The sequence below is a fragment of the Paenarthrobacter sp. PH39-S1 genome, assembly GCF_030063245.1.
Lineage (GTDB): Bacteria > Actinomycetota > Actinomycetes > Actinomycetales > Micrococcaceae > Arthrobacter_M.
In genome coordinates this window covers 114,042-170,689 of the sequence record NZ_JASISR010000005.1, presented here as the reverse complement: position 1 = coordinate 170,689, position 56,648 = coordinate 114,042, and the positions used below count along the sequence as shown (strand labels likewise).

Genomic DNA, 56,648 nt, shown 5'->3' with positions numbered 1-56,648 from the left:
CCATCTTCCGCCACCGCCGCAACGTCCATTCCGCCACTGACTGCGAGGCAAGCCACGCGGCCTTGGTCCCATGCGGCTGCAGATAGTACTCGTGCACGAACTGACGGATCTCCTCACGGGTATACCCCTGGATAGCAACTGTCATGGCTGTCTCCTTCAATCAATATGAAAGAACCGGGTGGCTCACAACCAGCTTGACGTAGAGGGCTACGGAGACATCCAGCTGGCCCATCCGCGCGGAGGCCTCCGAAACGTGGCTGAATTCCGAGAGGAACCCCGTCCACGAATGCACTTCCAACAGCACATCGGGCAGGTCCACCCGCGGCAGCATTGCGGACACCGGCGTCCGCAGCTGCGTCAAGGACTCTGGGATCGTCTTGGCTTCCAGGGGCGAGAGATGGACCTTGCCGGCCTCGTCAATGCGTACCGCGGGATTATCGGCCAGCTGATCGGCCGCCTCACGATAGCGGGCATCCAAGCTGTGACGGACACCGGCAAGGTGTTCCGTGGGCTCGTCTGGCAGCTGGAGTGCTCTCAAGGTCTCGTTCTTGGTCGCCTGCCACGCCGGGTCGCTCAGCAACCGCGCCCTGGGGTCTCCCCAGCGGCGCCCGCCCACAACGAAGATGTCCCTGTGCCGCAGCGCCCTGTGGACGGCGTCCATCACCGCCACCGTGTACGCTCTGCGATCGAGCTCTCCTGCGGTGCCGATTGGGCGTTGCCAGGCCGGCGACAGGCCGGACAGATCAACCTCGCTCGGGTCCTTTTTACGGCCGTCCAAAACCTTTGGCAACGCTGTCAGGGCCGCCAACGTTGGGGCACCATCCGCGGTGGCCCCAAAAGGTGCCGCCGATGCCAACGCAGGCAGGAAAGACCGTGCGGTAGTGAACCGGCGCACGCCCGGGCCGCAAGGAAAAGCATCAGCTCCTCATACTTAACCGGATCAGCAAAGTCCATATCACCATAAACGGCGGAAATCTCCGCAGCGTGCTCAACGGAAGCATCCGCAATGCCCAGCTGCCCGGCCAGGGAATCCACCACTGGCCAAGGAACAGCCCGCGGATCCGTCAGAAACCGGCCCACGACCCGCACCGTTGTCAGTTGAACAGCAAATCCCAGCCGGTTGTGCATCCCCCGGCGGCGACCAACTACCGACAGATCGGCATCATCCAACCAACAGAAGCGTTCCAGGTCCTCCGCCGATACCACATCAGGGAATCTGCCGAACCCTGCGGCCTGCTCATCACTTAGAAAATCGACCGCCATGCCACGCATTCAACAGCCACCGGACCCCTTAGCGTGAATTTCCGTACCGATCCTCCTCAGACCCCAGGTCGCGTACAGCGGTGCTCCTTGGGATCCGTCCTGGGACCGGCGGTATTATTCGCACGGATCCGCAGATGCTCCGTGATACCGGCGATTCCGGGGATGGCCAGTGCGCTCAAGACCCGGGCTACGGCGTTGTCAACCAGCCAACGGTGCCGCCAAACGAGCGGGAAACAATCTTTGGCGGCAATGGCTGCGTCCACCGGACTGGGCACCAGCGGACCGACAGCCCACCGCGAACGGTTTCGACCGGCTCTACCCCGACGACGCAGCACCGCTCGAATGGGACTAAGTCCCCGGGCGCTCAGATTTCGGCGTATCTCTTGGTCGAGGGTATGACACCGCCGCCGTCTTATCTTGGTGAAAGCGGCACCCCCTCGCTGTGCTCAGGTTTTCGATCGTCCGTTTGGCCCGTTCCCGCCAGATGTACCCGCTGGACCGATCATGGAATGTGCCGCTTGAAGTCATCGGGGAGGTGGCGGCAAATTCCGTCATCGCTCGATTGACGGTCACCGAAGCCACTGCACCAAGATGTGCGAGCGATTCCCATGCGCCCAGCGGTTGTGCCGACGAGGGTCTAGAGAACATCCAGGCCGTCACACCTGATCTGGACAGGTACTCCGCTTCGCTTGGCAGCGTTGGCCGCCTTGAGAGCGCGCAATGCGGTGGTGACAGCCGAGGCGATGGCATAGGGGAAGAACAGCAGCGTCCGATACTGTCCCTCTTCATCCGAGCCCGGGATGCTGCGGCTTTGCAGGCCGGGTGCCACCGGTGCCGGTCCCACCACCCGGATTTCCGAGGCCAGCCGGAGTTGGCCGACAAACGCGCCGACCGCTGCTTCCGGGCCGGTGATGGATGCGATGCGGACTGCCGGCGGCAGTCCCAGCTCCAGTCGCAATGCAAGCTCTCTCTCGGCGTAGCCGGCGGGATCCCACCGCACCAAGGCGCCGACCACTTGGGAATCCTCCGCGGTCACCACCACTACACCGCCGTCCTTGGCAGGACGCACCAGGGCGCTGGCATTGAACCAGCGGCGCAGCGCATCCTCACCGGCGCGCAAGGACTCCCGCCGGAGCAGGGTGTCCCCGTCAAGCAGGAGCGCCGCGGCATAGCCCTCTGGGGCCAGGGGTTCTGCGCCCACGGTGGCCACTACCAGTGCCGGTTTGTCTGGGACATGTGCCTTCACATGATCCCCGGCTGAGGAAAGCACCGGTACGCCGGGAAAGGCCTTGCCAAGTTCCTCTGCCGTCCGGGCGGCGCCGACAACCACCCTGCGCAGTTCGCGCGACCCGCAGGTGGAACAGCTGTAGTTGTTCCCCGGAGAGGCGCACCAGCGGCACTGGAGCACGGGTCTTTGCCCGTGCCGGGCCGGCAGCTCCATCAGCGGTCCGCGGCAGACTACGCAGCGGGCCGTTTCCCGGCAGCGCTGGCAGGCCAGGCTGGGGGCATAGCCGGCCCGCGCCACCTGCACCAGGACCGGACCGCGTTTCAGGCCTTCTTTGGCGGTCTGCCAGGCCCGCTGCGGGAGCCTGGCCACCGAAGCCAGCGGATCACGTTCCTGCTCGAAGCTGTCGGCCGTGCTGATCACCCTGGCCGTGACGGCCCTGGACAGCGTCCGGTCGGGGTAAATGGGCTGTGCCCAGCCGGTGTTAAGCAGGCGTTGGGCTTCAGTACTGCGGGTATGGCCTGCCAGCAGCAGGCCCGCATTCTCCTGCTCGGCCCGCAGCAGCAGCACGTCCCGGGCATGGTGGTACGGAGCCCGGCGCTCTACGTGCAGATCATCGCCGTCGTCCCAGCAGCAGAACAACCCCGGATCGGCGACGGGGGCAAAGGCAGCTGACCGTGTGCCTAGCACCACACGCACGTCTCCGCTGAGGACCCGGAGAAAGTTCCGATAGCGCACGCTGGGTCCATCCTCGGCCGTGAGCCGGACGAAGGAATCGGCAGGAAGCACTTCGGCGACGGCCTGCTCAAGCAACAGCAGATCACGCTGATCCGGGACAACGGCGATGGCCCCGCGCCCCGAAATGCTGCAGCCGGCAATCGCCTGCGCGAGCTGCCGATGCCAGGAGTGGGCGCCGAAGCCCTGCAGCGCGGACAGCACACCGCGCGGTGATCCGCCTGAGGCCAGATGTCCGAGATACGCGTCCGCATTGTGATAGCCCTGAAAAAGCGTTGTCACCGGAAGGGTCGGAACCGCAGGAACATCAGGAGCTGCAGATTCTCCAGGGACAGCTGCCGTGACGACGTTACGGGGATCACCGGGTACGGTCGATCCAGCAGGCTGCGGGCCGGTTACCTTGGGTTCAGCGGACAGCGGTCCCGGATACTGCTTATCGAGTTTGGCGACGCGGGGAGGGATGGCAACCCGCAACACGTCGCTCACCGAGCCCGCATAGCGCGCTGCCACTGCCTCGGCCAGCCGGAACACAGCCGGTGTGAGCACGGGGACACCGCTGAAGACCTTGCCCAGCGGCGTCAGCCTGGTGCCTTCCGAGGAAGCCACGCGTTCCGTGAGGTATCCGTTCAGGTCCTGGCCGGCAAACCGCACTTTGACACGCACTCCCGGCCGCGCAATGTCGGCGAGGTCCGCAGGGACGCTGTAGTCAAATAGCCGGTCCAGGTGCGGCAGGGATGATTCGATCAGAACCCGGCCCACGGGCAGCCGATCGGCCAGCACCACCGCACTGTAGGGATCCGGGGTCTGATGCTGTGTCACAAATCCCTGCAGCAATGATGGCTGGACCACGGAGCCGCTCTCGGCCGTCACGATCAGCTCCTTCATTACTCCTAGGACTTGCTTCAACGATTCACTCCACGGAATCACCGTACAAACTGGCGGCACGGATTCACCCCACGGAATAAATGCAGCCACCAGACGCAATGTACGGACACGCGGACTATAACGTGACCCGTGCCAACAGCTAACCACAGACCAGCGACATCGCTGCCGCCACGCATAACTGTGCATAACTTTCCCGGGCACCCGTTCCGGTGGGCGGTTCCATCCACTCACCGCCGCCGCGACTACCGTCGGCGCCGGACCTTCGCCCTACGCGTCGAAAAACGACTTCAGCGCGTCAACCCGGTCGAGGTTCTCCCAGGTGAAATCCGGGTCGTCGCGGCCGAAGTGGCCGTGTGCGGCCGTTTTGGCGTAAATAGGACGCTTCAGGTCCAAGGCCCTGATGATGGGCCGCGGGCGCAAATCAAAGACGGCTTCGATGGCTGCTTCGATCCGGCGCGGGTCGACGGTCTCGGTGCCGAACGTTTCAACGTAAACCCCGACGGGGCGGGCGACGCCGATCGCGTAACCAACCTGCACCTCGGCCCGGCTGGCCAGCCCGGCGGCCACAATGTTCTTGGCCACCCAGCGCACCGCGTAGGCGGCGGAACGGTCCACCTTTGACGGGTCCTTGCCGGAGAAGGCGCCGCCACCGTGGCGGGCCATGCCGCCGTAGGTGTCAACGATGATCTTGCGCCCAGTCAGGCCGGCGTCGCCCACGGGACCACCCACCACAAAGGGCCCGGCCGGGTTGAGATGCATCTTAACGGCGGAAAGGTCCAGCCCGGACGCGTCGAGGACGGGCGCAATCACAAACTGCTGCAGGTCGGCGCGCAGTTGGTCCAGCGAGGCGCCCTCGGCGTGCTGGCTGGAGATGACCACGGTGTCCACGGAGACGGGTATGTCGCCGTCGTAGCCGATGGTCACCTGGGTCTTGCCGTCCGGGCGCAGGTAGGAAAGCAGCCCGGACTTGCGCACGTCCGTCAGGCGCTCAGACAGGCGGTGCGCCAGATAGATGGGCGTGGGCATGTACGAGGCGGTCTCGTTGCTTGCATAGCCGAACATCAAACCCTGGTCGCCGGCACCCTGGGCGTCGTCCTCGTCAACCGCCGTACCTTCGCGAACCTCCAAGGAGTTAAAGACGCCGTCAAAGATGTCCTGGGACTGCTGCCCGATGGACACGGACACCCCGCAGCGGGCGCCGTCGAAGCCGTTGGCGGAGGAATCGTAGCCGATGTCCAGGATGGTGTTGCGCACAATCGCGGGTATTTCCACGTACGCATCGGTGGTGACTTCCCCGGCCACATGCACCAGCCCGGTGGTGGCCATGGTTTCCACCGCCACACGGGAGTCGGGGTCCTCGGTCAGCAACGCGTCCAAGATTGCGTCGCTGATCTGGTCGCAAATCTTGTCCGGATGGCCTGCAGTCACGGATTCGGAAGTAAAAAGGCGCAAGGGGTTAGCTGAAGTCACTTGTACACTCTACGTCCTCGACTGCTGCGCCTTCCGGCGCAGGACATGGTTGGTAACGGCGGGTGGTCCGACGAGAAGGCAGGGCAGGTTACAGTGCGGTCAGCGCGGCGCCGACCAGTCCGACGACGGCGGCAGCCACGTCGGTCTTGCTGCCCTCCGCCGTGACGGGCTCGGTGCCGCGGCGGTCAAGTATGACCACCTCAGTATCGTCCGCACCGAAGATCCGGTTAGCGCCGACGTGGTTGACGACGAGTAGATCACAGCCCTTGCGTTCCAATTTGGCGCGGGCATAACCGAGAACGTCGGACTGCTCATCCCCGGTCTCCGCGGCAAAGCCCACGATGACCTGGCGGCGCCCGGTGCTCTCACGCTCGCGCACCAGCTCCGCCAGGATGTCCGGGGTGCGGACCAGCGTGATGACCGGATCCGCGACGTCGTCCTGTTTCTTGATTTTGCTCGCCGACAGCCGGGCGGGGCGGAAATCGGCGACCGCAGCCGCCATGATAATCGCGTCGGAGCCGGCGGCGGCGGCCAACGCGGCCTCGCGCAGCTCCAGTGCCGTTTCCACCGTGACCAGTTCGACGCCTTCCGGCGCGGGGACGTCCATGTGTGCGGCGATCAGCCGTACGCGTGCCCCGGCCTGCAGAGCGGCGGTGGCCAGTGCAACACCCTGCTTGCCGGAGGACCGGTTGCCCAGGAACCTCACGGGGTCCAGCGGTTCGCGGGTCCCGCCGGCGGTAATGGTCACGGTCCGGCCGGCTAACTCCGTCCGTTCCGCCGTCCCATCCGAAGCCATCAGTTCCAGCGCGGCGGCGAAGATCTGCTCCGGCTCGGGCAGCCGGCCGGGGCCGGAGTCGACGCCGGTCAGCCGCCCGACCGCTGGCTCCAGCACGGTGATTCCGCGGCTCCGCAGCGTCGCCACATTTGCGGCCGTGGCGGCGTGCCCCCACATTTCGCTGTGCATCGCAGGAGCGAACAACACCGGTCCGCGTGCCATCAGCAATGTGGTCGTGAGCAGATCGTCTGCCTGCCCGGCCGCGGCGCGGGACAGCAGATCCGCGGTCGCCGGGGCAACCACGATCAGATCCGCTTCGTGTCCGAGCCTGACGTGATTGACCTTCTCGACGCCTTCAAAAACATTGTTCGTGACGGGATTGCCCGAAAGGGCCTCCCAGGTCGCCACCCCCACGAAACGGGTGGACGCCTCGGTCGGGATGACGTTGACGTTGTGCCCGGCCTCGGTGAAAAGCCGCAGCAGGTATGCCACCTTGTAGGCGGCTATTCCGCCGCCGACTCCCAGAACAACGCTCATCGGCGCCACGTATGGAACCTGTTACTCCGCGGCCTCGACGGGCGTCGATACCAGCATGCCCTCGTTGATTTCGCGGAATGCGATGGAGAGGGACTTCTCGTTCAGCCGGGTGTCGACCAGCGGGCCAACGTACTCAAACAGGCCCTCGTGCAGCTGCGCGTAGTAGGCGTTGATCTGCCGGGCGCGCTTGGCGCCAAAGATCACAAGGCCGTACTTCGAATCCGCTGCCTCAAGCAGGGAATCGATCGGCGGGTTGATAATGCCTTCAAGCTTGGTAGCCACAAATTCTCCAAAAATCCGGTAGGTGCACAGCGCAATCAGCGTGGATTGGGCGTCAGTCCCATCAATGAAACGAGCTCATCTGCCGCCCGTTGAACGTCATCATTTACGATGGTGTGGTCGAACTCCGGCTCGGCAGCAAGTTCCAGTTTAGCGGTTTCCAGCCGGCGCTGCTGTTCCTTGATTGTTTCGGTGCCCCTGCCCACCAGCCGGCGCACCATTTCGTCCCAGCTCGGTGGTGCCAGGAAAACGAATTTCGCCTCCGGAACGGCGGCCTTGACCTGCCGGGCGCCCTGCAGATCGATTTCCAGCAGCACGGACTTCCCGTCCGCGATGGCCTTAGTAACGGTGCTGCGCAGCGTGCCGTAGCGGTTCTGGCCATGCACCACGGCCCATTCCAGGAATCCGCCGTCGGCCACCAGGGCGTCAAATTCCACCGGGGACTTGAAAAAGTAATGCACGCCGTCAGTTTCGCCCGGCCGGGGCGCCCTCGTGGTCGCGGAGACCGAGAGCCACACCTGCGGGTAGTTGTCCCGGATGTAGGTGGAGACCGTGCCCTTGCCGACGGCGGTGGGACCGGCCAGGACTGTCAGCCCGGTGCCCGCGGCCCCCCTGCGGGTGTCGGCAGTCTGCGGGGCGGCGGCCGGTGCTCCGCTCATGAGCCTTGTCCCAGGAAGTCAATCAGCGCTTTACGCTGGTGGATGCCCAGCCCACGGAGACGGCGTGTCGGAGCGATGCCGACCTCATTCATGATCACAGTTGAGCGTACCTTTCCAATGCCGGGCAGAGCTTCGAGCAGTTCGGTGATCTTAAGCCTGCCGATCGCGTCGTCGCCGTCGCCGGCGGACAGGACCTCCGCCACGGTGGCGGCGCCGGTCTTCAGTTTACTTTTGACTTCGGCCCGCGTGGTGCGGGCCGCCGCTGCCTTTGCGAGTGCTGCGGAACGTTCTTGTGCCGTCAAAGGGCGCAGACTCACGAGGGACTCCTTGGAAGCGGGGGCGGGGGCCACCGCACGGGGAATGGGCTTCCCCTGAACCTATCCGCACCGGGGAGGCAAAATCAATCTGCATCAATCTGCCGAGGTACCCCTCACAGACGCCGGTGCCCCTCGCAGGCGTCGGCGACACAGGGATGGAGCGCTTCCCTCCCAACTGAGTCGCACTTACGGCACCCATTCCGCGTTTTGAGTGCAGGTGCTGCTACTCAGTTGGGAGGGGACTCAGCCGCGGAGGGAATCCACCGTCCGGCGGGTGGCTTCACGCAGGGCCTCCCGGTCCGGCCCCGCGGCCAGGATGCCGCGGCTGGAAGTCCCCAGGACCTGCGGATACGCCGCGCCGAAGGTGGCGCGCATTTCAGCTCCCGTCGCGCCTTGGGCGCCCAAGCCCGGGGCCAGGATCGGCCCGTTGAGGGAGGTGAGGTCGATGCCCAGATCCGTCAGGGCGGAACCCACGGTGGCGCCCATGACCAGTCCGACGGATCCCGGTCCCGCCGTCCTGGCGTTTTCCGCTGCTGCGGCCGCAACGATCCTGCGGGCCACCGAATCCCTACCGCCAACGTGCTGAACGGAGGGTCCCTCGGGGTTCGATGTCAGTGCCAGGACGAATACTCCCCTGCCCTGGTTAGCCGCCAGATCGAGTGCCGGGCGCAAGGATTCAAAGCCCAGGTATGGGCTCAGTGTCACGGCGTCCGCGGCCAACGCTGAGCCGTCGCGCAGCCACGCGTCGGCATAGGCGCTCATGGTGGAGCCGATGTCTCCGCGCTTGGCGTCGGCGATGCTGAGCACGCCAGCGCCTGCGGCCGCCGCCAGCAGCTCCTCCAGTACTGCGATGCCTGCGGAGCCGTGCCGCTCGTAGAGTGCCACCTGCGGCTTGACTGCGGCGGCCAGCGGCCCGACGGATTCCAGCACGGTGAGCGAAAAGCGGCGCAATCCGGCAACATCGTCGCGCAGTCCCCAGCTGGCGAGCAGCGCCGGATGCGGGTCGATACCCACGCACAACGGTCCCTGCGCTGCCATCGCGGCGGCGAGCCGGGCCCCGAAGGGATCCCGGCTGGTCCCCGCGCGCTCATTGAGATCAGCAGCGGGATCAGCTGTGCTTTCCGAAACGGACTCGGACACTGGCTCAGACACGGGTTCAGGCACCGACGGATCCCCGGAGCGTGGCGGCATGTTCCTGCAGGCTCGTCACGTCCCACTCGTACGTGCGCATCGCCTCGATCGCCAGCACCGCGACGTTGAATTCCGCCACCGTTGTGATGCAGGGCCGACCGTTGGAGACGGCGGCGGCCCGGATTTCGTATCCGTCGCCGCGTGCCTGGCCACCCGAGGGTGTGTTGAAGATCATGTCGACCTCACCGCCGTTGATCAGATCGGTAATGGTCCCCTCCCCTGCCGCTGAAGTGCCCTCCGCCACCTTGCGCACCGTGGTGGCGGCGATGCCATTGCGGCGCAGGACATCGGCAGTACCGCCGGTGGACAGGATTTCAAAGCCCAGATCCACCAGCCGCTTGACCGCCATGATAATGGCCCGCTTATCCCGGTTCGCCACCGAGACAAAGACCTTTCCGGAGGTCGGCAGGGCATTGTTCGCCGCGGCCTGGCTCTTCGCAAAGGCCGTGTCGAAGTGCTTATCGATGCCCATCACCTCGCCGGTGGAGCGCATTTCCGGCCCCAGCAAGGAGTCGACGACGGTCCCTTCCGGGGTGCGGAACCGGCTGAACGGCAGCACAGCCTCCTTGACGGCGACCGGCGCACCCGCCGGCAACGTGCCGCCGTCGCCCGTTTCCGGCAGCAGGTGGTGCACGCTGCGCAGGTCCCTGATGGACACTCCGGTGCCGATCAGTGCCGCGGCCTTGGCCATTTGGACTCCGGTGGCTTTGGAGACGAACGGGACGGTCCGCGATGCCCGCGGGTTGGCTTCCAGGACGTAGAGCACATCCGAGGCCAGGGCGAATTGGATATTGATCAGGCCCCGGACGCCCACGCCCTCGGCAATGGCCAGCGTGGCCGCCCTCACCCGGTCACAGACGTCCGCGCCCAGGGTCAGCGGCGGCAGCACGCAGGCGGAGTCCCCGGAGTGGATGCCGGCCTCCTCGATGTGCTCCATGATGCCGCCCAGGTACATCTCGGTGCCGTCGTAGAGCGCATCGACGTCAATTTCGATGGCGTCCTCCAGGAACCTGTCGATCAGCACCGGATGGTCCTGCGTGATTTCCGTCGCATTCTTGATGTAACGCGAGAGGTTCGGCTCATCGTAGACAATCTCCATGCCGCGCCCGCCGAGCACATAGGACGGGCGGACCAGGACGGGGTAACCGATCTCGTCGGCGATCTTCTTGGCGTCCTCAAAGGACACCGCGGTGCCGTTCTTGGGCGCGATCAGCCCGGCCGCATCCAGCACGCGGCTGAACATTCCGCGGTGCTCGGCCAGATCGATCGCCTCCGGCGAGGTGCCGAGAATCGGCACGCCGGAATCCGCCAGGGCCTGCGCCAGCTTCAGCGGGGTCTGGCCGCCCAGCTGGACGAACACCCCCAACACTCCGCCGGTGCGTTCCTCCGCCGCGATGACCTCCAGTACGTCCTCCAGCGTGAGAGGTTCGAAGTAGAGCCGGGTGGAGACATCGTAGTCCGTGGAGACCGTTTCCGGATTGCAGTTAATCATCACGGTTTCGTGCCCGGCCGCCCGCAGCGCCATGGACGCATGCACGCAGGAGTAATCAAACTCGATGCCCTGGCCGATCCGGTTCGGCCCGGAGCCCAGAATGATCACGGACGGTTTGGCGTGCAGGGCCACCTCGTCCTCTTCGTCGTAGGAGGAGTAGTGGTACGGCGTGTAGGCGGCAAATTCCGCGGCGCAGGTGTCCACCGTCTTGTAGACCGGGCGGATGCCCAGCGCCTGCCGGACCCCGCGGACCACGTCCTCACTGTTGTGCGTCAGCGCGCCGATCTGCTGGTCGGAGAAACCATGCCGCTTCGCGCGGCGCAGCATCGCGGGTTCGAGCGCGGCGGATGCCTTGATTTCGGCGGAGATCTCGTTCAGCAGCTGCAGCTGGTCCAGATACCACGGATCGATTCCGGTGGCCTCGTAGAGCTGTTCCACCGTCCCGCCACCGAGCAGTGCGCGCTGCACCTGCGCGAGACGATCCGTCGTCGGCCGTCTGGAGGCCGCAATCAGGTCCGGTACGTCCAGGGAATTGACCGAACTGAAGTCCAGGCTGGCACCCTTTTGCTCCAGCGACCGGAGCGCCTTCTGCAGCGCCTCGGTGAAGTTGCGGCCGATCGCCATCGCCTCCCCGACGGATTTCATCGTGGTGGTCAGGGTGGGGTCCGCGGCCGGGAACTTCTCGAAGGCGAAGCGCGGGACCTTGACGACGACGTAGTCCAGAGCCGGCTCAAAGGACGCCGGTGTCTTCAAGGTGATGTCGTTCGGGATCTCGTCCAGCGTGTAGCCGAGCGAGAGCTTCGTGGCGATCTTGGCAATCGCAAAGCCGGTGGCCTTGGACGCCAGCGCGGAGGACCGCGAGACGCGGGGATTCATCTCAATCACCACGACGCGGCCGGTGTCCGGTTCAATCGCGAACTGGATGTTGCAGCCGCCGGTGTCCACGCCCACCTCGCGGATGACGGCAATGGAAATATCGCGCAGCCGCTGGTATTCGCGGTCGGTGAGCGTCATGGCGGGCGCCACCGTAATGGAGTCTCCGGTGTGCACCCCGACCGGGTCGAAGTTCTCGATGGAGCAGACCACCACGACGTTGTCGTTCTTGTCCCTCATCATCTCGAGCTCGTACTCCTTCCAGCCCAGGATGCTCTCTTCGAGCAAAACCTCGGTGGTCGGGCTGTACTGCAGGCCCTGGCCGACAATGCGGCGCAGGTCCTTCTCGTCATAGGCCAGCCCGGAGCCGAGACCGCCCATGGTGAAGGAGGGCCGGACCACCATTGGGTAGCCCAAATCCCCGGCGGCGATAAGGGCTTCATCGATGCTGTGGATGATGTGGCTGCGGGCGGATTCGGCGCCGCAGCGCTCCACCACACCCTTGAACTTTTCCCGGTCCTCGCCGAGCTCGATCGCGGCGATATTTGCCCCGATCAGTTCCACATCGTATTTGGCCAGCACGCCGTTCTTATCCAGCGCGATGGCGGTGTTCAGCGCGGTCTGGCCGCCCAGGGTCGGCAGCAGCGCGTCGGGACGTTCCTTGGCGATGATCTTCTCGACCACCTCGGGGGTGATCGGCTCAACGTAGGTGGCGTCCGCGAACTCCGGGTCCGTCATGATGGTGGCGGGATTGGAATTCACCAGGATGACCCGCAGGCCCTCCTCCTTGAGCACGCGCAGCGCCTGCGTCCCGGAGTAATCGAACTCCGCTGCCTGGCCGATCACGATAGGGCCGGAGCCAATGACCAGAACGCTCTTGAGGTCTTCTCTCTTCGGCATTAGTTCTTGTCCCGATTCTGTGATGAAGTTTCTAAAACGACTGGCGCTTCTGAAATGACTGGCGCTGTGGCTGTTGCCTGGTCGACGGCGGCGCCATCGACTTCCGGGCGAACAGCAGCGTTGGCTGCCATCAAGTCAATGAAGCGGTCGAAAAGGTAGGCGGAATCGTGCGGGCCAGCGGCCGCTTCCGGGTGGTACTGGACCGAGAAGGCCGGGATATCCAGGCACGACAGGCCCTCGACGACGTCGTCATTGAGGCTGACATGGCTGACCTCAACCCGGCCGAACCGCTCCTGGGGAGCCATTTCCGCACCTTCTCGGGGCGCGTCGACGGCGAACCCGTGGTTCTGCGAGGTGATTTCCACCTTGCCGGTGCGGCGGTCCATCACCGGCTGGTTGATGCCGCGGTGGCCGTAGCGCAGTTTATACGTCCCATAGCCCAGCGCTCGGCCCAGGATCTGGTTGCCAAAGCAGATGCCAAAGAACGGCACCCGGGCATCCAGCACCTGGCGCAGCAGCGCCACCTGCCCGTCCGCGGTCGCCGGATCGCCGGGGCCATTGGACATGAAGACGCCATCGGCCTGCACCGACTCCAACCGGGCAAAAGTTGAAGCCGCGGGAAGCACATGCACGCGCACTCCGCGCTCGGCAAAGCGCTGCGGCGTCATGGCCTTGATGCCCAGATCCAGCGCGGCCACGGTGAACCGCGGCTCGCCGTCCCAGCCATGATCGGACGGCTCGACGACGTAGGGCTCACCGACGCTGACTTCCTCCGCCAGCTTGGCCCCCTCCATCCCGGCGCTGGCGCGCACCTGCTCCAGCAGCGCTGCTTCGGGCTGGTCGGCGGCGGTACCGGAGAAGATGCCGGCACGCATGGCCCCGCGTTCACGCAGGTGCCGGGTGATCGCGCGGGTATCCACGCCTTGGATCCCGACGATGCCCTGCGCGAGAAGTTCGTCGTCCAGGCTGCGTTCACTGCGCCAGCTGGAGGGCCGCCGTGCGGCGTCGCGCACAATGTAGCCCGCCACCCAGATCCGACGGGACTCGGCGTCGTCGTCATTGACGCCGGTATTGCCGATGTGCGGCGCGGTTTGGACCACCAGCTGCCGGGCATACGACGGATCGGTGATGGTCTCCTGGTAGCCGGTCATGCCGGTGGCGAAGACCGCCTCGCCCAGTGCCGCTCCTGTGGCGCCGTAGCTGGTGCCGCGGAAGGTCCTGCCGTCTTCCAAAATCAGCAAGGCGGCAGTTGCGGATGTGCTCTGTTCGGGTTCAGTCATTCTTGTTCTTTCCGGTATCGGCCTGCTCGGTGTCATGCTCACGGGGGGCATTTTCAATCGTGTCGTTTTTGGCCGTGTCGTTTTCAACCGTGCCATTCTCGACCGTGCCATTCTCGACGCGGGCGAAGTCAGTCAGCGTGGTGAGCAGCGGGGTTTTCGCTGCGGCCTGCCGGGTGCGGAAGCCGGTGTCGACCGGATGCCCGCCCAGCCGCCAGGACAGGACAATCAGCCCGTCCCGCTCAACAAACTTCCCGGCCATGCCGCTTTCGGTTCTTGCGCCGCCATAACTGTCTTTAGGGATGAAGACATCCGGCGCGCCCGAGCGGCTGATCACAATCCCCTCCGGATGCACCGCCAGAACGGCGTTGCCGCGGATGCCCAGGCCGTGCACCGCCAAGCGGTCCAGCCAGTCTCCCTCCGTCGTCGTCACGACGTACTGCCCTTCCGCGCTGGCGAGAGCGGCAGAAAGCTGCTGCGGCACCGCCGGCAGCGGTGCAATACCGGCCTGGCGCTGGAGCCGATGCCGCCAGCCGAGCCACAGCAGCGCAAAAATCACCAGTACCAATGCCACTGCAACCAGGGTGGGACCGAGCCTGTCCGTCACTTCCCGCCTCCGGCTGCCGCGGCGGCCGTGCTGCGGGACCGGTCCGGGGTATTGAGCTTCCCGTCCAGCACCGTAGGGTGGCCGCGGAAAAACGTTGCGATGACGGCGCCCGGAAGCTCCCGGCCGCTGAAGGGCGAGTTGCGGCCCTTCGTCGCCATGGCCTGCGGATCCACCGTCCAGCGCGCGGCGGGGTCGACCAGGACCAGGTTGGCCGGCTCCCCCGCATGCAAGGGCCGGCCCTGATCGGCCAGACGACCGATCCTGGCCGGCGTTGCGGAGGTGACGCGGGCAAACCCTTCCCAATCCAGCAGCCCGGATTCGATCATGGTGTGCTGCACCACCGAGAGCGCCGTTTCCAGCCCTGTCATGCCCATCGCCGCCTGGGCCCATTCGCAATCCTTGGCCTCGCTCGGGTGGGGCGCGTGATCGGTGCCGATGACGTCGATGGTGCCGTCCGCCAGCGCTGCGCGCAAGGCCAGCACATCTTCTTCGGCCCGCAACGGCGGGTTCACCTTGTAGACCGGGTTGTAGCTGCGGACCAACTCCTCGGTCAGCCACAGGTGGTGCGGGGTGACCTCGGCCGTGACCTTGATGCCGCGCGTCTTGGCCCAGCGGATCAATTCCACCGACCCGGCGGTGGAGACGTGGCAGATGTGCAGTCGCGAGCCCACATGCTGGGCGAGCAAAACGTCCCGGGCGATGATGCTCTCCTCGGCCACCGCCGGCCAGCCCGCCAGCCCCAGCACCGCAGAGACCTTGCCTTCGTTCATCTGCGCGCCCTCGGTCAGCCGCGGCTCCTGCGCGTGCTGGGCTATCACGCCGTCGAACGCCTTGACGTATTCCAGCGCCCGGCGCATCAGCACCGGATCGCTCACACAGATCCCGTCGTCGGAAAAGATCCGGACCCGGGCGCGGGAATCCGCCATCGCGCCCAGTTCCGCCAGCTGTTGACCGGCAAGACCGACGGTGACGGCGCCCACCGGGCGCACGTCCACCCAGCCGGCTTCGCGGCCCAGGCTGAAGACCTGTTCCACCACTCCGGCGGTATCGGCCACCGGGGAACTGTTGGCCATGGCGTGGACCGCGGTGTAGCCGCCCAGCGCCGCCGCGCGGGAGCCGGTCTCAACGGTCTCGGCATCCTCGCGGCCCGGTTCACGCAGGTGCGTGTGCGGGTCAACCATGCCGGGTAGCGCCACCAGCCCATCGGCATCGATGACGGTGGCGGAGCCGGCATCCAGCCCGGCGCCGATGTCGGCAATGCGGCCGTCCTGCAGGAGAAGATCCGTCCGTTCCTTCCCCAGAACAGCGGCTCCGCGGATCAAAAAGCTGCCACGGGTCGGGTCATTGGTCATCGGGCGTTCCCTCCGGTTTCATTAGTACTGCGCGGTGCGGGGCCGGGCCGCCGGGCGCTGGCTGGTGAGTACACGGGCACGGGATCGCGCAAATCGCCGGACAGCAGCAGATACAGCGCCGCCATCCGGACGGAAACGCCGTTGCGCACCTGGGCGAGCACGGTGGAGCGCGGGGAATCCGCCGCCGAGGAGGAGATCTCCAGGCCGCGGTTCATCGGACCGGGATGCATAATGATGGTGTCCGTCATCCCGAGCGTATCCAGCCGGGCGAGCCTGGCGTCGTCAAGCCCCCAGCGGCGCGAATATTCCCGGGTCGATGGGAAAAAGGAGGCGTTCATCCGCTCGGCTTGGACGCGCAGCACCATGATGGCGTCCATGCCTGATTCCAGCACGGAATCAAGATCATAGCTGACCTTGCACGGCCAGTGTTCGACGCCGACCGGCAGCAGGGTGGGCGGAGCGACCAGCGTCACCTCCGCACCCAGGGTCTGCAGCAGCCACACGTTGGATCTGGCCACCCGTGAATGCAGTACATCCCCGGCGATGGCCACCCGGAACCCCGTCAGATCGCTGCCGACCGAGTCGGTCCCATTCAACGCGGCCAGGTGCCGGCGCATCGTGAATGCATCAAGCAGCGCTTGGGTAGGATGCTCATGCGTGCCGTCGCCGGCGTTGATCACCGCGGCGTCAATCCAACCGGATGTCGCCAACTGCTGGGGCGCTCCGGACGCCCAGTGCCTGATGACCACGGCGTCCGCGCTCATCGCTTCGAGGGTTTGGGCGGTGTCCTTCAGGGACTCGCCCTTGGACACCGACGATCCCTTTGCTGAAAAGTTGATCACATCCGCCGAGAGCCGCTTGGCTGCGGCTTCGAAGGAGATCCTGGTACGGGTGGAATCCTCAAAAAAGAGATTCACCACCGTACGGCCGCGCAGAGCCGGCAGTTTCTTGACTTCGCGCTCGCCGACGGCGGCCATTTCCTCAGCGGTGTCCAGGATGCGTATGGCGTTCGCCAGGCTCAGGTCCTGGGTGGAGAGAAGGTGCCTCACGCGCTGGCCTCAATAACCACTTCGTCGGCGGTCCAACCGGGACCGGCGCCGTCGGTCTCGCATAGCCGCACCCTGACCTTTTCCGCCGATGCGGTGGGCAGATTCTTGCCCACGTGGTCGGCGCGGATGGGCAGCTCGCGGTGTCCACGGTCGGCCAGCACGGCGAGTCGGACCACGCGCGGCCTGCCAAGATCCACCAGGGCGTCCAGCGCGGCGCGGATCGTCCGTCCGGAGTATAGGACGTCATCGACCAGAACCACCACCTTGTTGTCAATGCCGCTGGCGGGAAGTTTGGTCCGTTCGGGCGCACGGGTGGGCTGGCGGGCCAGATCATCGCGGAACATAGTGACATCGAGCTGACCGACGATCGCGGCGGCATCAAGATCCGGATCAGCGGCTCCGAGTTTGAGCGCCAGCCGCTGGGCCAGCGGAAAGCCGCGGCGCGGAATGCCAAGAAGAATCAGGTCCCTGGAGCCCTTGTTGGCCTCCAGAATTTCATGGGCTATACGAGTGAGTGCGCGATCGATATCCGCCGCGCTCATGACGACGCGAGACGCGCCGACAGCTGTTTCAGAACTCATGTCCCGCTTCCCCCTTCCCCGCCTCACAGGACGGAATTAAAAGGATCATTGCATCCCAAAACTATCACAGCGCTAACCCCCATCGGTTTCGGCGGCTCCGCCGGCCGGCCCGGTGATTCTGAACCGTGGCCGTCCCCGTCGCCACCGTGTCAGCGCCGGGTCCGGATCAGCGTCGCAGCGGGTTCCACAGCGCCGGGTCATCCGCGCCGATCCCGGAATCAGCGTCCGTCACGAGGGCTTTACGTCCCGTCAACCGTCCGGTGCCGCGGTACGATTCCTGGCCCCGGTCGGTTGTTGGTTCCAGCTTTTGATCCAAACCGGGTTTCGGCTGATCCTGCTTTGGCGCCCTGATGGACGGATACCGGGTGGTAGGGTCCTGGAACGTGTACTGGTCCGTCCTCATGAAGCTCTCCTGTGCTCCGGCCCGAACTCCCGGTCCAAAATGTCCCGCGCGGACTTCAGCGCGTCATACGCAATGACCCATTCCCTGCCTCTTGGCGATAACGGATCTGCAGTGCTTGACTCCCCCGCATCGTGTTCGGCAATTTCATGACGGTAGTCCGCTGCCGCCTCGCGCTCCGTCGCCGCTGCCAGCCGTACGGCTTCTTCAAGGTCCGTCTTATTCATGCTCTCAGGCTCCCACAACCTGCCCGCAAGGGATAGGCGCCCTCTGCACCTCAGATAGGGAACCCATCGTGTCGGGGAAATCCGTGCCCGGGGAAACGTGTGTCCGCTTGGTGCCGCTCAGGCCGCCGCATAGGCTTCTACCATGACGGAGCCCGGGCCATGGCAGGACGCCGCCGCCGGGCTTCCCCACCCGGAGCACGACCGCGCACAATCGCCGCTGCCGGCCCGGGCATATCCTCGCGGGCCACAGCTTGCCGCACTGGACGGTGGCCGGGGAAACCGCGTCCTCAACCTCATCTTGGTCGGTCTACTGGCGCTGGTGGCCGTTGGGACGTTGGTCTATTTTGCCGATTCTCTGGGTGCAAACGTGTTCCTGATCTGCGGCGCACTGGCCTTGATCCCGCTGGGAATCTGCCTGTTCACCCTGCTCTGGATCGATCGCTGGGAGCCCGAGCCCAAAAGTGCGCTGCTTTTTGCCTTCTCCTGGGGGGCTGGAATGTCCGTTGCGGCGTCTTTGGTTGTGGGCCAGTTGGTCCGGCCGCTGCTGCTCGCCGGGTCCGCGCTGAGCAATCCGGAAAGCGTCAGCGCGCTGCTCCAGGCTCCCCTAGTGGAAGAGATCTTCAAGGGTCTGGGCGTGCTGCTGATCTTCCTGCTCCGCCGTCGGACCTTCGACGGCCCCATCAACGGCGTGGTGTACGCCGGTACGGTCGCGGCGGGATTCGCCTTCACCGAAAACATTCTGTATTTCGGCTCGGCAATGACGGCCCAGCAAGACGTCGGACCGGGGCTTATTGCCACCTTCGTCATCCGCGGACTCATGTCCCCGTTCGCCCACGTCATGTTCACCGCCACCCTAGGCGCTATTCTCGGCTACGCAGCCCGGCACGGCGGTACGGCCCTCGCGCTCTGCGCCTGGACCGCCGGACTCATTCCGGCGATGCTCCTGCACGCGCTATGGAACAGCAGTTCCATGATCAGCGCGAATTTCCTGGTGGTCTACGGGGCCCTGCAGTTGCCGATCTTTGTCCTCTACGTGCTCGGTGTAGTGCTGCTGCGGCTCTCGGAGGCGAGGCTGACCAGGCGCCGGCTCTCCGAATATGTTCCCTCCGGCTGGTTCCTTCCCGAGGAGATCACGATGATCGGCACGGGCGCCGGCCGCAGGCGCGCTGTGGCGTGGGCCAGGACGTTCGGCGCGGCCGGGACAATGAAGCGCTTCATCAACCTGGCGACCAGGCTCGCCTTCACCCGGCAACGCATACTGGCAGGCTCCCGGCTCTCCGACTCCCTGCAGCAGGAGTCGGTGCTGCTGGAACGGGTGACGGCCGCACGGGAGGAGCTGCTGTCCAGGCAGGCCGGGACCGCCCGGCCGGCGCATTCCTGACCGGCGCGGCGCGTCGCTTCACCCGCTTCACCCGCTCCACCCGCAGTGTCCAACGGGCAGCTATGGCATAACCCGGCAACGCGTCCATACCCATGAATTGCGGGCCAAAAAGCACTGGACCGAAATACACAGGGCGGTGTCCGGGTCTGATCCCGGCCACCGCCCGACCGTCGCGCTGCGCCGTCGTGCTTACACTGTCGCGCTGCGCCGTCGTGCTTACCCCGTCGCGCTTACGCCGTCGTGCTTACGCCAGCAAGGTCGGTTTGAGCTGCTGAAGCCTGCCGAGCAGACCGTTGATGAACTGCGGTGATTCATCGGTGGAGAGGATCTTGGCCAGCTCCACGGCCTCGCTGACGGCGACGCCGTCGGGCACGTCGTCGTTGTACAGCAGCTCCCAGGTGCCGATGCGCAGCAGCATTCGGTCCACTGCCGGCATCCGCTCCAGGGACCAGCCCTGCGAATAGGTCTCAAGGAACTCATCGATGGCGGGCTGCAGCGCGCAGACTCCCTCCACGATGTCAACGGTGTAGAGATTAATGACCTGGTCGGTGCTTTCGCGACGTTGCCGGATCGCCTCCGTTACAGAAACCGAGCGCTGCTCCGATTCAAAAAGGATGTCAAGCGCCCGGCGCCGGGCCTTGCTCCGGGCCGAATTCGGCCGGGCTGAATCTGCTGCTGCCACTAGTCGTTGACACGTCCCAGATAGCTGCCGTCGCGGGTGTCGACCTTGACGCGGGTGTTGTTCTCGACGAACAGCGGGACCTGGATCTCATAACCCGTTTCCAGGGTGGCCGGCTTGGTGCCCGCGGAGGATCGGTCACCCTGCAGGCCCGGTTCCGTGTAGGTGATCTGCAGTACGACCGACGCAGGCAGCTCGATGTACAGCGGGGTGCCGTCGTGGATGGCGATATTGACGGACTGGTTCTCCAGCATGAAATTGGTCGCGTCGCCCACCGTTTCGCCGCTGACAGTGATCTGGTCGAAGTCCTGCGTGTCCATGAAGACGAAGTCCGCGCCATCCTGGTACAGGTACTGGTAATCGCGGCGGTCAACGGTCGCCGTTTCGATCTTCAAGCCGGCGTTGAACGTCTTGTCAACCAGTTTTCCGGAGCGCACATTGCGCATCTTGGTTCGGACGAAGGCGCCGCCCTTGCCCGGCTTGACGTGCTGGAATTCGACGACGTTCCACAGCTGTCCTTCAAGCTTCAGAACCGTGCCGTTCTTGATGTCGTTAGTAGTTGCCACTGTTTCTCTCTCTGTCGGCCGGCTATAGTCCCCCGAAACGCGCGCCCGCACGCCGGGGCGGGGCAGAACTGCGGTGCAGGGGGAAGAGTTATCAAAAATCCATTGACCATTCTACCTGCTCAGCGGCATCCGCGGCACGCCGATCCGGCCGCCGCGTCTGCACCGCAGGTAACGCGCTGGTCCAAGACGGTCGCAAAGCTCCGGACAGCGGCCGGATAGTTCCCGGCGCAGAAGTGCACCTTTCCCAGCTGCTGGTGGACCCAGGATTCGGTGAACGTGCCGGCCACGGCCGCCGCCAGCAATTTCAGCCGGTCCACCGCATGCTGGGTATGTTTGGTGGCCCGCAGGATATCCACGTCCAGCAGCTGCAGGCGGAACGAATCCGGATCCGCGATTCTGGCGGCCGCGGCCAGCTCGGCTGCGTCCGCTAACCGACCGCGGGCCAGCAGCACAAACACCAGATCGGCCGGATCATCGGTGTCAATGACCGCCCGATCGCAGATATTCACATCCACTACCTCCGGCAGCAGCGTCCCGGGGTTGATCGACATACCCGGAAACCCGCAGCGGGCCAGTCCTGATAGCTCATATATCAGGACGCAATTTCCTGGTAGGCGGCGAAAAGCAAAGATGCATCCGGCACATCAAGGATGCCGGGCCTGGCCACGCCGTCCAGCACCACAAAGCGAAGCAGATCCCCGCGCGCCTTCTTGTCCCGGCGCATGCCGTCGAGCAGTCCCTGCCACCTGTCCCGGCGATAGGTCACGGGAAGTCCCAGTTCCGTCAGGATGTTCCGGTGTCGGTCCGCCACCTCGTCGGAGAGTCGTCCGACGCTTCGCGCGAGTTCGGCAGCAAACATCATGCCCACCGATACCGCCGCCCCGTGCCGCCAGGAATAGCGCTCCACCAGCTCGATTGCGTGGCCAAGGGTGTGGCCGTAGTTCAGAATCTCCCGCAGTCCCGCTTCCTTCAGGTCCGAGGAGACCACCCGGGCCTTGACCGCAATGGACCGTTCGATCAGCTCGCGGACGGTAGCGGAACCCGGATCCTTCACGGCATCCGGGTCCTGCTCGATCAACGTCAGAATTTCCGGGTCGGCGATGAAGCCGCATTTGACCACCTCGGCCATTCCCGAGAGCAGCTCATTCTGCGGCAGTGTGGCCAGTGCGTCCAGATCGGCCAGCACCGCGGCCGGCGGGTGGAAGACCCCCACCAGATTCTTGCCCTCGGCCGTGTTGATGCCGGTCTTGCCGCCCACGGCGGCATCCACCATGCCGAGCAGACTGGTCGGGAGATGAATGACCTTGACCCCACGCAGCCAGGTGGCCGCCACGAATCCCGCCAGATCCGTCACCGCTCCACCACCCACGGCAACAATGGCGTCCGAGCGGGTGAAGTCGTTCTGTCCGAGCACCTGCCAGCAGAATGCCGCCACCTGTACGTGCTTGCCCTCTTCAGCGTCGGGGATTTCCGCCGTGAGGGCGGTGAAACCGGCGGCCGCGATGTCGTCACGGACCGTATCCCCGGTCAGCCGCAGGGCCCGCGGATGGATCACCAGCACCTTCCGGACGCGCTCCCCGAGAAGCCCCGGCAGCTGCGAGAGCAGACCGCGGCCGACGACGACGTCATAATTCTCTGCGGGCCGGCTTCCGGTCACCTTGATGGTTGTCACTGCCGATGTCACTGTGTACCGCTCTCTTGTGCATTGATGGTGCCGTCCGCTGCTTCGGTGGCAGCAAATTTTGCGGCGGATCCGGATCCGGGCCCAAGTCCAGATCCGGGTCCGTCCGCGCCGCCGTGCTGCTGTAGGAGGCGGATAAGCTGCTGCACCAGCTCCTCCACCGTACCTTCGCGGACATTCAGGGTCACATCCGCCAGCGCCCGGTAGACCGGCCCCCTGGCGGCGGCCAGGTGCTGCCAGCGTTCCAGTGGATCCCCCGCCAGCAGTGGACGTCCGCCGCGCAGGATCCGGCCCCGCACGGTGTCCAGATCGGCATCCAGATGAATGACAATGGCTTCCCCGAGCAGCTGCGCGGTGCCGGTGTCCAGCACGGCACCGCCGCCGAGTGAAAGAACCATCGGCCGGCGCAGGCCCGATTCCAGCGCATCGGCGATGGCTTTTGCCTCCAGCCGGCGGAAATGGTTTTCGCCCCGGCCGGCGAAAATATCCGCGATGCTGCCGTGCTTCTGCACAATCGCCTGATCGGAGTCGATGAACTCCAGGGCAAGCGCACGGGCCAGTTCCTGGCCGATGGCGGATTTCCCTACCGCCATCGGCCCGATCAGCACCAGAGTATGTCGTGGCACAAAGCCCCCGCTCCGGGCATGCGTTCCCGGCATCACTGACCCAGTGAATCCAGAGCCTGCGGGATATGCGCCAGATAGGAGGCCAGGTTCCGGGCTGTCTCGGCGATCGAATCGCCGCCGAACTTCTCCGTCACGGCCTCCGCCAGCACCAGCGCCACCATGGCTTCCGCCACCACGCCTGCGGCCGGGACAGCGCAGACATCCGAACGCTGGTGGTGTGCCCTGGCAGGTTCTCCGGTGGCAACATCGATGGTCTGCAGGGCCCGTGGCACAGTGGCGATCGGCTTCATGGCCGCCCGGACCCGCAGGACGTCTCCGATGCTCATGCCGCCCTCGATGCCACCGGCGCGGTTGCTGGTACGGCCGATGACGCCGTCCTCTCCACGGACTATCTCATCATGAGCCGTCGAGCCGCGCCGGCGGGCCGTCCGAAACCCATCCCCCACCTCGACTCCCTTAATCGCCTGGATTCCCATCAGGGCGCCGGCCAGGCGGGCGTCCAGTCGCCGGTCCCAATGCACGTAGCTCCCCAGGCCTGGCGGAAGACCGTAAGCGAGCACCTCGACGACGCCGCCCAGCGTTTCGCCGTCCTTGTGGGCGGCGTCCACCTCGGCGACCATGGCGGCGGAGGTATCCGGGTCAAAGCAGCGCAGCGGGTCGGCATCCAGTGCCGCGACGTCGGCCGGTACCGGCACCGGGGAACTCTCGGGGGACTCCACCGCGGCGATGGCCACCGTGTGGCTGACGAGTTCAATACCCAGGGCCTTCAGCAGCTGCGACGCGACCACTCCCAGGGCCACTCGGGCGGCTGTTTCGCGGGCACTGGCCCTTTCCAGCACCGGCCGTGCCTCGCTGAATGCGTATTTCTGCATGCCGGTGAAATCCGCGTGGCCGGGCCGCGGGCGGGTCAGCGGCGCATTGCGCGCCTGCTCCGCCAGCAGGGCCGGATCTACCGGGTCGGCAGACATGATCTGCTCCCATTTGGGCCATTCGGAGTTGCCGACCTGGATGGCAACAGGTCCGCCCTGGGTCTGGCCGTGCCGTACACCGCCGAGAATGGTCACCTCGTCCTGCTCAAACTTCATCCGCGCACCGCGGCCGTAACCGAGCCGTCGGCGCGCCAAAGCGTCCCGTATCTGAGCCCCGGTCAGCTCGACTCCGGCGGGCACGCCCTCAATAATTCCCACAAGTGCCGGGCCATGAGACTCCCCGGCGGTCAACCAACGCAACATACCTTCCATCCTGCCATGCTCAGGGGATCCCGTTACCGCCGGGGTACCCCGATCGCGTCACACATCACGTTGATAACGTCCGGCGTGCTATGGGCTGATCCGGCGGTAAAAAGCCGTACCTGTTCCACGCCCTGATAGAGCAACATCTCGATCCCCGGCACAATGGTCCCGCCGCGCAGCTCCCACGCCGCGGCCAGCGCGCTCGGCCACGGATCATAGGCCACGTCGAGCAGCAGCCTGCCGCGGAGGGACGACGGCGGCAGGCTGTCCGCCAGCGGATCTGCGGCACGCGGCGGGAGAGTGGAGATGACGACGTCGTAGTCCGCCAGCGCTGCCGCGGTCTCCGTCCATGGCCGCAACCGGCAACTAAGTCCGACGGCGCTGCCGGCGTCAGTGGCCGGAGCGGCGCTGCCGCTGCCGCGGACAAAGATGTCCGCGGCGGGAGCCCCGAGCCGCTGCAACGCGGCCACCGCGGAGACCGCGGTCCCGCCACCGCCGAGGACGGCCGCGGTTGGCCTTTCGCCGATTCCGGCGAACCGAAGCGCGTTGACAATGCCGGTAACGTCGGTGTTGTGGCCCACTAGGCGCTGCCGGTTCGGATCCTCCCGGTCGACGACCACTGTATTGACGGCCCGCAGCGCCGCGGCAACCGGTTCGAGCGCATCCAGCAGCGGCAGCACGGCCGTCTTGAGCGGCATGGTGACGGAGAGTCCGAACCAGTTTCGCTCCGCGCGTACGCGGGCAAAGAGCGCGGCTAATCCGGAGGCTTCGGTATCCAACGCCGTGTAAACATACGGCAGACCCAGCCGTGCATAGGCGGCGGAATGCATGGCCGGTGACTTCGAATGCCCGATCGGATGCCCCAACACGGCCCCATACATTTGCGGGCCGCGGTGCGTGCGGGGCCGAGGGGCGGGCTGCGCGGAAACCGGATCGTCGGCCGGGTCGTGAAAGCCGGTCATTTACTTACATTTCCCCGCGTTCGCATCGCACCAGGCCTGGTATTTAGCCACGTTCGTCAGATGCTCCGCATAAGTGGTGGCGTACAGCGTCTCGCCGGTCGTCAGATTCACCGTCACCCAGAAATAGTACGGATTGACCTGCGGATGGGCTGCGGCGTCAATGGCCTTGGCCTTGGGGGAACCGATCGGCCCGACAGGCAGACCGGGGTTGGCAAAGGTGTTGTACGGGTTGCTGGCGTCGTTCTTCTGCGCATCGGTGATGTTGTAGGTTTTCAGGCCAAGCCCGTAGGCCACCGTCGCATCGGACTCGAGCCGGCCACCGGTCTCAGCGTTGGGGTTGTTCAACCGGTTCTCGATGGCGCCTGAAATCATCGCGTAGTTGGCTTCGTTGCCCTCAAACTCAATGATGGAGGCGATGGTGAGCACCCGGTACTGATCCTTCGGATCCGTCACGCCGTCCTTGACCAATGTGTCCTTCGTGGCTTGGACCAGCTGCGCCAGAATCTGCTGGGCAGTCATCTCTAGCGGGAAGCGGTACTCCCCCGGTTTCAGATAGCCCTCCAGGCTCCTGGCCGCGGCGGGCAGCCCGAAGGTGGCAGGCGTCTTGGCGAGGGTGGTGAATTCCGATTCGGCGATGCCGGTGGACTTTGCCAGCAGCGCAAGAACTTCCGGTTCGCGCAGGTTCTGGTCGATGGCGGCGTAGTGGACCTTATTGTTATCCGGCGCGAGCAGCACCGACACCGCGTCGGAGGCCTTCATCTCAAGCTTGAGTCCGAAGGTCCCGGGCTGGATGAGCGCGCCGCCGCTGACGGCCTGGAGGGCGTCAAGGAACGCCGATTCACTCTGCACGACGCCGTCCTGCACCAGGCCGGCGGCCACCGTTCGTCCGGTTGCTCCCGCGGGGACAATGAAGGTCACGGAGCCGTGGCCCGGGCCGGGATAGTCCTTGGCCGTGTTCGCCGTCAGCATCGGCTGGACGGCCTGGAACGCGAAATAGGACACGGCCACAACAAACGCGATAACGACCAGGAAAATCAGGCTGCGTCGACGGCGGCGGACGCGTTTGGAGGCTCCCCGCACCCGGCGCGTCGGCAGTTCAGCCCGCGCAAAAATCGGGTGCGCACTCTCCTCTTGGCGGGCACCGTCCGGGTGCGCGTTTTGCTGGTATGCGCTGTCCTGGTGCCCGTCGTCCTGATATGCGTCGTCCGGGTTCGATGCCTCGGCGGACGGCTGTGCCGACTCCCGCTGGTGACGGCCGGGACGCTCCGGGTAAATGCTGCTCAAATGGATCGTCCCTGTTCATTCTTGTTGGGGTCACACTTGGTGGGGTCATACGTGCTGGGGCTGATGACGCCGTCCTTCGCTTGTGTCATACCCGCCGCGCGCCCCATCGCGCCGCCCTGCTGTCCGGGTACCACGGTACCGACCGTGCTGCCGCGTGATTTCTCCATCTCGATGGCATGTTGCAGGATCCCCACTGCCGCAACCTGATCCACCACGGCACGATGTCCGCGGCTGCTCATGCCAGCGGCGTGCAACGACTGATGCGCGGTGACAGTGCTGAGCCGCTCATCGATCATCCGAACCGGCACCTGGTAGTCGGCATCCGCCAGGGCTTGTACGAGCAGCGCGGCGTAGCTGCGTGCCATTTCAGCCGACGACCGTTCCGCCCCGCTCATTGTACGCGGAAGACCAACAAAAATCTCCACCGCCGAGCGCTCCCGGGCCTCCCGCACGAGTACGCGGACATCGTAGTTCTTTTTGACGTCCCGCTGCAGTGTGCGTACCGGGGTGGCCAAAATGCCGTCCGGGTCGCAGCAGGCCAAGCCCACGCGGACGGTTCCCACGTCCACTCCGAGCTTGACGCCGCGGGGATATCCGGCTCCGGAACGGCCGGTGCTGGATCCGGCTGTCCCTGACATGCCTGCGCTGACCACGACGGCGGCTCTAAGCCCGCTGCTCGATCGCGCCGACGACGGCGGTCAGGGCCGCGGTCACCTGCGCGGGGTCACTGCCGCCGCCTTGTGCGACGTCGTCCTTGCCGCCGCCGCCGCCGCCGAGTATCCCCGCCGCCAGTTTCACCAGTGCCCCGGCCTTCACGCCCGCATCCCGCGCGGCAGGGTTAGTCGCGACCAGCACCATCGGGCGCCCGTTCGCGACCCCGGCCACGGCAATCGTCGCGGGATCGGAGCCGAGCCGGTCCCGCAGATCCAGGGCCAGCGCGCGCAGGTCATCGGCGCCGCCGATCGCGCCGGCGTCGTGCGCGATCACCTTGATGCCGGCCCGGTCCTGCGCCGTACCGGCCAGCGCCGCGGCCTTGGCGGTGAGCTGTTCCTTGTGCAGGCGCTCCAGCTCTTTTTCGGCCGTGCGCAGCTTGCTCAGCGTCGCCGCGAGCCGTTCGGGCAGCAGGTTGGAGGGGACCTTGAGCATCTCGCTCAATTCGGTGACCAGCGCCCGCTCGGCGGCCAGGTGGCGGAAAGCGTCCATCCCGACGAATGCCTCCACACGGCGGTTGCCGGAGCCCACCGACTGCTCGCCGAGCAGCGTCAGGCTGCCGATCAGCGACGTGTTGGCCACGTGCGTGCCGCCGCAGAGCTCACGGGACCAGGCGCCGTCGATCTCCACCACGCGCACCTCGCTGCCATAGTTCTCACCAAACAGTGCCGTAGCGCCCAGCGTCTTGGCCTCCGCCAACGCCATGATCCGGGTGTCCACCCGGTAGTTATTGCGAATGGCGATGTTGGATACTTCCTCGATTTCGGAACGCGTGGCAGGGCTTAATCCTTCGCCCCAGGCGAAATCAAAGCGCAGATACCCGGCCTTATTGAAGGAGCCGCGCTGCAGCGCCTCCGGGCCGAGAATCTGATGTAGTGCGGCATGCACAATGTGCGTGCCGGTGTGGGCCTGCTCCGCTGCGTGCCGGCGCTGCCGGTCCACCGTTGCCCGGACCAGGGCGTCCGCAGGCAGCTCGCCCTCACGGATTACTGCCTTGTGCACGCTGAGCCCCTTAACGGGTTTCTGCACGTCAAGAACCTCGACGACGAACCCGTCACCGGTGATCAGCCCGGTATCGGCGGCCTGGCCGCCGGCCTCGGCATAAAACGGCGTTTCGGTCAGCACAATCTCGATCTCATCGCCTGTGCCTGCCTGCGCAACCTTCCGGCCGCCGGAGAGGATGGCACGGACGCGCGATTCCCCGTCCAGCTCGTCGTAGCCGGTGAAGACCGTCGTTCCGTCCGCCAGCAGGTCATGGAAGACGGAGAGGTCCGCATGGCCGCTCTTTTTTCCGCGGGCATCGGCTTGGGCACGCTGCCGCTGTTCCAGCATCAACGACCGGAACCCGGCCTCGTCCACGGCCAGCCCGGCCTCTTCGGCCATCTCCAGGGTCAGATCGATCGGGAAGCCGTAGGTATCGTGCAGCGCGAAGGCCTCCGCACCGGAAAGCGGCTTGTCCGCAGCCTTGGACTCTGCGACCGCCTCCTCCATCCGGGCGGTGCCGCTGGCAATGGTGCGCAGGAAGGATTTCTCCTCGGCGTAGGCAATCCGGGCGATCCGCTCGAAATCCGCTTCGACCTGCGGATAGACACCCTTCATCGCATCACGGGACGCCGGCAACAGCTCCGGCAGGCAGGCACGTTCCACGCCCAGCAGGCGCATCGCGCGGACGGCACGCCTGATCAGCCGGCGCAGCACATAGCCGCGCCCTTCGTTGGAAGGGGTGACGCCGTCGGAAATCAGCATCAGGGCGGAACGGATATGGTCCGCCACCACCCGCATCCGCACATCGTCGGTGTGGTGCGGATCCGCGACGGTCTCGGCACTGGTGTAGTCCTTGCCGGCGAGCAGGGCAGCGGCGTCCAACACCGGACGGACCTGGTCCGTTTCGTAAAAGTTCTCCACGCCCTGCAGGATCAACGCCAGACGCTCCAGCCCCAGCCCGGTGTCGATGTTTTTCTTGGGCAGCTCACCGAGGATCTCAAAGTTGTCCTTGCCGGTCCCTTCGCCGCGCTGGTACTGCATGAAGACCAGGTTCCAGATTTCGATGTAGCGCACGTCGTCGACGGCGGGGCCGCCTTCCGGGCCGTAGGCCGGCCCGCGGTCGTAGTAGATCTCCGAGCACGGGCCGGCGGGACCGGGCTGTCCGGTGGACCAGTAGTTGTCCTCCATCCCCATCCGCTGGATCCGCTCCGCGGGAAGACCGGAGGCTTCCACCCAGAGCGAGGCCGCCTCGTCGTCGTCCAAATACACGGTCACCCAAAGGCGTTCCTTATCCAGACCGAAACCACCCTCACTGATGCTGCCGGTCAACAGTTCCCAGGCGTAGCCGATGGCTTCCTTTTTGAAGTAATCACCAAAAGAAAAGTTGCCGCACATCTGGAAAAACGTGCCGTGCCGGGCGGTCTTGCCGACCTCTTCAATGTCGCCGGTGCGGATGCACTTCTGCACGCTCACGGCACGGCTGAAGGGAGCCTCCTCACGGGCGGTGAGGTACGGGATGAAGGGAACCATGCCCGCGACGGTGAACAGCAGCGATGGATCGCTGGAAACCAGCGAGGCGGAGGGCACTGCGACGTGGCCCTTGCTGGTGAAAAAATTGGTCCATCGGCGTGCGATTTCCTGCGACTGCATGATCCTGGGGGACCCTTCGTTGGTGAATGACAAAAGAACTCAGTGGGTGAATCAGCGGTTCTGCTGATCGATGCCGGGGGCACCGGGAGCATCGGCCGCGTCGAGCCCAAGTGCTCCGCGCAGATCGCCTTCGCGCTCGTTCATGCCCTCCCGCACGGCGTCGGCAAAATTGTGGATGCTGTCGCTGAGCTGACCGACCGCCCGGTTCAGGCCGGCGGGACCGAGGGCACTACGTGCCTGTGTCACCTTGCGGACAGCGATGGCGCCGATGGCAATACCCACGCCGAGCCAGAAAATCTTCTTCATGGTCTGGTAACTCCTTGATCTGCGCCAGCACGGCTGGCGGATAGCGGCGGCCTCTAGCGGCTGCGCAAATGCCGGGATCTGCTGCTGCGGCGCCCCGACACGGCGGACCGCACGCCGTAGGAGAAGGCTGCGACCTTGATTACAGGCGATCCGACCGTTGCGGCCAGCAACGAGGAGAGTGCGGAAATATTCGCGGTGGCGTCAGAGACGTTGTTGGAAATTCCGTCCACTTTCTGCAGCTGGGCGTTGGTCGTGGAGACCGTCGCCGTCACCTCGTCGATCAGCGGCGTCGTGCCCTCGCTGATGGTCGCGATGGTGCGCCGGACTTCATCAAACACCCGGCCCAGCTTGAATACGGGGACGGCCAGAATGGCCACCAGCACGGCGAAAACGCCTGCCGCTATCAAGCCTGCAATATCTCCACCGGACATGGTGCGCCGCCTCTTCTCTTTGGGGGGTAGGAAAATCTGCGTTCTGTTCCGTTAGTACCTTACCTACAAAGAAGCCCGCGGCGCGTGCCGCGGGCTTCTCTTCAGGCTTCTGCCCGTCCTGCTTCCGATCCGGGGTCGCCGCAACGGATCTACTGTGGGCTAAACGGATTTAGCGTGAGTAGAATTCAACAACCAGCTGCTCTTCGCAGGTCACGGGGACCTCGGAGCGCTTCGGACGGCGCACGAGGCGGGCCTGGAGGCTTTCGAGCTTGACGTCAAGGTAAGCGGGAACCATGGGCAGCACGTCGCGGTGTGCGCCGGCCGCTGCAACCTGCAGGGGGACCATGGTCTCGCTGCGCTGGTGCACGTGGATGAGCTGGCCTTCGGCAACACGGTATGACGGGCGGTCCACGCGGGCGCCGTCAACCATGATGTGACGGTGCACCACAAGCTGGCGTGCCTGAGCCGTCGTGCGGGCGAAGCCGGCACGGAGCACGAGGGCATCCAGACGCATTTCCAGCAACTCCACCAGGTTTTCACCGGTCAGCCCCTTGGTGCGCTTGGCTTCCTCGAAGGCACGGGTCATCTGTGCTTCGCGGATGCCGTACTGGGCGCGCAGACGCTGCTTTTCACGCAGTCGAACTGCGTAGTCACTGTCCTGCTTCTTGCGGGCTCGGCCATGCTCACCGGGACCGTAGGGGCGGCGCTCGAGGTACTTAGCTGCCTTGGGGGTAAGAGCGATGCCGAGGGACCGCGAGAGGCGGGCCTGGCGGCGGGCACGTAGGTTGTTAGCCACGTTGTCCTTCCAATATTCATGCGGTAAAGCTCGCTGCCATCAGCCGAACGGATAAATACCCGAACGGACAATGCCAATGCTTGATTATGTTTCCGGCCTCCATCATGGAGAGCTAGGGCTACCGCTGCCCGTTGCTGCAACCGCTGGGCATACCTGCATCGCTGATCTGGCTGGTTCGACGGATCGAACAGGCCGGAAAGTCAGGAAGGGCAGCAGGTATGGAGCCAAGGCTTGCCGGTGCACCAACGATTCTAGCAGTTATTTGGGGCGCCTATTTGGTGTCCTGGTGGAGGTCCGTGTCGAGAGCGTTAGCGCCGGCGAGCTGGGCTGTGCCCCTGGGCATCTTCGCCGCAACCATCTACGCGCGTCAGCTTCGCCTTGGTGTACGCGTCCCCGGGCCGGGCATCGGATTCTCCGACGGCATCAGCGCAACCGTTTTCTCAAGCTCTCGGCTCTGTTGAGCTGGGTTCTGAGCCACCCCGAGATCACCACCGATGTGACGCTCACCCACGCCCTGTCGTTTCTCGGATTCATCGCCGGCGGCCTCGGGTACGTCGTCGGCCTGGGTTTTCTCGTCGCCGGCTTGTCCGAACTGAGCTTCCTCTCCGTGCCCATCGCGCCGCTCCAGATCCTGCTCCCGGTTGGGCGGTTTGACGGCCTCCCTTGGCTCGTTGCGGTCGGCTTCCTCCTCCCGCAGAACCGGCCGCCGCGAATCGACAGGAAAGATGACCAGTTCCGGACGCCTCGACGGGAAGGTCGCACTGTTCACCGGCGAGCCATGTGATCGGCGCGGCCATCGCCGCGGCTCTGGCCGGAGCCGGCGCGTATGTCGTACTCGCCTCTCACGATTCCGCAGCCCTGTCACGGCAGGTGCAGCCTATCACCGGTAGCGGTGGACTTGCTGTGGCGATGCCGGCCGACCTGACGAGCGAGCCGTCGGTCTGCGGGCTCCTGGCCGGCATTGGGTCACAGTTCGGGTGGCTCGACGTGGCGGTCAACAATGCAGCAGGCGGAGGTCGGCCGCCCGCTCCGACGGCCGGGTGGACCAGTGAGCAGCTCGACAGCGCGATCGCCGTCAGTCTGCGCGGAAGGTTTCTTTTTCGGCCGGTTGGCCAAGTCGTGGAGATCGCCGGGGCTGCGCTCTGACGCGTCCTCATTCATCACCGGTACCGTGCTCGCCGTCGACGGCCGCCGGCTCGCTGGTACCCGGGTTCTGAGCTGCAGGGTAACAGTGGTTGGCGCTAAGGATTCTGTTCGGGCTGCTGTTATGCGTCATCTGATCTGGTGCTGAGGCCGTCATAGTTGGTGACGATGGGCGGTTGATGGCGTGAGGTCTTGTTTTGTGTGGTCGTCGGCGCGAGGCTGGCGATGACCTGTTAAAGACGATCGGCCCGGCATCAGATTTTCTAAGCTCCATGCCGGGCCGATCTACCGCGGAAGGCCGCGCTGATGCTTACGGTAAATGATGCTGCTTCTACTGTCGAGTCCCCGCGTTGACTCATCAAAGATGCCCGCGTAGCTGCTATCGAAGAATCATTTGGTAATGCCCGCGTAGCGGCGTGTCTGCCAAGCGATCACCAAGCGCCTCAATTTGATCGGAATAGCCCCCCACGTTACCTCCCAGACCGTCCGGTCAGGAGTCCTGACCGCGCTGGCGGGGCAGTTGCTTCCCGCCATCCTCTCGCGCCTCACCGGGCTGGAAATTACAGCTGCCACTCGATGGGCCGGCGCCGTTTCCGCAAGTAACGCCCGCTACGCCGCGTCCGTCATCGGGCCCGATGACGGTCCGGATCCAGAAAACGTTGAGGGATGCCTCCACTAACGGCAGTCCTGGCAGGGGTTCCCGTTGGGTGCCTCCCTTCGCCGGGTAAATCGCGATCTGGATGTGGCCTTGACTCCCACGTCTGCCCCGGCGGGATTCGCCAACAATGCGTGTGTTGCTACAGATGGCGTTGAGCCCAGTCGGTTCGAGAGGCCGCGGCCACAGTCATCCGCTAGACCATAGGAAACCTGGTGTCGTCAGAACAGGTAGTACCGCAGGAGCAGGTAGGGCACGCAGAGCCCTACGGTGACGGCGGTGACCACCAGCCCGTATTTGGTGAACGTCCAGAACGAGATGGGGTGGTCGTAGCGCTTAGCTATCCCGATGACGACGACGTTTGCGCTGGCTCCCACTGCGGTGGCGTTGCCGCCGAGGTCCGCCCCGAGGGCCAGCGCCCACCAGAGGGGCTTGGCTGCGGCGCCTCCTGCCTCCACAAGGTCATGCGTAATCGGAGCGAGTGTGGCCACGTAGGGGATGTTGTCAATGATGCCGGACGCGAAAGCCGAGCCTGCGAGCATTGCGACAGCGGCGACGTCGTAGTTGTCCCCGATGAGAGAAGCGGCGGCGTTGCCCACTGCGTCGATGACTCCAAGGTTGACCAGGGAACCGATCATGATGAACAGGCCCGCAAAGAACAGCAGCGTCTCCCATTCGACGTCCCCGAACACTTTTCGCGGTTCAAGCCGGGCGAGCAGGATGAGGAGGCCTGCGCCGAGCATCGCGACTAGGGACGGTGCGAGGCCCAACAGCGGCCGGGCAACGAAACCGATCAGCACCAGGCCCACCACCACGAGCGATTTGATCAACAATGACCTTTCGCCCAAAGCCTCCTTCTCGTTCAGGGCCATGACCCGCGCGGCCCGGTCCGGATGGAAACGGAAGGCTGAGCGGAACATCCAGCGGCACAGTCCGATGAAGACGACGAGGAGGACCGCGATTATGGGTGCGAGGTTGATGATGAAGTCGTTGAAGGTCAGGCCCCCGCGGCTGGCGATGATGATGTTTGGAGGGTCGCCGATCAGCGTTGCCGTGCCGCCGATGTTGCTGGCCATCACCTCCGCGATCAGGAAGGGAACGGGCGGCGCGGCGAGCCGCTCGCAAACCAGGAGGGTGACGGGGGCGGTGAGCAGCACTGTGGTGACGTTGTCCAGAAGTGCCGAGAGCACGGCCGTGATGACCACCAGGATAACCATGATCCGGAACGGATAGCCCCGGGCCTTCTTCGCCGCCCAGATCGCGAGGAACTCGAAGAGTCCCGTCTGCCGGAGGATGCCGACAATAATCATCATGGCCAGCAGCAGGAAGATGACATTCCAGTCGATCCCGCTCTCCTCCGAAAAAAACATTCCCGTGTCATTGGTGGCACCGATCAGCACCATTGCAGCTGCGCCGCCCAGCGCGGTGGTCATCCGGGGCAGCTTTTCGGTAGCGATCAGAACATACGCTGTGAGAAAGACACCGAGAGCAAGAATGACCTGGCCCGTCACTGCTCCTCGCTCCGTGAGTCAGGAGCGCCGGCGCTGGCCAGGACGGTCTTGATGACGGCGGGAAGAGTGACAAACATCGGGGCATCCCGAGGCGAGTCGCGGACCAGGGCAATCTGGGTGCGGGCATCGACCATGCGCGCCGCGATCTCGACCAGCTCCGCGTCGGACTCGATGGTCAGGATCTTGCGGACGGCAACGCCCTCATCGTCAAGCATCTCCCCGACGGTCCGTTCGGCAAGATGTTCCCACAACTCAGCGGCCCCGGCCTCGTCGAACACGGCCGCCAGCGACACGTCATCCAGAAGGTAACCGGGCACCATCAGCCGCAGCACGTCCACGGCCGAGACTATCGCTGTGGGGACTCCCAGCTTGTTTGCAATAACCAGCCCCACCAGTCCGCTATCCGCGATCAGGCGTCCGGCTTCCACCGCATTGGTCTCACGGCGCACAACGGGTAAAGCAACTTGCAGGTCGGCTGCGCGCATAGCGGCTCCTCATGCCTCGGGGGACAGAACGTGGTCCTATCCAACCACCGGTTTCCTGGGCTTGGTTGGGGTTTGTTAGCGTGTTCAGATATCCCCACAGGCAAGCCCATGGTAATGGTCTTGCCCGCCCCGTTAGGTCCAAATGACGCCGAATACCTCGCCCCGCTCCACCTTGAAGCCGATGCCATGCAGGACTTCACGGCCGCCAAAGGACTTCCGGAGGCCCTGCACTTCGATGACATGGTCCATGACTCAGCATCCTAGTAGTACTTTGTTAGGTTTTTGAGTGTTGCTCTTTTAATCCTGTCGCGGGTCTGTTAATTTCGGACCGTGAAGGATGATGAGATCGCAGCGGTGCGGACCGAGCTGGAGGACTTCGTGGGCGAGGTCTTCGCGTCGCTGCCGCGCAAGGACCAGCGGGCCAAGGGCAGCCTGTACCTGCGGGGGTTGATGCTCGATGGCCGACGCAAGTCGATGCAGCCCATGGGTGAGGGCAGTGGAAACGATCGGGCCCGAGGCCTGGGTGATCGATGACACCGGGTTCAAAAAGGACGGGCCGGCCTCCCCATGTGTGGCCCGCCAGTACTCTGGCACGTTGGGGAAGATCGGGAACTGCCAGATCGGCGTCAGCCTGCACAGGGCCACCGATGCGGCCTCGTGCCCTCTGAACTGGCGGCTCTTCGTCCCCGAGGACTGGGACGATACCTGCGCGGAGACGAACGAGGACGCCTCCCGGATCCAGGAACGGCGGTCTCGGGCAGGGATCCCGGACACGGTCCGGCACCGCACGAAATGGTCCCAGGCCCTGGAAATGATTGATGAGGCCACCGTCTGGGGACTGGTCCCCCCGGTGGTCGTGGCCGATGCCGGGTACGGGGAAATCACCGCGTTCCGCCAGGGCCTGGCCGACCGGCGCATCGGGTACGTGCTGGCGGTCAAGCCCTCCACCAGCGCCCACCCGGGCCATGCCGTGCCCGAACCCGCACCCGCACCCTACAGCGGGCGCGGGCCCTCGGAGCGGACCGGTACCGGGAGAAACCATCCTCGCTGCGGGAGCTGGCCCTCGCCGCGGAACGCAAAGAGCTCCATCAGGCCACGTGGCGCCACGGCATCATGACCGGTCCCGGCAACCGGAGCGCGGCCAATGAAATCACGCGTCCTGGCCCTGCGCATCCGCCCCGCCAACCGCGACCTCCCGCTGAATGAGGACGGTCCCTGCCCGAGCAGTGGATGCTCGCCGAATGGCCGCCCAGCGAACCCGGACCCACCGACTTCTGGCTCTCAGACCTGCCCGCCGACACGAAGCTGAAGACCCTCGTCCGACTCGCAAAAATGAGGTGGCGCATCGAGCACGACTACCGCGAACTCAAGACCGGACTCGGACTCTCCCGCTTCGAGGGACGCTCCTTCACCGGCTGGCACCGCCACGTCGCCCTCGTGACCGCGGCCCACCTCTTCATCACCAGGCTGCGGCTCAAGAACCCAAAAGCAGCTGGGGCCGCCTGAGCCTGTACGGCATCATCAGAGAACTCCAACAAGTCCTCGCCGTTTGGCTCGGTTACTGCCCCCACTGCCAATCACGCGCCCCAACCTAACAAAGTACTAGTAGATGAGTAAGTCCTAATCCGGCTTGTTGCAGAACAGACCCCGGGCGCCTTCGCGCCGGGGGTCTGCTAATTGCTGGCCCGGGACACCCCGTCCTGGCACGAGATCCTGCGCCTTCTCGACTCCACCTCGGTGCCCTGCGGCATGTCACGGGAAACGGTCAAACGATCCGATCTGTCCGGCCACGCCGGGGACGGTTACTGCGCCTCCCACTCCCGCTGTTTCTGTGGTCTTGCTGTCCGGGCCATCGGCGGTTGAGAACATTCGGCCTGCCCGGAACCCATCTGGCAGCGCGCATTTGCAGCGCGCATTTGCAGCGCTATTTCGCGTCGTTTGAGCGGATGATGCCGCGCAGCCGGGTCAGTCGGGCGGAGATCTCACGTTCCGCGCCGTTCGCGGTGGGCTGATAGTAGTCCCTACCCACCAGGTCATCCGGGGGATACTGCTGAGCGGCGACGGAATGCGGCTCGTCGTGGGAGTAGATGTAGCCCTTGCCGTGGCCAAGCTGCTTGGATCCCGGATAGTGGGCGTCACGCAACGGGGCCGGGATCATCGTGCCAAGCCCGGCCCGGACATCGGCAATGGCCGCGTTGATGCCCAGATAGGCCGCGTTCGATTTCGGTGCCGTGGCCAGATGAACCACCGCCTCGGCGAGCACAATGCGGGCCTCCGGCATGCCAATCAGCGCCACCGCTTGGGCCGCCGCCACCGCCGTCTGCAGGGCGGTTGGATCCGCCATGCCGATATCTTCGGCGGCGGAGATGATAATGCGGCGCGCCACGAACCGAGGGTCCTCCCCCGCCTCCAGCATGCGGGCCAGATAATGCAGGGCCGCATCGACATCCGAGCCCCGGATGGATTTTATGAAGGCGCTGATCACGTCGTAGTGCTGGTCGCCTGCCCGGTCGTAGCGTACGGCCGCGGCATCCACCGCCCGTTCGGCGTGGCAGAGCTCCACCAGCACCGGTTCCGGGCTGGATCCGGCGTTTGCCTTCCCGGGGCTGCCGCCATCGGCATGGGCAACACCGGCTGCAGCCTCCAGCGTGGTCAGCGCACGCCGGGCGTCGCCGCCGGCCAGGCGGACCAGATGATCCAGGGCCTCCTCCCTGAGCCTGACCTTGCCGGACAGGCCGCGCGGGTCCGCCACCGCCCGCAAAACCAGCGCGCGCACGTCGTCGTCGGTCAACGGCCGCAGCGTCAGCAGCAAAGAGCGCGACAGCAGCGGCGCAACCACCGAAAATGACGGATTCTCGGTGGTGGCCGCGATGAGCACCACCCAGCGGTTTTCCACGCCGGGAAGCAGAGCGTCCTGCTGGGCCTTGTTGAATCGATGAATCTCGTCCAGGAACAGTACGGTGGTCCGCCGGTGCAGATCCCGGGCGGTCAGCGCCTCATCCATGACCTTGCGGACGTCCTTGACGCCGGCGGTGATCGCGGAGAGTTCCACGAATTTCCGTCCCGGGCCGCGGGCGATGACATGCGCCAGCGTGGTTTTACCCGTGCCCGGCGGCCCCCACAGGATGACCGAGCTGGGACCGGCCGGGCCGGTCTGCTGGGCGCCGGAAGCCAACAGACGCAACGGCGATCCAGAGCCGAGCAGGTGCTGCTGGCCGACCACGTCGTCCAGGCTGCGCGGACGCATTCGCACCGCCAGCGGGCTGCGCGGACGGGCGGGGATGCCCTGGCCCTGCCACTCCTCGTTCGCCGGGTCTTGGCCGCCGTCCGGGTCGGAAAAAGAACTGTCGAAAAGATCGGTCACCTGCCAAGGCTATCCTCCGATCCGCTGCCGCCCACGCTCCGCGGTCCGAGGCACGGGTGCAGTCGCACGTGCGGGCGCGCGCCCACGGCGCGGGTAGGCTTGCGCAAATGACCCCCGTCTCCCGCACAGCATTGGTTTCCCCCGACCGGATTCCCGGCTGGACGGAACGGTTCGCCGCCGCACACGGCGCGCTGCGTTGCGACCAGAACGACGACGGCGTCCTGCTAACGGCGGCCGACGGCGCCACCGCGGTACTGCGGCCACCATGGCCCGCCGACGGCAGACCGGGACGCGGTGCCACGGCACTGGAGAGGCTCGCCTCACTCGCCGCCCAAAGCCGTACCGTCGCCGTCGTCCTGGTGCGACGGGGCGGTTATGCCGTGGGCTTGTGCCGGGACGGTGAGGTGCTGGTGTCAAAATCCGGCAGCCGGTATATCCAGTCCCGCACGGCGGCGGGAGGCTGGTCCCAACAGCGATTCGCGCGGCGTCGGGCCAACCAGGCCGATGCCATGCTCGAGGTGGTCGCCGGCCATGCGGCACGCATCCTCCGACCGCAGCCACCCGAGCCTGGGACCGGCGCCGGGACCCGGACTGAAACAGGGATTGGAACCGGGATCGGTGCCGTTGCCGCTAAGGGTACGGGTACGGGCAGCGGCACCGGTCAGGACTCCGGGCCGCCCCCGGGCACGGCCGAATATCTGGTTCTGGGCGGCGACCGCGAACTTTCACGGCTGCTGCTCGCCGAGCCTCGGGCCACGTTTCTGTCGGTCCTCCCCCAGCTGCGGTTTTTGGATGTTGCGGATCCGAAGACCGCGGTCCTCAAGCAGGCAGCACGGAATCTGCGGGCGGTACGGATCGACGTCACTGACCCGCCGTCCCGGCTCCGGTAGCCGACGGCACCGCTTCTTATCGTCCTACCCTGCCATCCTGCCCTGCCGCGCTGGCCTTTTGCCGCGGCCCTCTGCCCTGAATCCCACGTAGAGGCGGTGCCCCGGTAGTGCCTTGCCCGTAGTGCCCGTAGTGCCCTTGCGGTTGTGTAGGGAACGATTTATAGTCAAGGAGCGGCTAAGCAGTTGGCCACAAAGCCGTTTTGAATGGGAGTTTTTGTGGATCACAAACTGCGTGTCGTCGTCCGGTTGAACATCGAACCGGCATCGGCCGTTATTGCCGTCAGCGGATGTGTTACGGACGCCAACGCCACGGCCCTGCTTCCCATCATCAGGCGCACTGGAGAACTCATCGGGTGCCCGGTCATCAGCGTGGACATGTCCGCTGCCGGGCACGTTGACCAAGGCGCGCTGGACTACCTGAAGTTCCTTGGCACGGGCTTGGCGTCGGATCCCTTCAACGTCATCGTTCCCATCCCGCTGCCTGCATGCCCGGAACCGGCGAACTTCCTCAGCTACGACTCGGTAGCATGAGGCCCCAAATAGTGCGCTTCCCCCGACTGTGATGTGGACGAGCGACCGGTCGGTCCCCCGGGACCTCACCGGCCTGTCCATGAACGAGTTGGGGGCGCTGACAAACAGACTCTTCCAGGAGCTTGACCGCAACTTCCCCAATCCGGAAACGCGGACTCACTACGACCGGATTGTCACCGAGCTCGAGGCGCGGGAAGCCGCCGCTGACCGCAAGGGGCTGTCCTCGCGGTTCTAACCCCACAGTGGGTGGACCATCCGGGACAACGGTGCCGCATTTAACCGCCGACAAACTGCACGAAAGGCCGGCGGGTTCCGACCCGCCAGCCTTTCCTGCTGCATAACATCGCGGGCAAGGCCTGCTCCAGCGCCCCGTGCGGGCGCCCTTAGCCTTACCGCGTCAGTTCGCCGGCTTGGTCGCCGGCTTGAAATCCACGCCGGCTTCCTTGCGCTGCTGGGCGGTGATGGGTGCGGGGGCCGCAGTCAAGGGATCGTATCCGCCGCCGGACTTCGGGAACGCGATGACATCCCGGATCGAGTCTGCCCCGGCGAGCAGCGACACGGCACGGTCCCAGCCGATGGCAATTCCACCATGCGGCGGTGCTCCGAATTTGAATCCGTCCAGCAGGAAACCGAACTTTTCCTGGGCTTCCTCGGGAGAGAGCCCCATGACCTCAAAGACCCGTTCCTGAATGTCACGGCGATGAATACGAATGGACCCCCCACCGATCTCGTTTCCATTACAGACGATGTCGTAGGCGTAGGCCAGAGCGGATTCCGGATCCGTGTCGAAGGTCTCCATGAATTCCGGCTTGGGAGACGTGAAGGCATGGTGCACGGCCGTCCATGCTCCGCCGGAGATGGCCACATCGCCTGATGCCTCTGCTGTTGCCGCGGATTCGAACATCGGTGCGTCCACGATCCAGACGAACGCCCAGTCTGCTGGATTAATCAGTCCGGTCCGGTGCCCGATTTCCACGCGTGCCGCGCCCAGCAGTGCCCGGGAGGGCCCCACTTCTCCGGCGGCGAAGAAGATACAGTCTCCGGGTTTCGCCCCCACTGCCTCCGCCAGGCCGGCCCGCTCCGCGTCGGTGAGGTTCTTTGCCACCGGACCGGTCAGTTCGCCGTCGTCCTTGAACAAAACGTAAGCCAGGCCCCTGGCGCCACGCTGTTTGGCCCATTCCTGCCACGCGTCCAGCGTCCGCCGCGGCTGCGAGGCCCCGCCGGGCATGACGACGGCGCCAACGTAGGGAGCCTTGAAGACGCCGAAGTCCGTGTCCTTAAAGAAGTCCGTTAGCTCGGTCAGCTCCAGACCAAACCGCAGATCCGGCTTGTCCGAGCCGTACTTCTCCATCGCGTGCCAGTACGTCATCCGCTGGATCGGCAGCGGAATTTCCACGTCGATCAGCTTCCAGAGCGCCGACACGATGCTCTCTCCCAAGGCAATGATGTCATCCTGGTCCACGAAACTGGCTTCAATGTCCAGCTGGGTGAATTCCGGCTGCCGGTCCGCGCGGAAGTCCTCGTCCCGGTAGCAGCGGGCAATCTGGTAGTACTTCTCAAATCCGCCCACCTGCAGCAGTTGCTTGAACAGCTGCGGCGACTGCGGCAGGGCGTACCAGGAGCCCGGAGCCAAGCGGGCCGGGACTACGAAGTCACGCGCGCCCTCCGGCGTGGAGCGGGTCAGCGTGGGAGTTTCGATTTCGACGTAGCCCTGCTCGTGCAACAAGTTCCGGGCAACCCGGTTAGCCTCGCTGCGCAGGCGCAGGTTCCGCTGCATATTCGGCCGGCGCAGATCCAGGTAGCGGTGCTTGAGCCTGGCTTCCTCGCCCACTTCGACGTGCTCGTCAATCTGGAACGGCAACGGCGCCGCCTCGTTGAGCACCGTCACGGTGTCCGCGATGACCTCAATGTCGCCGGTAGCGAGATTCGGGTTCCCGTTACCCTCGGGGCGCTGCTGCACGGCACCGGTGACCTGCAGAACATATTCGTTGCGCAGCGCGTGGAAAACCTCTTCCTCACGCACCACGATCTGGGCGATTCCGGAGGCATCCCGCAGATCCAGGAACGCAACGCCACCATGATCCCGACGCCGGGCAACCCAACCGGAGAGGGTTACAGTTTGTCCGATGTGCTCGGCTCGTAAGGAGCCAAGGTCATGTGTGCGCAGCACAGCATTCCTTTCAATGGTTCGGCCGCAGTATGGCACCGCGGGCCGATGGCGAATAGCCGATGACAAATATGTGGTGGCTGCCCGATGTTCCAGCCGTCCTCGAGTTTACCGTCGAATGCCCTGCCCTCCCTCATCCCAGCCCCGACCCCGTCCCCTTCCCAACTAGGTAGCAGCACCTGCAGTCAAAACGCGGTTTGCGTGCAGGTGCTGCGACCTAGTTGGGTCAGGGGGTGGAAGGGACGACGGCGATCAGCGGCTGGAGGTCTTCGGCCGGCGGTGCCCAGCTGGCCGGGTCCGCTGCCGTTTGGTTGCCGCTGCGGATGTCTTTGACTTGGTGGCTGCCGTCCTCGGCAGTAAACCAGACGAACGGTATGCCCCGGCGGTCCGCATATTTGATCTGCTTGCCGAATTTCTCCGCTTTGACCGCCACCTCTGTGGCGATTCCCCTGCCGCGCAGGGCTGAAGCCACATCCTGGGCCTGCGGCCAGCTGTCATCGTCCGCCAAAGTTATCAGGACTGCCGTCGGAACACTGCGTGAGGCGACAGCCAGCTGTTGTCCGACAATGCGTGAGACCAACCGGGTGACGCCAATGGACAACCCGACGCCGGGAAAACTCCTGTTGCCCTTCGTGGCCAGCGACTCATAGCGTCCGCCGGAACAAATCGAGCCGAGGTTTTCGTGCCCGACCAGCACCGTCTCGTAGACGGTTCCGGTGTAGTAATCCAGGCCGCGGGCAATGCTGAGGTCCGCTACGACGGAACCGGGCGCGCGCGAGGCTGCAGCGGAAACCACCTGCTCCAATTCGCCGAGCCCCTGTTCGAGCAGTTCGTTTGCAACTCCCAGTGCGCGGACTTGGTCCACAAAAGACGTGTCCTCGGTCCGGATCGAGGCCAGGGCCAGCGCGGCCCTGGCCTGGCTGTCCGTGGCGCCGAGCTCGGCTTTGAGCAGTTCCGCGACGGCCTCCGCGCCGATCTTGTCCAGCTTGTCGATGCTGCGCAGCACGCCAGCGGTGTCCGCCAACCCGATCCCGCGATAAAACCCCTCGGCCAGTCGCCGGTTGTTGACGCGAAGTTTGAACGCCGGAATCGGCAGGGCGGACAGCGCCTCCACGATGACCAGCGCCAGCTCAACGTCGTACCGGAAGGGCAGCTCGCCGTCGGCCACCACATCAATGTCCGCCTGGGTAAACTCACGGGCCCGGCCGTCCTGGGGCCGCTCCCCGCGCCAGACCTTCTGAATCTGGTACCGCCGGAACGGGAACGCGAGGTAACCGGCGTTTTCCACCACATAGCGGGCAAAAGGCACGGTCAGATCGAAATGCAGGGCCAGCGCGGCGTCCGCTTTCGCATCGGACGTGGTTTCGCGCTTGGTATCGGACTCCTCCTCCTGCAGCCGGCTCAGGGCGTAGACCTCTTTGTCGATTTCGCCCTTGCGCAGCAGCTGTCCCACGGTTTCCACGGCCCGGGTTTCAATGGAGGAGAAACCGTGCAGTTCGAAGGTGCGCCGCAGGATGTCCAGCACATGGAGTTCCACCAGCCGTTCCTGAGGTAGCCACTCGGGGAAACCGGACAGGGAGGCGTTGCGTGCCATGGGTGAAGCTCTCCTTTTCTGGCGGATGGCCGCCAAAGGGGCCGCGCTGGGCCGATGAACGGTGCAGTTAGGCTGCGAAACACGGCAGTTTACCGGGAGTCTTCTAAGGTTCTCACAGCGATTACATGGGTAAACTGTCTGCGGCAGCCATTTTATGCGGTTCAGCGGCGCCATAACGAACCAGTTTGACGAACAGACATTAGAACCATCGGACATGCCGGTCCCAATCGGGAGCCGGTCCGCTGCCGCGGCGGAGGCCAGTCCGCTGCCACGGCGCCACAATCGCCAGGACGGAGAGCAGAACCTTGGCGAGCACCAAACGCGACGCGCGGGAGAACCGGAAACGGATTGCCATTATGGAGGCCAAGCGCGGGCTCCGCGAGCGGCAGGCCCGCCGGCGCAAACGGGACAACGTGGCCGCCGCGGTCGCGATTGTGGCCGTCGTCGTGCTGGCCGTGATTCTTCAGCTGACGGTTTTCAGCCACAATCCGACGGCGGATCAGACCGCAACCGCAGAGGCCGGTCTGGACGCCTCCGCGTCGCCATCGGCTGCGACCTCCGCGACACCCTCGGCCGGGCCATCCGCCGGAGCGACCGCCACTGCCCCGGGGACCAACACCGCGAACATCCCGCCGGCTTCGACCGCGGACGGCAAAACATTCACCGGCGAACTGAGTCTGAACGGCTCGCCCCTGGGCATCCAAATCGACGGAACCGCGGCTCCGCAGGCCGCCGCAGTCTTCAAGTCCCTCGCCGATGAGAGCTTCTTCAACGGCCTGACCTGCCACCGGCTGACCAACGCCGACACCTTCGGTGTCCTGCAGTGCGGCTCGAAGACAGGCGACGGTTCCGGCGATCCCAGCTACCAGTGGGGTCCGGTGGAAAACTCGCCGGCGGACGGGAAATACCCGGCCGGCTCAATCGCGGTGGCCCGCGGCAGCAGCACCTACAGCAACGGCACGCAGTTCTTCATTGTGTACAAGGACACAGTGCTGCCGCAGACCGATGGCGGCTATACCATCATGGGCAAAGTAACCTCGGGGCTCGACGTGGTGCAGAAGATCGCCGACGCCGGCATCACCGGCGGGACCACGGATGGGGCCCCTGTGACACCGGTAACGATAGACTCGTTTACGCTCCAGTAAATCGGGCGGCCCGGTCCGGTTGCCTCTGGTGGAAAAGCCATATGCATCCGGGCTCTATCACCAAACGATCGACTAATCGACAGAGAAAACGACAGAGTATGTAGCGCAGCAAAGTGTATATAGTTCAGCAGTGCACGATGACCCTCCAGCGAAAGACTTTTAGCGGTGACAGATAGTCAGCAACCCGACGACAGGGCCACGATCCACGCAGTGGAAGAGGCCGACCGACCTGCAACGGACGCATCAGCTGTCCCGGAAGCTTCGGCTCCCGGGGTAAACGAAGAAGCCCCCGTTCCCGGACCGGAGAGAGACTCCGAGGACGCTCCCGGAGAAAAGCCGATCCCCTCGGCACAGAGTTCGGCTGAGAAACCCCCCGCCGACCGCGCCGCCGGCGCCGCGAAAGTGCCCTCGCCGGCAGCCTTCGCTGGCCGTCCGCGCGCCGCTGTGCCTTCTCCACGGCCGGCCAGCGGCCCGGCCGCACCGGTCGCTGGCCCCGTTTTGACGGGCATGAGCCTGGCCGAGGCGGCCAAGTGGGGCCGCGCGGAAGAGGACGGACATGTCTTTGTGGTGCTCGACGGGGAAGAGCATCCCGTCGGTCAGTATCCCGGCGCAAGCCGCGACGAGGCCCTTTCCTACTTCGCCCGGAAATTTGACGATATCGCAGCGCAGATCACCCTGCTGGAGCAGCGCGTCGACGCAAAAGCACCTGCCGCCGACATGCACAAGACAATCGGCCATCTCCGTGAGCAGCTCTCGGAGCATAACTCCGTGGGCGATATCCGCGCAGCCGAGCAGCGGCTGGAAGCATTGACCGTAAAGGTCAAGGCCCTGGAAGCGGCCGAACGCGCCGAGCATGACGCCGCTCGCGCTGTGGAATTGAAGTCCCGTGAGGCGATTGTGGCGGAGGCCGAGGAGATCGCCGGCCAGAACCCGGACGGCATCCAGTGGAAGACCAGCAGCGCCCGGATGAATGAGCTGTTCGAAACGTGGAAGACGGCGCAAAAGAGCGGTCTGCGGCTGGGCCGGAACACTGAAGAAGCCCTGTGGAAGAGGTTCCGGGCGGCCAGAACGATCTTTGACCGCCACCGCCGTGCCTATTTCTCCGCACTGGACAGTAATAACTCGGCGGCCAAGTCCGCCAAGGAGAAGCTCATTGCGGAGGCGGAGGAACTGGCCAGCTCCACCGACTGGGGGCACGCGGCCGGCGAATACCGCCGTCTGATGGACCAGTGGAAGGCATCTCCGCGGGCCAGCCGCAAGGATGACGACGCACTCTGGGCCCGTTTCCGCGGCGCACAGGATAAATTCTTCGGCGCCCGACAGAGCGTGAACGAAGCACTGGATCAGGAATTTGCCGGCAATCTGGTGGTCAAGGAAGCGCTGATCATCGAGGCGAAGCAACTGCTGCCGATCAAGGATCTCGCGGCCACCAAGAAGTCGCTGCAGTCCATCCGCGACCGGTGGGAAGAGGCCGGAAAGGTCCCGCGCGCCGATATGCAGCGGGTCGAGGCCGGCCTGCGCCAGATTGAGGAGGCGGTCCGCAAGGCCGACGACGACAACTGGCGCAGGACCGACCCGGAGGCCAAGGCGCGGACCAGCAGTGCGCTCTCCCAGCTGGAAGCGACGATCGCGGGGCTGCGGGATGATTTGGCCACGGCGGAGCAGGCCGGCGATCAGCGCAAGCTGAAGACGGCGCAGGAAGCGTTGGCTGCGCGGGAGCAGTGGCTGGAACAGATCCAGAAGGCCGCAGAGGACTTCGAGTAGAAACAAAAGCGCTTGTCCGCGAAGGCGCCAGAGGCCCCCGCAGGTAGTTGTCCACACTTCCCGCGGGGGCCTTTCACTCTCTGCAGCCGGACGTCACACTGGACAGATGCCTTCAGCAGCGACGAATCCAGCCCGGACGCCAGCGGCGTACGGCGCGGTGCTGTCCCCCGGCCGGAGTTTCAGCCACACCGAGCTTCAGGCCATGAGCCTGGACGGTGTGCTGGAGCCGGTTTTCGGGGACGCTTACGTGCTGTCCGGGACAGACATCGGCCCCGAACTCCGCGGGCAGGCTTTGGCCCTCTTGACACCGGCGCACCTGACCGGACGCGGCGTGGCCTGCCGCCTGAGTGCTGCCTGGGTCTACGGCTGCTCCCGGCCGCCGTTCGCCGTGTCCCTGCTTGTGGACAAGGGGCACAGGGCCGGGGCGCTACCCGCTGGCACCGGCTGCATCCTGCACGAGGCGAAGCTGAGCAGGTTCGACGTTGCAACCATCGGAACCATGCCGGTGACGACACCGTTGCGGACGGCCGTCGACCTGGCACTGCAGGTACAGACCGACGACGCGCTGCAGGCCCTGCGCGCGATGGCCGCGGATCCGTTGCTGAACTGCCCCCTCGGATTGGTCCGGCAGGCGCTCGAAGCCCGCGGCCGGGTGCCACACAAACACACCGCACTGGAACGGATCCGGCTGCTGCTGAGATTCGGGGACAGAGACGGTGGCTAGCCCCCGCTCGGGGCGGGTCAGACCCGGCGTTGGGATCCGGTGGTGCGGTAGACGTCAAAGACACCGTCAATGCGCCGGACTGCGCTGAGTACATGGTGCAGGTACTTCGGATCGCCCATTTCGAAAGCGAAGCGGGACATGGCCACCCTGTCACTGGAGGTGTGGACGCTGGCAGCAAGAATATTGACGTGGTTCTCCGACAGTATCCGGGTGACATCGGAGAGCAGGCTCTTGCGGTCCAGCGCCTCCACCTGGATCTCCACGAGAAAAACGCTTGATTGGGTGGGTGCCCATTCGACATCCACTAGCCGTTCGGGTTCGTTCTTCAGATTCTGCAGATTCCGGCAGTCCGAGCGGTGCACGGAGATGCCCGAACCCTTCGTGACAAAACCCATGATGGTGTCCGGGGGCACGGGCGTACAGCACCGGGCCAGCTTGACCAGCACATCGCCCACTCCATGCACGATGACGCCGGAATCCGAATAGCGGGGTCGGCTCGGAACGCCCGGAGCGGCGATCTCCGCGACCTCGTCCTCGGCCACATCATGACCGCCCAGGGAATCGACGAGCTTTTCGACGACGGACTGGGCAGAACTGTGTCCGTCGCCTACGGCGGCGTACAGTCCCGTGATGTCCACATAACGGAAATCCTGTGCCACGGCGAGCAAGGCATCGTGCGTCATCAGACGCTGCAACGGAAGGTTCTGCTTGCGCATTGCGCGCGTCAGCAGCTCCTTACCCTTCTCGATGGCCTCCTCGCGGCGTTCCTTGCTGAACCACTGGCGGATCTTGTTGCGCGCCCGCGGGCTCTTGACGAAGTTCTGCCAGTCCTGACTCGGCCCGGCACCTTCTGCCTTGGAGGTGAAGATCTCCACCCAGTCGCCGTGATTGAGCTCGCTGTTCAACGGCACAAGTTTGCCGTTGACGCGGGCGCCGATGGTGCGGTGACCCACCTCGGTGTGGACGGCGTAAGCAAAGTCCACCGGCGTCGAACCGGCCGGCAAGGCCATGACTTCGCCCTTGGGCGTGAACACGAAAACCTCGCGGGCGTTCATCTCGAACCGGAGCGAATCCAGGAACTCGCCCGGATCCCGGGTTTCCTGCTGCCAATCCACCAGCATGCGCAGCCAGTTCATGTCGTCCCCGCCCATATTCGCGGCGGGGCCTGCCTTAGGGTCGGTCTTGTACTTCCAGTGCGCGGCAACACCGTATTCCGCCCGCTGATGCATTTCAATCGTCCGGATCTGGATTTCCACCGGTTTGCCGTCCGGACCGATGACGGTGGTGTGCAGGGACTGATACATATTGAACTTCGGCATCGCAATGTAGTCCTTGAACCTGCCCGGGAGCGGGTTCCAGCGCGAATGCATCTGACCGAGCGCGGCGTAGCAGTCCTTGACCGAATCGACCAGAATCCGCACGCCCATCAGGTCATTGATGTCGTCAAAGTCCTTGTCGCGGACAATCATTTTCTGGTAGATCGAATAGTAATGCTTGGGCCGGCCGGTAATCGTTGCACGGATCTTCGCCGCCCGCAGGTCCTCGGTAATCTGGTTACGGATGACGGCCAGGCTCTTCTCCCGCTCCGGGGTGCGGTCCCCCACCATCCGTACGATCTCGTCGTAAACCTTCGGGTACAGCGCCGCGAAGGAAAGGTCTTCAAGTTCCCATTTGATGGTGTTCATTCCGAGACGGTGCGCCAGCGGGGCAAAGATCTCCAGCGTCTCGCGCGCCTTCCTGCTGGAGGACTCGGCGGAAACGAACCGCCAGGTGCGCGCATTGTGCAGCCGGTCCGCCAGCTTGATCACCAGTACCCGGATGTCCTTGGCCATCGCCACCACCATTTTGCGGACGGTTTCGGCCTGCGCGGATTCGCCGAACGTGACCTTGTCCAGCTTGGTGACCCCGTCCACCAGCATCGCCACCTCGTCACCGAATTCGGCCCGGAGCTGTTCGAGCGTATACGGCGTGTCCTCGACCGTGTCGTGCAGCAGCGCGGCAGCCAAGGTGCTGCCGGTCATACCGAGTTCACCCAGAATGGTGGCCACGGCCACCGGGTGCGTGATGTACGGGTCCCCGCTCTTGCGCTTCTGCCCCTGATGGCTGCGCTCGGCGACCACGAACGCCTGCTGGATCAGATCGAAATCCTCTTTAGGATTATTCGCCCGCACGGTGCGCAGCAACGGCTCCAGAATCGGTGAGTATCCGCTGGAACCCCGCCCGGTCAGCCGGGCCAGACGCGCCCGGGTGCGTTCACGGCGACCGGGGAATGTCGGGCGCAGTTCAGCCGGGCTCTGACCGGTCTGCCGGACCGCCAGATCCCCGGGCGTCACTCCCGGCTGCCGAGGGCCGGGAGGAGTCGGTTCCGCAACCTTGCCGGTCGGGGCGCCCTGCTCGTCCACTGCTGTGTCCTTAGCTCGTCGTCGTCATTTCATCCACAGATGGAATTCCTCTAGTCTAAGCCCGCATATTGGCGCGCCAAACCGGTGACGCGGCTGGCCTCAAGCGCAGAGGCAATGGCCGCCCCGTGGTCTCGGAAAGGTCGTGCGCCGGGGTGCGCCGGTAAGGTCCCGCGTGCGCCGGTAAGGTCCCGCGGCCCGCGCTGTTAAAGTCCACCGGCCGGCGCCGAAGCGCCGGCCGCCATACCCGCGTCACCCGGCCCGGAAAGTCCCCGGTCGGCCGCCGGCAGCGTCAGACCTTCCGTCTATACGCTGACCTCGGCCGTGCCACCGGGAGCGTCGTCGGTTGCCTTTTCGGCCGCCCTCCGCTGCGAGACGCGTCTGGCCTGCTTGACCAAAACGGGTTCGCGCATCCGCAGCCACGCATACATCGGCGCGGCAATGAAGATCGTCGAGAACGTACTGACGATGATCCCAATGAACAACGCAAGGGACAGATCCCGCAGTGTGCCCGCCCCGAGCAGGTAGGCGCCGATGAAGAGCACCGAAGCCACCGGCAGAACCGCCACCATCATCGTGTTGATTGAACGAACCAGCGTCTGATTCACCGCCAGGTTAACCTCCTCGGCAAACGTCCGCCGGGTCGACCTCTCCACATCCGCGGTGTTCTCCCTGATCTTGTCAAAGACCACCACCGTATCGTAGAGCGAGTAGCTCAAGATGGTCAGAAATCCGATGATGGCCGACGGCGTGACCTCGAAATCGCTGGCCGCGTATAGTCCCGCCGTGGTGATCATGACCACCAACAGACCCACGATGGCCGCCACTGACATACGCCAGGTGCGGAAATAGAAGGCCATCAGCAGCGTCGCCAGCAGCACGAACGCCACCAGCCCCAGCAGCGCCTGCCTCGTGACGTCCGCTCCCCAGGTGGGGCCGATGAAAGTCGAGGTCACATGGTCTTCCTGGACACCATAGTCCGTGATCAGCGCGGCCTTGACCTTGAGGGTCTCGTCGTCGCTGAGCTTGTCCGTCTGGATGCGCATCGTGTTACCGGCAATGTTGGCCACCCGCGGCACCGCCCCGGGAACAATCTCCGTGACCGCTCGTTCACCGATGCCGGAATTGGTGTCCTTGACATCCGAGACGGTGAACTCCGATCCCCCGCGGAAGTCAATGCCCAGGTTGAAGCCGCCCCGCACGATCGGGATCAGGATCGAGACGATCACGGCCACCGCTGCGATGGTGAACCAGATCTTGCGTTTGCTGACGAAGTTGTAGGAGCGTTTGCCCGTGTAGAGTTCGTTGCCGAAGGTGGCGAAACTGGTCATTATTTGTTCTCCTTGGCTGCGTCCTGCGACCCTGCGGACGCCGATCCGGCACCCCTGCTGCCGGCCATTTGTTCCTGTCGTGCAGCCAGCCGCCGCTCTGCGATGGTCTGGCGGCGCTCGGCCTCGGCCTGCGCGCCGGAGTTTTTCCCTTTCGCAGCACCCCTGGCGCCGAGCGAAATCTGCACCGGATCACGGAAACGTCCCGCCCAGCGGTACAGCGGAACGGCCCCCAGCCGCTTCGGATCAAGGCCGGAGAAGTGATGGCCTTCGCCGAAGAACCGGGTTCGGGCCAGAAGCTGCAGGGTCGGGTGCGTGAACATGAAGACCACGATCAGGTCGGCGATAGCCGTCAGCCCGAGGGTGAAGGCAAAGCCGCGGACGTTGCCGACGGCGACGAAGTACAGTACGACGGCGGCAAGCAGGTTCACTGCTTTAGACGCCAACACGGTGCGCTTGGCACGCCGCCAGCCGTTTTCCACCGCCGCGACCAGACCGCGCCCGTCACGAAGCTCGTCACGGATTCGCTCAAAGTACACGATGAACGAGTCCGCCGTCTGACCGATGGCCACGATCAGACCTGCCACACCGGCAAGGGACAACCGGTAGTTCTGTGTCCAGCCGAGGATGGCAATGGCGAGATACGTCAGTGCACCAGCAACGACCAGCGAGAAGATGGTCACGAAGCCCAGTGCCCGGTACTGGAACAGCGAATAGACGACGACCAGCAGCAGGCCGATCACGCCCGCCAGCAGGCCCATTTCCAGCTGTTGCCCACCGAGGGTCGCGGAGATCTGCTCCTCGCTTTGGATGTCGAAGCTGATCGGCAGGGCACCGAATTTGAGCTTATCCGCCAGGGACTTCGACGACGCTTCGGTGAAGTTACCGGTGATGGAGGAGTTCCCGTCGGCGATGACGGCCTGCGAAACGGGGGCAGAAATGACGCGCCCGTCCAGGACAATAGCAAACTGGGCCCGCGGATCCTGCGGGTTCGCCTGCAGGAAGCCGTTGAGCCGGGAAGTCACTTCCCTGAACTTCGTGGCGCCCTCGCCGTTGAACTTCAGGTTGACGGACCACTGGTTGGTGGTGGCGCCCTGTGCGCCCTGCTGCAGCCCATAGGTGGCGTCGCTGATGTCCTTGCCGGGGACCTCAACCGGGCCCAGGATGTACTTGGTGCCGGAATCCAGCTCGCACGACACAACGGGCTTGGCCGGATCGGTGTTCGTCGGCACCTCGGTCACCGGTGGCACGCAGCTGGTGGTCTCAAATGTCTTGTACAGCGCCGCATCGATCCAGTTTTCATCGCTGGCGTTCGTCGGCGCCGCCTTCGGCACGGGCAGCTGGGCATCAGGGAGCATCTTGTCCGGTGTGGTTGCCGCGCCGGGCCCGGCGGTGATCACCGGGCGGAAGGACATATCCGCCGAGGCCTTAATCAGCTCACGAGTTTCCGCCGTTGGCGTGCCCGGCATGCTGACGATCACGTTGCGCCCCGATTGGGTGCTGATTTCGGATTCCGACACACCGGATCCGTCCACGCGCTGGCGGATGATGGACACGGCCTGGTTCAGCTGCTCGTCGGTGATGGACTGGCCGCCCTGCACCTTGGGCGTCAGAATCATCTGCGTGCCGCCCTCAAGATCAAGGGCCAGCTTGGGAGCCCAGCTCGCCGATCCCCAGATGGCCCCGCTGCCAAGCAGCATAGCCAGTGCAATAAAAATAATCCCAAGCCACAGCAGGGTCCTGCGGGCCGTTGAAGTGGGGCCAGTACGTGCCATCAGTGGATCTTTCTCTTCGTCATACGCTCCCGACGCAACGGGGCCGCTCCAGCCGGAGGGGCGGGAGCGGCAGTCGCGGCGAAGTTCCGGTGGGAACTCCTCGCCTGGATGAGACTAGTTGTCTTTGTTGTTGTCTTTATTCAACCGCAGGATCGTCTCATCGGGGCTCTCGTTGACGGGAACTTCACCGTGCCCGGTGGGGCCGGAGAAACCGGTCAACGAGGATGCGTCGTCGGGGACGCCCTGGTGAGTCTCATCCGGTGCGGTGATTTTGGTGATCGTCTGGCGGTGCACCGTTGCGGTGTTTCCCGGCGACAGTTCAAGGACCACCTTGTTTTCGGCGTCGTCGATCGCCAGGACGGTTCCGAACAGGCCAAAGTTGGTCATCACCGAAACACCAGTGGCCAGCTTGGCCTGTTGCTGCTGTTGCGCCGCTTTGGCCTTTTTCTGCCGGCGGAACATCATCAAAATGACGACGGCGAAGAGCGCGAAGAGGATCAGTGTCATGGGGTCAAAGCCGCCGGCTTGGGTTTCGCCGGCGGCCAGAATGCTTGAGAACACAGCTGGGGTCCGTTCCTTTGTGTCAATGGGTTCCGGGGCTGCTTACAACGTGCCGGACGTCATACCAGTCTAAGCTGATTTTCGCCGAGCGAACGCGTTGCGCCCAATTCGGCCCTCAGTTCGCGGCAATCCGCTGCCGGGCACCGGCTTAGGCGGCGTGGTAGGCAGGCACCGCGACCGGTCGCCGTTGGCAGGCACCGCGCCCGGTCGCCGTCGGACACCACTGCGGCCATGCGGTGACGCCAGGCACTGGGGACGGGCACGATCGTCAGGGAAAGTCGCCGGGCAGGCCATCCCCGGGCACGATGATGGGAAAGGGTGCGGTGCCCGATGCATCCGGGGGCATCTGCAGCCCCAAATGCTCCCAGGCCGCCGCCATCGCGATCCGGCCCCGTGGAGTCCGGCCAAGCAGGCCCTCCCGCACAAGGAACGGCTCGGCGACCGTTTCGACGGTCTCGGGTTCTTCGCCCACGGCGATGGCCAGCGTGGAGAGGCCCACCGGACCGCCGTTGAATTTGGTGATCAGAGCATGCAGCACGGCGCGGTCAAGCCGGTCCAGCCCACGCGCATCGACCTCATACATGTCCAATGCGGCGGACGCGGTCCGGGCATCGATGCTCGCCACGGCGTGGACCAGGGCCCAGTCACGCACGCGCCGCAGCAGCCGGTTGGCAATGCGCGGGGTTCCTCTGGAGCGGCCGGCAATTTCGGCAAATCCGGCACTGGTCAGCGACAGATCCAGCAGTCCGGCCGAGCGTCGCAGGACGAGCTCCAACTCCGCCACCGAGTAGAACTCCAGGTGTCCGGTGAACCCGAACCTATCCCGCAGCGGGCCCGGCAGCAGGCCCGCCCTCGTGGTGGCGCCGACGAGAGTGAAGGAGGGTAGTTCCAGCGGGATTGCGGTGGCCCCGGCCCCCTTCCCGACCACGATATCGACCCGGAAATCTTCCATGGCCATATACAGCATTTCCTCTGCGGGCCGTGACATCCGGTGAATCTCGTCCAGAAACAGCACTTCGCCCTCGGAGAGCGAGGACAGAATGGCCGCCAGATCGCCGGCGTGCTGGATCGCCGGTCCTGAGCTGATCCGTAACGGGGCATTCATTTCCGCCGCGATGATCATCGCCAAGGTGGTTTTTCCCAGACCGGGAGGGCCGGACATCAGCACATGATCGGCACTGCGGCCGCGGATCCGGGAGGCTTCCAACACCAGCGAGAGCTGTTTGCGGACCCGTTGCTGACCGACAAAATCATGCAGATTCTTCGGACGCAGGGCCGACTCGATGGCACGCTCCTCCGGCTCGCCGCCCGCCGGCCCTACCACCTCCGGGGAAACGACCAGCCGCGCCGCATCGGCAGGGCTCACTGCTGGTGTCTTCCCCGTGGCGGTCTTCCCCGTGCTGGTCTTCCCCGCCGTAGCCTTCCCCTTGACTTTTCCCGGGATCTGCTCAGCCACGGGCCCGCACTCCGCCGGCAGACCCCCGGGAACTGTCCTGGCCGAGCCAGCGCAGCGTGGCCCGCAGAATGGCCGCGACATTCGCGCTCTCCAGCAGGGCCGGATCGTCCGCCGTGGCCCTGTCGATGCTCGCCGCGGCGTCCTTCTCGGACCAGCCCAGCCCGGTCATGGCCGCAATGACCTGCGGTTTCCAGGCGGCGCGAACCGCAACGGCGCCCGCCGCAGATCCGGTGCCGGTTCCCTCCGGATGCAGTTTTCCGGTCAGTTCGAGCACTATTCGGCCGGCGACCTTCGGGCCGATGCCGGGAACCTTGGTGAACGTTTTGCCGTCGCCACCGGCGACCGCGACACGGATGGTTTCGGGTTCATGCACGGCCAGGACCGCCAGGGCCAGCCGCGGACCGATCCCGCTGACGCTGAGCAGGACGTCGAAGACCTCCCGCTCGCCGCTGTTGTCGAAACCGTATAGGGTCATCGAATCCTCGCGGACGATCATGGACGTGGTCAGGGTTGCCTCCTGGCCGGTCCGGAGCGCACCCAGGGTTTTGGGTGTGGCATGGACCAGCATGCCGATCCCGTTCACATCGATCACCACCGACGACAGACCGACCTGCGCCACGGGTCCGCGAACAAAGCTGATCATGGGGTTACCTCTTGTATAGGGCCGTCCGGGTTGAACCGACAGCATGTAGAACATATCTACGAACAGCGTAGCGAACCAGACGGACATTGCGGGAGTGCCACGCTCAACGCCAGCTGTGGCCCGACTTTTCCTTGTTCCGTTTCGCCTTGGCTTCGGCTTCCCGCCATAGCCTCTGCGCCGCCGTCGCCCCTGACGGGGAAGTGCCCGGGAGAACCGGGTCAGCCGCTGAAACCGATAGGGGGCCCATCCGCCAGGCGTGCGTGATGGCCAGCGCTAAGGCGTCCGCCGCGTCGGCAGGAGTGGGCGGCGCGTCAAGGCGCAGGATCTTTGTCACCATCGTGGTGACCGCCGCTTTGTCCGCACGGCCGCTGCCGGTCACGGCGGCCTTCACCTCCGACGGAGTGTGCAGAGCCACCGGAATACCCCGGCGTGCAGCGGCAGCGATCACCACGCCGGAGGCTTGCGCAACCCCCATCACGGTACTGACATTGAGCTGCGAAAACACCCGTTCCACGGCGAGCACATCCGGACTGTATTCCTTCAGCCAGCGGTCGATGGAGTCAGCAACCACAAGCAGCCGTACGTCGAGGCCCTTATCGGGGGTGCTGCCCACCACGCCGAAGGCCACCAGAGTGGCCCGCCGGTTCGGCTCCACGTCGACCACGCCAAGCCCGCAGCGCGTCAGGCCGGGGTCCACACCCAAAACACGCAGCGTCAGTCCTCGTCCAGCTGGGCCATGACCTCGGCGCTGACGTCCGCATTGGAGTAAATGTTCTGGACGTCATCCAGATCCTCCAACGCGTCGTAGAGCTTCATGAACTTGCGGGCGTGCTCCACATCAAGTTCCACCTGCATGGACGGTACAAAACCGGCCTCGTCGGAGTCGTACTCGATGCCGGCCTCGGCCAGCGCGGCCCGGATCGCGGGCAGATCCTGGGGTTCGGAGATGACCTCGAAATTCTCGCCGTCATCCTTGACCTCTTCCGCTCCCGCGTCGAGGACCGCCATCAGAACGTCGTCTTCGGACAGCTCCTTCTTGGCCAGCGACACGACGCCTTTACGGGCGAACATATAGGCCACGGATCCGGGATCGCCCATGTTCCCCCCGTTGCGTCCCACCACCAGCCGCA

General features: G+C 65.0%; 49 protein-coding genes and 4 pseudogenes (1 of these 53 only partly in view). 11 read left to right on the top strand and 42 right to left on the bottom strand.

Translation table 11 applies throughout. The features are described from left to right. Positions 1 to 205: 205 nt before the first annotated feature. The 16 genes and pseudogenes from QMG52_RS22135 to QMG52_RS05265 form a co-directional block, all read right to left on the bottom strand. Positions 206 to 1,263: pseudogene (locus tag QMG52_RS22135) on the bottom strand (DUF4158 domain-containing protein); the annotation flags it as partial. A 637-nt stretch (positions 1,264 to 1,900) separates the two neighbouring features. Continuing rightward, entirely contained in the window at positions 1,901 to 4,108 is a 2,208-nt protein-coding gene (locus QMG52_RS05335) for a primosomal protein N' (RefSeq protein ID WP_283559374.1), read from the bottom strand. A gap of 267 nt (positions 4,109 to 4,375) precedes the next feature. Beyond that, a complete protein-coding gene (gene metK, locus QMG52_RS05330; protein WP_283559373.1) occupies positions 4,376 to 5,578 on the bottom strand; it encodes a methionine adenosyltransferase in 1,203 nt (400 codons plus the stop codon). A gap of 88 nt (positions 5,579 to 5,666) precedes the next feature. Then, positions 5,667 to 6,890: a bifunctional phosphopantothenoylcysteine decarboxylase/phosphopantothenate--cysteine ligase CoaBC gene (gene coaBC / locus QMG52_RS05325; RefSeq protein WP_283559372.1), complete on the bottom strand. Its 1,224-nt coding sequence runs from the start codon at positions 6,888 to 6,890 to the stop codon at positions 5,667 to 5,669. Positions 6,891 to 6,911: 21 nt separating this feature from the next. Continuing rightward, positions 6,912 to 7,172 (bottom strand): DNA-directed RNA polymerase subunit omega, encoded by a 261-nt coding sequence (gene rpoZ / locus QMG52_RS05320; RefSeq protein ID WP_283559371.1) that lies wholly within the window; start codon positions 7,170 to 7,172, stop codon positions 6,912 to 6,914. 35 nt (positions 7,173 to 7,207) lie between these two features. Continuing rightward, on the bottom strand, positions 7,208 to 7,828 hold the full coding sequence (gmk, locus tag QMG52_RS05315; RefSeq protein ID WP_283559370.1) for a guanylate kinase: 621 nt from the start codon (positions 7,826 to 7,828) through the stop codon (positions 7,208 to 7,210). Beyond that, entirely contained in the window at positions 7,825 to 8,145 is a 321-nt protein-coding gene (mihF, locus tag QMG52_RS05310; protein WP_283559369.1) for an integration host factor, actinobacterial type, read from the bottom strand. Before mihF ends, gmk begins: the two co-directional genes overlap by 4 nt. 243 nt (positions 8,146 to 8,388) lie before the next feature. After that, complete coding sequence (gene pyrF / locus QMG52_RS05305; RefSeq protein ID WP_502920448.1) at positions 8,389 to 9,297, bottom strand: orotidine-5'-phosphate decarboxylase; 909 nt, start codon at positions 9,295 to 9,297, stop codon at positions 8,389 to 8,391. Between the two features lie 4 nt (positions 9,298 to 9,301). Continuing rightward, positions 9,302 to 12,601, bottom strand: coding sequence for a carbamoyl-phosphate synthase large subunit (gene carB / locus QMG52_RS05300; protein ID WP_283559368.1), 3,300 nt, complete (start codon positions 12,599 to 12,601; stop codon positions 9,302 to 9,304). Continuing rightward, positions 12,601 to 13,881: a glutamine-hydrolyzing carbamoyl-phosphate synthase small subunit gene (carA, locus tag QMG52_RS05295; RefSeq protein WP_283559367.1), complete on the bottom strand. Its 1,281-nt coding sequence runs from the start codon at positions 13,879 to 13,881 to the stop codon at positions 12,601 to 12,603. The genes carB and carA overlap by 1 nt, the downstream gene beginning before the upstream one ends. Then, the gene (locus tag QMG52_RS05290) at positions 13,874 to 14,437 is read right to left on the bottom strand and encodes a PH-like domain-containing protein (protein WP_283559366.1); all 564 of its coding nucleotides are present in this window, start codon (positions 14,435 to 14,437) and stop codon (positions 13,874 to 13,876) included. The genes carA and QMG52_RS05290 overlap by 8 nt, the downstream gene beginning before the upstream one ends. Before the next feature lie 44 nt (positions 14,438 to 14,481). Beyond that, on the bottom strand, positions 14,482 to 15,837 hold the full coding sequence (locus tag QMG52_RS05285; protein WP_283559365.1) for a dihydroorotase: 1,356 nt from the start codon (positions 15,835 to 15,837) through the stop codon (positions 14,482 to 14,484). Beyond that, complete coding sequence (locus tag QMG52_RS05280; protein WP_283559364.1) at positions 15,834 to 16,886, bottom strand: aspartate carbamoyltransferase catalytic subunit; 1,053 nt, start codon at positions 16,884 to 16,886, stop codon at positions 15,834 to 15,836. Before QMG52_RS05280 ends, QMG52_RS05285 begins: the two co-directional genes overlap by 4 nt. Continuing rightward, positions 16,883 to 17,467: a bifunctional pyr operon transcriptional regulator/uracil phosphoribosyltransferase PyrR gene (pyrR, locus tag QMG52_RS05275; RefSeq protein WP_283559363.1), complete on the bottom strand. Its 585-nt coding sequence runs from the start codon at positions 17,465 to 17,467 to the stop codon at positions 16,883 to 16,885. Before pyrR ends, QMG52_RS05280 begins: the two co-directional genes overlap by 4 nt. A 202-nt stretch (positions 17,468 to 17,669) precedes the next feature. After that, positions 17,670 to 17,870, bottom strand: a pseudogene (locus tag QMG52_RS05270) (NAD(P)-dependent dehydrogenase); the annotation flags it as partial. Then, positions 17,867 to 18,094 (bottom strand): hypothetical protein, encoded by a 228-nt coding sequence (locus QMG52_RS05265; RefSeq protein ID WP_283559362.1) that lies wholly within the window; start codon positions 18,092 to 18,094, stop codon positions 17,867 to 17,869. The gene QMG52_RS05265 and the pseudogene QMG52_RS05270, both read right to left, overlap by 4 nt. Before the next feature lie 142 nt (positions 18,095 to 18,236). On the opposite strand from QMG52_RS05265, the gene QMG52_RS05260 reads away from it, so the two are divergent. Next, positions 18,237 to 19,475, top strand: coding sequence for a PrsW family intramembrane metalloprotease (locus QMG52_RS05260; protein ID WP_283559361.1), 1,239 nt, complete (start codon positions 18,237 to 18,239; stop codon positions 19,473 to 19,475). Positions 19,476 to 19,719: 244 nt separating this feature from the next. On the opposite strand, the gene nusB is transcribed toward QMG52_RS05260, so the two are convergent. The 13 genes from nusB to rpsD all read right to left on the bottom strand — a co-directional run bounded on the left by nusB (position 19,720) and on the right by rpsD (position 31,383). Further along, the gene (nusB, locus tag QMG52_RS05255) at positions 19,720 to 20,157 is read right to left on the bottom strand and encodes a transcription antitermination factor NusB (protein ID WP_283559360.1); all 438 of its coding nucleotides are present in this window, start codon (positions 20,155 to 20,157) and stop codon (positions 19,720 to 19,722) included. Next, positions 20,157 to 20,720 carry an elongation factor P gene (gene efp / locus QMG52_RS05250; protein ID WP_283559359.1) on the bottom strand — a complete coding sequence of 188 codons (564 nt, stop codon included), beginning with the start codon at positions 20,718 to 20,720 and terminating at the stop codon, positions 20,157 to 20,159. Before efp ends, nusB begins: the two co-directional genes overlap by 1 nt. Before the next feature lie 119 nt (positions 20,721 to 20,839). Beyond that, the gene (locus QMG52_RS05245; protein WP_283559358.1) at positions 20,840 to 21,271 is read right to left on the bottom strand and encodes a tetratricopeptide repeat protein; all 432 of its coding nucleotides are present in this window, start codon (positions 21,269 to 21,271) and stop codon (positions 20,840 to 20,842) included. A 41-nt stretch (positions 21,272 to 21,312) separates the two neighbouring features. Beyond that, positions 21,313 to 22,404, bottom strand: a complete 1,092-nt coding sequence (gene aroB / locus QMG52_RS05240; RefSeq protein WP_283559357.1) for a 3-dehydroquinate synthase — start codon at positions 22,402 to 22,404, stop codon at positions 21,313 to 21,315. Continuing rightward, positions 22,401 to 23,027 (bottom strand): shikimate kinase, encoded by a 627-nt coding sequence (locus tag QMG52_RS05235; protein ID WP_283559356.1) that lies wholly within the window; start codon positions 23,025 to 23,027, stop codon positions 22,401 to 22,403. The genes aroB and QMG52_RS05235 overlap by 4 nt, the downstream gene beginning before the upstream one ends. A 32-nt stretch (positions 23,028 to 23,059) precedes the next feature. Next, positions 23,060 to 24,259, bottom strand: coding sequence for a chorismate synthase (gene aroC, locus QMG52_RS05230; protein ID WP_283559355.1), 1,200 nt, complete (start codon positions 24,257 to 24,259; stop codon positions 23,060 to 23,062). 32 nt (positions 24,260 to 24,291) lie between these two features. Further along, entirely contained in the window at positions 24,292 to 25,221 is a 930-nt protein-coding gene (locus tag QMG52_RS05225; RefSeq protein WP_349361654.1) for a shikimate dehydrogenase, read from the bottom strand. Continuing rightward, complete coding sequence (locus tag QMG52_RS05220; RefSeq protein ID WP_283559354.1) at positions 25,222 to 26,505, bottom strand: endolytic transglycosylase MltG; 1,284 nt, start codon at positions 26,503 to 26,505, stop codon at positions 25,222 to 25,224. It abuts the gene before it with no gap. After that, positions 26,502 to 27,143 (bottom strand): Holliday junction resolvase RuvX, encoded by a 642-nt coding sequence (ruvX, locus tag QMG52_RS05215; RefSeq protein WP_283559353.1) that lies wholly within the window; start codon positions 27,141 to 27,143, stop codon positions 26,502 to 26,504. The genes QMG52_RS05220 and ruvX overlap by 4 nt, the downstream gene beginning before the upstream one ends. A 25-nt stretch (positions 27,144 to 27,168) precedes the next feature. Then, the gene (gene alaS, locus QMG52_RS05210) at positions 27,169 to 29,850 is read right to left on the bottom strand and encodes an alanine--tRNA ligase (protein ID WP_283559352.1); all 2,682 of its coding nucleotides are present in this window, start codon (positions 29,848 to 29,850) and stop codon (positions 27,169 to 27,171) included. Between the two features lie 51 nt (positions 29,851 to 29,901). After that, positions 29,902 to 30,156: a DUF6167 family protein gene (locus QMG52_RS05205; RefSeq protein WP_283559351.1), complete on the bottom strand. Its 255-nt coding sequence runs from the start codon at positions 30,154 to 30,156 to the stop codon at positions 29,902 to 29,904. A 53-nt stretch (positions 30,157 to 30,209) separates the two neighbouring features. Next, positions 30,210 to 30,587 (bottom strand): DUF948 domain-containing protein, encoded by a 378-nt coding sequence (locus QMG52_RS05200; RefSeq protein WP_283559350.1) that lies wholly within the window; start codon positions 30,585 to 30,587, stop codon positions 30,210 to 30,212. 169 nt (positions 30,588 to 30,756) lie between these two features. Next, on the bottom strand, positions 30,757 to 31,383 hold the full coding sequence (rpsD, locus tag QMG52_RS05195) for a 30S ribosomal protein S4 (RefSeq protein ID WP_283559349.1): 627 nt from the start codon (positions 31,381 to 31,383) through the stop codon (positions 30,757 to 30,759). Positions 31,384 to 31,840: 457 nt separating this feature from the next. Here rpsD and QMG52_RS05190 point away from each other — a divergent pair, with 457 nt between their 5' ends. Beyond that, positions 31,841 to 32,167, top strand: coding sequence for a hypothetical protein (locus QMG52_RS05190; protein WP_283559348.1), 327 nt, complete (start codon positions 31,841 to 31,843; stop codon positions 32,165 to 32,167). After that, the gene (locus QMG52_RS05185; RefSeq protein WP_283559347.1) at positions 32,164 to 32,529 is read left to right on the top strand and encodes an SDR family oxidoreductase; all 366 of its coding nucleotides are present in this window, start codon (positions 32,164 to 32,166) and stop codon (positions 32,527 to 32,529) included. The genes QMG52_RS05190 and QMG52_RS05185 overlap by 4 nt, the downstream gene beginning before the upstream one ends. A gap of 873 nt (positions 32,530 to 33,402) precedes the next feature. Here QMG52_RS05185 and QMG52_RS05180 read toward each other — a convergent pair. Beyond that, complete coding sequence (locus QMG52_RS05180; protein WP_283559346.1) at positions 33,403 to 34,692, bottom strand: ArsB/NhaD family transporter; 1,290 nt, start codon at positions 34,690 to 34,692, stop codon at positions 33,403 to 33,405. Next, on the bottom strand, positions 34,689 to 35,177 hold the full coding sequence (locus QMG52_RS05175) for a CBS domain-containing protein (RefSeq protein WP_283559345.1): 489 nt from the start codon (positions 35,175 to 35,177) through the stop codon (positions 34,689 to 34,691). The genes QMG52_RS05180 and QMG52_RS05175 overlap by 4 nt, the downstream gene beginning before the upstream one ends. Positions 35,178 to 35,507: 330 nt before the next feature. Between QMG52_RS05175 and QMG52_RS05165 the strand changes: the two are divergent. Continuing rightward, positions 35,508 to 36,683, top strand: a pseudogene (locus QMG52_RS05165) (IS701 family transposase). Between the two features lie 174 nt (positions 36,684 to 36,857). Beyond that, positions 36,858 to 37,013: pseudogene (locus QMG52_RS05160) on the top strand (IS982 family transposase); the annotation flags it as partial. A gap of 88 nt (positions 37,014 to 37,101) precedes the next feature. Here the strand turns inward: QMG52_RS05160 and QMG52_RS05155 are convergent. After that, positions 37,102 to 38,541, bottom strand: a complete 1,440-nt coding sequence (locus QMG52_RS05155; RefSeq protein ID WP_283559344.1) for a replication-associated recombination protein A — start codon at positions 38,539 to 38,541, stop codon at positions 37,102 to 37,104. Between the two features lie 107 nt (positions 38,542 to 38,648). Here QMG52_RS05155 and QMG52_RS05150 point away from each other — a divergent pair, with 107 nt between their 5' ends. The 3 genes from QMG52_RS05150 to QMG52_RS05140 all read left to right on the top strand — a co-directional run bounded on the left by QMG52_RS05150 (position 38,649) and on the right by QMG52_RS05140 (position 40,197). Next, the gene (locus tag QMG52_RS05150) at positions 38,649 to 39,431 is read left to right on the top strand and encodes an acVLRF1 family peptidyl-tRNA hydrolase (protein ID WP_283559343.1); all 783 of its coding nucleotides are present in this window, start codon (positions 38,649 to 38,651) and stop codon (positions 39,429 to 39,431) included. 204 nt (positions 39,432 to 39,635) lie between these two features. Further along, complete coding sequence (locus QMG52_RS05145) at positions 39,636 to 39,962, top strand: hypothetical protein (protein WP_283559342.1); 327 nt, start codon at positions 39,636 to 39,638, stop codon at positions 39,960 to 39,962. A 28-nt stretch (positions 39,963 to 39,990) separates the two neighbouring features. Beyond that, the gene (locus QMG52_RS05140; protein WP_283559341.1) at positions 39,991 to 40,197 is read left to right on the top strand and encodes a hypothetical protein; all 207 of its coding nucleotides are present in this window, start codon (positions 39,991 to 39,993) and stop codon (positions 40,195 to 40,197) included. 162 nt (positions 40,198 to 40,359) lie between these two features. Here QMG52_RS05140 and aspS read toward each other — a convergent pair whose 3' ends face one another. Together aspS and hisS are read right to left on the bottom strand one after the other, a co-directional pair. Further along, positions 40,360 to 42,132, bottom strand: a complete 1,773-nt coding sequence (gene aspS / locus QMG52_RS05135) for an aspartate--tRNA ligase (protein WP_283559340.1) — start codon at positions 42,130 to 42,132, stop codon at positions 40,360 to 40,362. Between the two features lie 223 nt (positions 42,133 to 42,355). Further along, the gene (gene hisS / locus QMG52_RS05130) at positions 42,356 to 43,723 is read right to left on the bottom strand and encodes a histidine--tRNA ligase (RefSeq protein WP_283559339.1); all 1,368 of its coding nucleotides are present in this window, start codon (positions 43,721 to 43,723) and stop codon (positions 42,356 to 42,358) included. Between the two features lie 305 nt (positions 43,724 to 44,028). Here hisS and QMG52_RS05125 point away from each other — a divergent pair, with 305 nt between their 5' ends. From QMG52_RS05125 to QMG52_RS05115, 3 genes are all read left to right on the top strand, one after another. Then, positions 44,029 to 44,868, top strand: a complete 840-nt coding sequence (locus tag QMG52_RS05125; protein ID WP_283559338.1) for a peptidylprolyl isomerase — start codon at positions 44,029 to 44,031, stop codon at positions 44,866 to 44,868. 165 nt (positions 44,869 to 45,033) lie between these two features. Beyond that, positions 45,034 to 46,632, top strand: a complete 1,599-nt coding sequence (locus QMG52_RS05120) for a DUF349 domain-containing protein (protein ID WP_283559337.1) — start codon at positions 45,034 to 45,036, stop codon at positions 46,630 to 46,632. A gap of 106 nt (positions 46,633 to 46,738) precedes the next feature. Next, the gene (locus QMG52_RS05115) at positions 46,739 to 47,356 is read left to right on the top strand and encodes a type IV toxin-antitoxin system AbiEi family antitoxin (RefSeq protein ID WP_283559336.1); all 618 of its coding nucleotides are present in this window, start codon (positions 46,739 to 46,741) and stop codon (positions 47,354 to 47,356) included. Positions 47,357 to 47,373: 17 nt separating this feature from the next. Here QMG52_RS05115 and QMG52_RS05110 read toward each other — a convergent pair whose 3' ends face one another. The 8 genes from QMG52_RS05110 to QMG52_RS05075 all read right to left on the bottom strand — a co-directional run. After that, positions 47,374 to 49,689, bottom strand: a complete 2,316-nt coding sequence (locus tag QMG52_RS05110; RefSeq protein ID WP_434621449.1) for a RelA/SpoT family protein — start codon at positions 49,687 to 49,689, stop codon at positions 47,374 to 47,376. Positions 49,690 to 50,060: 371 nt separating this feature from the next. After that, on the bottom strand, positions 50,061 to 51,086 hold the full coding sequence (secF, locus tag QMG52_RS05105) for a protein translocase subunit SecF (RefSeq protein WP_283559335.1): 1,026 nt from the start codon (positions 51,084 to 51,086) through the stop codon (positions 50,061 to 50,063). Beyond that, entirely contained in the window at positions 51,086 to 52,858 is a 1,773-nt protein-coding gene (secD, locus tag QMG52_RS05100) for a protein translocase subunit SecD (protein WP_283559334.1), read from the bottom strand. The genes secF and secD overlap by 1 nt, the downstream gene beginning before the upstream one ends. Positions 52,859 to 52,972: 114 nt before the next feature. Next, entirely contained in the window at positions 52,973 to 53,419 is a 447-nt protein-coding gene (gene yajC, locus QMG52_RS05095) for a preprotein translocase subunit YajC (RefSeq protein WP_349361652.1), read from the bottom strand. Between the two features lie 268 nt (positions 53,420 to 53,687). Then, positions 53,688 to 54,743, bottom strand: a complete 1,056-nt coding sequence (gene ruvB, locus QMG52_RS05090) for a Holliday junction branch migration DNA helicase RuvB (protein ID WP_283559396.1) — start codon at positions 54,741 to 54,743, stop codon at positions 53,688 to 53,690. A 124-nt stretch (positions 54,744 to 54,867) separates the two neighbouring features. Beyond that, positions 54,868 to 55,518: a Holliday junction branch migration protein RuvA gene (gene ruvA, locus QMG52_RS05085; protein ID WP_283559333.1), complete on the bottom strand. Its 651-nt coding sequence runs from the start codon at positions 55,516 to 55,518 to the stop codon at positions 54,868 to 54,870. Between the two features lie 103 nt (positions 55,519 to 55,621). Beyond that, a complete protein-coding gene (gene ruvC / locus QMG52_RS05080; protein WP_283559395.1) occupies positions 55,622 to 56,236 on the bottom strand; it encodes a crossover junction endodeoxyribonuclease RuvC in 615 nt (204 codons plus the stop codon). After that, positions 56,233 to 56,648, bottom strand: the 3' portion of a protein-coding gene (locus QMG52_RS05075; RefSeq protein ID WP_283559332.1) for a YebC/PmpR family DNA-binding transcriptional regulator. Its footprint extends 340 nt past the window's final position; the window shows 416 of its 756 coding nt (coding positions 341–756); its start codon lies off the right edge, out of view — the gene reads right to left on this strand; the stop codon is at positions 56,233 to 56,235. Before QMG52_RS05075 ends, ruvC begins: the two co-directional genes overlap by 4 nt.

Bases quoted from the DNA above. Each gene is read 5' to 3' on its own strand.
- secD (WP_283559334.1), bottom strand. From the start codon at position 52,858: ATGGCACGTACTGGCCCCACTTCAACGGCCCGCAGGACCCTGCTGTGG.
- QMG52_RS05260 (WP_283559361.1), top strand. From the start codon at position 18,237: ATGACGGAGCCCGGGCCATGGCAGGACGCCGCCGCCGGGCTTCCCCAC.
- aroC (WP_283559355.1), bottom strand. From the start codon at position 24,259: ATGTTGCGTTGGTTGACCGCCGGGGAGTCTCATGGCCCGGCACTTGTG.
- QMG52_RS05285 (WP_283559365.1), bottom strand. From the start codon at position 15,837: ATGACCAATGACCCGACCCGTGGCAGCTTTTTGATCCGCGGAGCCGCT.
- QMG52_RS05205 (WP_283559351.1), bottom strand. From the start codon at position 30,156: ATGAAGAAGATTTTCTGGCTCGGCGTGGGTATTGCCATCGGCGCCATC.
- ruvA (WP_283559333.1), bottom strand. From the start codon at position 55,518: ATGATCAGCTTTGTTCGCGGACCCGTGGCGCAGGTCGGTCTGTCGTCG.
- hisS (WP_283559339.1), bottom strand. From the start codon at position 43,723: ATGGCACGCAACGCCTCCCTGTCCGGTTTCCCCGAGTGGCTACCTCAG.
- QMG52_RS05115 (WP_283559336.1), top strand. From the start codon at position 46,739: ATGCCTTCAGCAGCGACGAATCCAGCCCGGACGCCAGCGGCGTACGGC.
- carA (WP_283559367.1), bottom strand. From the start codon at position 13,881: ATGACTGAACCCGAACAGAGCACATCCGCAACTGCCGCCTTGCTGATT.
- QMG52_RS05225 (WP_349361654.1), bottom strand. From the start codon at position 25,221: ATGACCGGCTTTCACGACCCGGCCGACGATCCGGTTTCCGCGCAGCCC.
- gmk (WP_283559370.1), bottom strand. From the start codon at position 7,828: ATGAGCGGAGCACCGGCCGCCGCCCCGCAGACTGCCGACACCCGCAGG.
- QMG52_RS05145 (WP_283559342.1), top strand. From the start codon at position 39,636: ATGGGAGTTTTTGTGGATCACAAACTGCGTGTCGTCGTCCGGTTGAAC.
- carB (WP_283559368.1), bottom strand. From the start codon at position 12,601: ATGCCGAAGAGAGAAGACCTCAAGAGCGTTCTGGTCATTGGCTCCGGC.
- QMG52_RS05150 (WP_283559343.1), top strand. From the start codon at position 38,649: ATGACCCCCGTCTCCCGCACAGCATTGGTTTCCCCCGACCGGATTCCC.
- QMG52_RS05245 (WP_283559358.1), bottom strand. From the start codon at position 21,271: ATGTCGATCAACCCCGGGACGCTGCTGCCGGAGGTAGTGGATGTGAAT.
- QMG52_RS05175 (WP_283559345.1), bottom strand. From the start codon at position 35,177: ATGCGCGCAGCCGACCTGCAAGTTGCTTTACCCGTTGTGCGCCGTGAG.
- alaS (WP_283559352.1), bottom strand. From the start codon at position 29,850: ATGCAGTCGCAGGAAATCGCACGCCGATGGACCAATTTTTTCACCAGC.
- coaBC (WP_283559372.1), bottom strand. From the start codon at position 6,890: ATGAGCGTTGTTCTGGGAGTCGGCGGCGGAATAGCCGCCTACAAGGTG.
- QMG52_RS05335 (WP_283559374.1), bottom strand. From the start codon at position 4,108: ATGAAGGAGCTGATCGTGACGGCCGAGAGCGGCTCCGTGGTCCAGCCA.
- pyrR (WP_283559363.1), bottom strand. From the start codon at position 17,467: ATGAGTTCTGAAACAGCTGTCGGCGCGTCTCGCGTCGTCATGAGCGCG.
- QMG52_RS05265 (WP_283559362.1), bottom strand. From the start codon at position 18,094: ATGAATAAGACGGACCTTGAAGAAGCCGTACGGCTGGCAGCGGCGACG.
- QMG52_RS05200 (WP_283559350.1), bottom strand. From the start codon at position 30,587: ATGTCCGGTGGAGATATTGCAGGCTTGATAGCGGCAGGCGTTTTCGCC.
- ruvX (WP_283559353.1), bottom strand. From the start codon at position 27,143: ATGTCAGGGACAGCCGGATCCAGCACCGGCCGTTCCGGAGCCGGATAT.
- secF (WP_283559335.1), bottom strand. From the start codon at position 51,086: ATGACCAGTTTCGCCACCTTCGGCAACGAACTCTACACGGGCAAACGC.